The organism is Helicobacter burdigaliensis, assembly GCF_003670295.1.
Lineage (GTDB): Bacteria > Campylobacterota > Campylobacteria > Campylobacterales > Helicobacteraceae > Helicobacter_D > Helicobacter_D burdigaliensis.
Map to the genome: position 1 here is coordinate 57,672 of NZ_QXJG01000003.1, position 49,983 is coordinate 107,654.

50 protein-coding genes (1 of these 50 cut by a window edge) are annotated in these 49,983 nt (G+C 33.3%); 19 read left to right on the plus strand and 31 right to left on the minus strand.

Annotation, left to right across the window (positions count from 1 at the left end; genetic code table 11):
* The 5 genes from flgK to flgE form a co-directional block, all read right to left on the minus strand.
* Nucleotides 1–670, minus strand: the start of a protein-coding gene (gene flgK / locus EBF09_RS02515) for a flagellar hook-associated protein FlgK (RefSeq protein ID WP_121763570.1). 1,148 nt of this gene lie to the left of the window's left edge; only the first 670 of its 1,818 coding nucleotides appear in the window; its start codon is at nucleotides 668–670; the stop codon falls past the left edge of the window.
* Between the two features lie 9 nt (nucleotides 671–679).
* Nucleotides 680–1,135, minus strand: a complete 456-nt coding sequence (locus tag EBF09_RS02520) for a hypothetical protein (protein ID WP_198672514.1) — start codon at nucleotides 1,133–1,135, stop codon at nucleotides 680–682.
* A gap of 26 nt (nucleotides 1,136–1,161) precedes the next feature.
* A complete protein-coding gene (locus EBF09_RS02525; protein WP_121763571.1) occupies nucleotides 1,162–1,392 on the minus strand; it encodes a flagellar biosynthesis anti-sigma factor FlgM in 231 nt (76 codons plus the stop codon).
* Between the two features lie 56 nt (nucleotides 1,393–1,448).
* Nucleotides 1,449–1,646 (minus strand): hypothetical protein, encoded by a 198-nt coding sequence (locus EBF09_RS02530; protein ID WP_121763619.1) that lies wholly within the window; start codon nucleotides 1,644–1,646, stop codon nucleotides 1,449–1,451.
* A gap of 630 nt (nucleotides 1,647–2,276) precedes the next feature.
* Nucleotides 2,277–4,595: a flagellar hook protein FlgE gene (flgE, locus tag EBF09_RS02535; RefSeq protein ID WP_121763572.1), complete on the minus strand. Its 2,319-nt coding sequence runs from the start codon at nucleotides 4,593–4,595 to the stop codon at nucleotides 2,277–2,279.
* 302 nt (nucleotides 4,596–4,897) lie between these two features.
* Here flgE and EBF09_RS02540 point away from each other — a divergent pair, with 302 nt between their 5' ends.
* Nucleotides 4,898–5,782, plus strand: coding sequence for an NAD(P)H-dependent glycerol-3-phosphate dehydrogenase (locus EBF09_RS02540; protein ID WP_121763573.1), 885 nt, complete (start codon nucleotides 4,898–4,900; stop codon nucleotides 5,780–5,782).
* Here EBF09_RS02540 and EBF09_RS02545 read toward each other — a convergent pair.
* The gene (locus EBF09_RS02545) at nucleotides 5,779–6,717 is read right to left on the minus strand and encodes a D-2-hydroxyacid dehydrogenase (protein ID WP_121763574.1); all 939 of its coding nucleotides are present in this window, start codon (nucleotides 6,715–6,717) and stop codon (nucleotides 5,779–5,781) included. The two genes, EBF09_RS02540 and EBF09_RS02545, sit on opposite strands and share 4 nt — an antisense overlap.
* A gap of 57 nt (nucleotides 6,718–6,774) precedes the next feature.
* On the opposite strand from EBF09_RS02545, the gene argB reads away from it, so the two are divergent.
* The 15 genes from argB to EBF09_RS02620 all read left to right on the plus strand — a co-directional run bounded on the left by argB (nucleotide 6,775) and on the right by EBF09_RS02620 (nucleotide 18,266).
* Nucleotides 6,775–7,629: an acetylglutamate kinase gene (gene argB / locus EBF09_RS02550; protein WP_121763575.1), complete on the plus strand. Its 855-nt coding sequence runs from the start codon at nucleotides 6,775–6,777 to the stop codon at nucleotides 7,627–7,629.
* Nucleotides 7,630–7,695: 66 nt separating this feature from the next.
* Complete coding sequence (flgB, locus tag EBF09_RS02555) at nucleotides 7,696–8,127, plus strand: flagellar basal body rod protein FlgB (protein WP_121763576.1); 432 nt, start codon at nucleotides 7,696–7,698, stop codon at nucleotides 8,125–8,127.
* Between the two features lie 11 nt (nucleotides 8,128–8,138).
* Nucleotides 8,139–8,639, plus strand: coding sequence for a flagellar basal body rod protein FlgC (flgC, locus tag EBF09_RS02560; RefSeq protein ID WP_121763577.1), 501 nt, complete (start codon nucleotides 8,139–8,141; stop codon nucleotides 8,637–8,639).
* Nucleotides 8,640–8,649: 10 nt separating this feature from the next.
* Entirely contained in the window at nucleotides 8,650–8,967 is a 318-nt protein-coding gene (fliE, locus tag EBF09_RS02565) for a flagellar hook-basal body complex protein FliE (RefSeq protein ID WP_121763578.1), read from the plus strand.
* A complete protein-coding gene (locus EBF09_RS02570; RefSeq protein WP_121763579.1) occupies nucleotides 8,967–10,733 on the plus strand; it encodes a peptidoglycan D,D-transpeptidase FtsI family protein in 1,767 nt (588 codons plus the stop codon). Before fliE ends, EBF09_RS02570 begins: the two co-directional genes overlap by 1 nt.
* A gap of 211 nt (nucleotides 10,734–10,944) precedes the next feature.
* Nucleotides 10,945–12,342: a cysteine--tRNA ligase gene (gene cysS, locus EBF09_RS02575; protein ID WP_121763620.1), complete on the plus strand. Its 1,398-nt coding sequence runs from the start codon at nucleotides 10,945–10,947 to the stop codon at nucleotides 12,340–12,342.
* Complete coding sequence (locus EBF09_RS02580; RefSeq protein ID WP_232817631.1) at nucleotides 12,327–13,088, plus strand: sulfite exporter TauE/SafE family protein; 762 nt, start codon at nucleotides 12,327–12,329, stop codon at nucleotides 13,086–13,088. The genes cysS and EBF09_RS02580 overlap by 16 nt, the downstream gene beginning before the upstream one ends.
* A 78-nt stretch (nucleotides 13,089–13,166) precedes the next feature.
* Nucleotides 13,167–14,195 carry a hypothetical protein gene (locus tag EBF09_RS02585; RefSeq protein ID WP_121763580.1) on the plus strand — a complete coding sequence of 343 codons (1,029 nt, stop codon included), beginning with the start codon at nucleotides 13,167–13,169 and terminating at the stop codon, nucleotides 14,193–14,195.
* Entirely contained in the window at nucleotides 14,192–14,704 is a 513-nt protein-coding gene (locus EBF09_RS02590; RefSeq protein WP_121763581.1) for a hypothetical protein, read from the plus strand. The genes EBF09_RS02585 and EBF09_RS02590 overlap by 4 nt, the downstream gene beginning before the upstream one ends.
* Nucleotides 14,701–15,222: a hypothetical protein gene (locus EBF09_RS02595; protein WP_121763582.1), complete on the plus strand. Its 522-nt coding sequence runs from the start codon at nucleotides 14,701–14,703 to the stop codon at nucleotides 15,220–15,222. The genes EBF09_RS02590 and EBF09_RS02595 overlap by 4 nt, the downstream gene beginning before the upstream one ends.
* Before the next feature lie 20 nt (nucleotides 15,223–15,242).
* On the plus strand, nucleotides 15,243–15,638 hold the full coding sequence (locus tag EBF09_RS02600; protein WP_121763583.1) for a DUF1090 family protein: 396 nt from the start codon (nucleotides 15,243–15,245) through the stop codon (nucleotides 15,636–15,638).
* Nucleotides 15,635–16,336: a triose-phosphate isomerase gene (locus EBF09_RS02605; RefSeq protein WP_121763584.1), complete on the plus strand. Its 702-nt coding sequence runs from the start codon at nucleotides 15,635–15,637 to the stop codon at nucleotides 16,334–16,336. The genes EBF09_RS02600 and EBF09_RS02605 overlap by 4 nt, the downstream gene beginning before the upstream one ends.
* Nucleotides 16,337–16,346: 10 nt before the next feature.
* Nucleotides 16,347–17,168 (plus strand): enoyl-ACP reductase FabI, encoded by an 822-nt coding sequence (fabI, locus tag EBF09_RS02610; RefSeq protein ID WP_121763585.1) that lies wholly within the window; start codon nucleotides 16,347–16,349, stop codon nucleotides 17,166–17,168.
* Between the two features lie 9 nt (nucleotides 17,169–17,177).
* Nucleotides 17,178–17,444, plus strand: a complete 267-nt coding sequence (fliQ, locus tag EBF09_RS02615) for a flagellar biosynthesis protein FliQ (RefSeq protein WP_121763586.1) — start codon at nucleotides 17,178–17,180, stop codon at nucleotides 17,442–17,444.
* The gene (locus tag EBF09_RS02620) at nucleotides 17,445–18,266 is read left to right on the plus strand and encodes a UDP-N-acetylmuramate dehydrogenase (protein ID WP_121763587.1); all 822 of its coding nucleotides are present in this window, start codon (nucleotides 17,445–17,447) and stop codon (nucleotides 18,264–18,266) included. It begins immediately after the preceding gene.
* Here EBF09_RS02620 and EBF09_RS02625 read toward each other — a convergent pair.
* Both EBF09_RS02625 and EBF09_RS02630 read right to left on the minus strand, forming a co-directional pair.
* Nucleotides 18,263–19,543, minus strand: a complete 1,281-nt coding sequence (locus EBF09_RS02625; protein WP_408609804.1) for an ammonium transporter — start codon at nucleotides 19,541–19,543, stop codon at nucleotides 18,263–18,265. The two genes, EBF09_RS02620 and EBF09_RS02625, sit on opposite strands and share 4 nt — an antisense overlap.
* A 13-nt stretch (nucleotides 19,544–19,556) precedes the next feature.
* Nucleotides 19,557–19,904: a P-II family nitrogen regulator gene (locus tag EBF09_RS02630; protein WP_121763589.1), complete on the minus strand. Its 348-nt coding sequence runs from the start codon at nucleotides 19,902–19,904 to the stop codon at nucleotides 19,557–19,559.
* 142 nt (nucleotides 19,905–20,046) lie between these two features.
* Between EBF09_RS02630 and mnmH the strand changes: the two genes are divergently transcribed.
* Together mnmH and prfB are read left to right on the plus strand one after the other, a co-directional pair.
* Nucleotides 20,047–21,054 (plus strand): tRNA 2-selenouridine(34) synthase MnmH, encoded by a 1,008-nt coding sequence (gene mnmH / locus EBF09_RS02635; protein WP_232817632.1) that lies wholly within the window; start codon nucleotides 20,047–20,049, stop codon nucleotides 21,052–21,054.
* A 10-nt stretch (nucleotides 21,055–21,064) separates the two neighbouring features.
* Nucleotides 21,065–22,159: a peptide chain release factor 2 gene (gene prfB, locus EBF09_RS02640; protein ID WP_121763591.1), complete on the plus strand. Its 1,095-nt coding sequence runs from the start codon at nucleotides 21,065–21,067 to the stop codon at nucleotides 22,157–22,159.
* A 103-nt stretch (nucleotides 22,160–22,262) separates the two neighbouring features.
* On the opposite strand, the gene EBF09_RS02645 is transcribed toward prfB, so the two are convergent.
* The 20 genes from EBF09_RS02645 to EBF09_RS02740 all read right to left on the minus strand — a co-directional run bounded on the left by EBF09_RS02645 (nucleotide 22,263) and on the right by EBF09_RS02740 (nucleotide 44,651).
* Nucleotides 22,263–22,829 carry an anthranilate synthase component II gene (locus tag EBF09_RS02645; RefSeq protein ID WP_121763592.1) on the minus strand — a complete coding sequence of 189 codons (567 nt, stop codon included), beginning with the start codon at nucleotides 22,827–22,829 and terminating at the stop codon, nucleotides 22,263–22,265.
* Nucleotides 22,826–24,616: a bifunctional anthranilate synthase component I family protein/class IV aminotransferase gene (locus EBF09_RS02650; RefSeq protein ID WP_121763593.1), complete on the minus strand. Its 1,791-nt coding sequence runs from the start codon at nucleotides 24,614–24,616 to the stop codon at nucleotides 22,826–22,828. Before EBF09_RS02650 ends, EBF09_RS02645 begins: the two co-directional genes overlap by 4 nt.
* Before the next feature lie 82 nt (nucleotides 24,617–24,698).
* Entirely contained in the window at nucleotides 24,699–25,295 is a 597-nt protein-coding gene (locus EBF09_RS02655) for a peroxiredoxin (protein WP_121763594.1), read from the minus strand.
* Between the two features lie 182 nt (nucleotides 25,296–25,477).
* Nucleotides 25,478–27,061, minus strand: coding sequence for an anaerobic C4-dicarboxylate transporter (locus EBF09_RS02660; RefSeq protein ID WP_121763595.1), 1,584 nt, complete (start codon nucleotides 27,059–27,061; stop codon nucleotides 25,478–25,480).
* Nucleotides 27,062–27,197: 136 nt separating this feature from the next.
* Nucleotides 27,198–28,088: a hypothetical protein gene (locus tag EBF09_RS02665; RefSeq protein WP_121763596.1), complete on the minus strand. Its 891-nt coding sequence runs from the start codon at nucleotides 28,086–28,088 to the stop codon at nucleotides 27,198–27,200.
* Nucleotides 28,089–28,094: 6 nt separating this feature from the next.
* Nucleotides 28,095–28,742 carry a glycerol-3-phosphate 1-O-acyltransferase PlsY gene (gene plsY / locus EBF09_RS02670; protein ID WP_121763597.1) on the minus strand — a complete coding sequence of 216 codons (648 nt, stop codon included), beginning with the start codon at nucleotides 28,740–28,742 and terminating at the stop codon, nucleotides 28,095–28,097.
* 47 nt (nucleotides 28,743–28,789) lie between these two features.
* Entirely contained in the window at nucleotides 28,790–29,632 is an 843-nt protein-coding gene (fliY, locus tag EBF09_RS02675) for a flagellar motor switch protein FliY (protein WP_121763598.1), read from the minus strand.
* Between the two features lie 9 nt (nucleotides 29,633–29,641).
* A complete protein-coding gene (gene fliM, locus EBF09_RS02680; protein WP_121763599.1) occupies nucleotides 29,642–30,700 on the minus strand; it encodes a flagellar motor switch protein FliM in 1,059 nt (352 codons plus the stop codon).
* The gene (locus EBF09_RS02685) at nucleotides 30,693–31,397 is read right to left on the minus strand and encodes an RNA polymerase sigma factor FliA (protein ID WP_198672517.1); all 705 of its coding nucleotides are present in this window, start codon (nucleotides 31,395–31,397) and stop codon (nucleotides 30,693–30,695) included. Before EBF09_RS02685 ends, fliM begins: the two co-directional genes overlap by 8 nt.
* Nucleotides 31,397–31,774, minus strand: coding sequence for a hypothetical protein (locus tag EBF09_RS02690; RefSeq protein WP_121763601.1), 378 nt, complete (start codon nucleotides 31,772–31,774; stop codon nucleotides 31,397–31,399). Before EBF09_RS02690 ends, EBF09_RS02685 begins: the two co-directional genes overlap by 1 nt.
* A 12-nt stretch (nucleotides 31,775–31,786) precedes the next feature.
* Nucleotides 31,787–32,641 (minus strand): MinD/ParA family protein, encoded by an 855-nt coding sequence (locus tag EBF09_RS02695; RefSeq protein ID WP_121763602.1) that lies wholly within the window; start codon nucleotides 32,639–32,641, stop codon nucleotides 31,787–31,789.
* Nucleotides 32,638–34,029, minus strand: coding sequence for a flagellar biosynthesis protein FlhF (flhF, locus tag EBF09_RS02700; protein ID WP_121763603.1), 1,392 nt, complete (start codon nucleotides 34,027–34,029; stop codon nucleotides 32,638–32,640). Before flhF ends, EBF09_RS02695 begins: the two co-directional genes overlap by 4 nt.
* Nucleotide 34,030: 1 nt before the next feature.
* Nucleotides 34,031–34,615: a 2-amino-4-hydroxy-6-hydroxymethyldihydropteridine diphosphokinase gene (gene folK / locus EBF09_RS02705; protein ID WP_232817633.1), complete on the minus strand. Its 585-nt coding sequence runs from the start codon at nucleotides 34,613–34,615 to the stop codon at nucleotides 34,031–34,033.
* 5 nt (nucleotides 34,616–34,620) lie between these two features.
* Nucleotides 34,621–35,664 carry a M24 family metallopeptidase gene (locus EBF09_RS02710; protein ID WP_121763604.1) on the minus strand — a complete coding sequence of 348 codons (1,044 nt, stop codon included), beginning with the start codon at nucleotides 35,662–35,664 and terminating at the stop codon, nucleotides 34,621–34,623.
* A gap of 25 nt (nucleotides 35,665–35,689) precedes the next feature.
* Nucleotides 35,690–36,175, minus strand: a complete 486-nt coding sequence (gene aroQ / locus EBF09_RS02715; protein ID WP_121763605.1) for a type II 3-dehydroquinate dehydratase — start codon at nucleotides 36,173–36,175, stop codon at nucleotides 35,690–35,692.
* A gap of 47 nt (nucleotides 36,176–36,222) precedes the next feature.
* Nucleotides 36,223–37,311, minus strand: a complete 1,089-nt coding sequence (gene ispG, locus EBF09_RS02720) for a flavodoxin-dependent (E)-4-hydroxy-3-methylbut-2-enyl-diphosphate synthase (RefSeq protein ID WP_121763606.1) — start codon at nucleotides 37,309–37,311, stop codon at nucleotides 36,223–36,225.
* Between the two features lie 10 nt (nucleotides 37,312–37,321).
* Nucleotides 37,322–39,499: a WD40 repeat domain-containing protein gene (locus EBF09_RS02725; RefSeq protein ID WP_121763607.1), complete on the minus strand. Its 2,178-nt coding sequence runs from the start codon at nucleotides 39,497–39,499 to the stop codon at nucleotides 37,322–37,324.
* A 96-nt stretch (nucleotides 39,500–39,595) separates the two neighbouring features.
* Complete coding sequence (locus tag EBF09_RS02730; protein ID WP_121763608.1) at nucleotides 39,596–42,664, minus strand: efflux RND transporter permease subunit; 3,069 nt, start codon at nucleotides 42,662–42,664, stop codon at nucleotides 39,596–39,598.
* Nucleotides 42,664–43,401 (minus strand): efflux RND transporter periplasmic adaptor subunit, encoded by a 738-nt coding sequence (locus EBF09_RS02735; protein ID WP_121763609.1) that lies wholly within the window; start codon nucleotides 43,399–43,401, stop codon nucleotides 42,664–42,666. Before EBF09_RS02735 ends, EBF09_RS02730 begins: the two co-directional genes overlap by 1 nt.
* A complete protein-coding gene (locus EBF09_RS02740; protein WP_121763610.1) occupies nucleotides 43,398–44,651 on the minus strand; it encodes a TolC family protein in 1,254 nt (417 codons plus the stop codon). Before EBF09_RS02740 ends, EBF09_RS02735 begins: the two co-directional genes overlap by 4 nt.
* A gap of 56 nt (nucleotides 44,652–44,707) precedes the next feature.
* On the opposite strand from EBF09_RS02740, the gene hemW reads away from it, so the two are divergent.
* Complete coding sequence (gene hemW, locus EBF09_RS02745; RefSeq protein WP_232817634.1) at nucleotides 44,708–45,817, plus strand: radical SAM family heme chaperone HemW; 1,110 nt, start codon at nucleotides 44,708–44,710, stop codon at nucleotides 45,815–45,817.
* Between the two features lie 519 nt (nucleotides 45,818–46,336).
* Here the strand turns inward: hemW and EBF09_RS02750 are convergent.
* The 3 genes from EBF09_RS02750 to EBF09_RS02755 form a co-directional block, all read right to left on the minus strand.
* The gene (locus EBF09_RS02750; protein WP_121763611.1) at nucleotides 46,337–46,639 is read right to left on the minus strand and encodes a hypothetical protein; all 303 of its coding nucleotides are present in this window, start codon (nucleotides 46,637–46,639) and stop codon (nucleotides 46,337–46,339) included.
* Nucleotides 46,640–46,660: 21 nt separating this feature from the next.
* Nucleotides 46,661–46,831 (minus strand): hypothetical protein, encoded by a 171-nt coding sequence (locus EBF09_RS09160; RefSeq protein WP_198672515.1) that lies wholly within the window; start codon nucleotides 46,829–46,831, stop codon nucleotides 46,661–46,663.
* A gap of 455 nt (nucleotides 46,832–47,286) precedes the next feature.
* A partial coding sequence (locus tag EBF09_RS02755; protein WP_157978159.1) for an OmpH family outer membrane protein occupies nucleotides 47,287–49,983 on the minus strand: 2,697 nt, incomplete at its 5' end.

The window sequence follows — 49,983 nt, forward strand, 5'->3', positions numbered from 1 at the left end:
CTTTAAATGTATCACAACCAATGAGATTATTAAGCTCATATTCATACTTGTCTCTTAAATCTCTTAAATCATTTGCTTTTTTATTTAATCCTTGATTTTCATAAAGACTAATTTGCTTGTTTAATTCAGCAATTTGAGAACCTAGCCTATTTACCTCATCTACTGCAACTTTCATCTCATCATTTAAGCGTTGTTGCAACTGAACTAAGCGTTCTCTTGTATCACGAACATTTTGAGAGAGTGTTTGTGCTTGCTCTGCTAGTGAAGTTTTTTGTGCTGGGTCTCCTGCTTTTGTAGATAAATCCTTCCAAGCATTAAAATAATTTTGCAAATCATTAAAAATACCTACTCCATCAATTTCTGGAAAATAAGAAGAAGCTTCTTTAAGCCCTGAAAAACTCGTATCATAGTAGGTTTTCTCCACACTTGCTTTTTTATAACGCGAAAAGGTATATTCATCATGAATCCTCTCCACTGTCATAATATTTAAGCCTTGCCCTAAAGCATAATTTTGCTTCCAAAGTGGTGTTTGAGCCGAACTTCTTACCACCTGCCTAGAATAAAATTCATTATTGGCATTTGCAATATTATTACCTGTTACATCCACCATTACTTGATGGCCACTAAGCCCTGTATAAGGAGTATTTAAAGAAGAAAGTAACCCACCCATAAATCCCCCTTAAGCCTCTGCTTTTAAAAAAGAAGAACCACCAAGAGAGCTTTTTTGATAGCCCCTCTCTTCAAGAGGCACCATCTTTTTAAGCAAGGAATTATAAAGCTCTGAAACCGCCAAAGACATTCTACCAAAGCGATAATTAAGTTGCTTTAGAATTTCTAGTCTATCATGCAATTTTGCTGTAAATTCACTTGCACCCTCGCCTAAAAGTTTCTTTTTATCTTCATAACTTAAATCTGTGATTGTAGCATTAGGATAATCTTTTCTTAGCTTTTCTTCAATACTTTTTGCATAAGCTTCTTTTTTGTGGATAAAAGAGGTAGTAAGCTCCTCTTTTTGGGAGATACGCGCAAAAATCTCTTCGTTTTTAGCTTCTTTAATATCTGCGATATCTTGCTCTGTGATTGCAATAAGAGCATCAATATCTTCTAGTGCATCTTTTAAAAATTGCAAGGACATAAATAACTCCTTATAAATTTAGTTATTTATTCTCCAAGCAAATTTTGTGCCAACTTCTCTGCACTCCCCTTAATATCTATTGTATAGCTTCCTTCTTGAATAGACTTTTTTAAGGCTTCTATCCTTGAATTCCCTGCACTTTGTGCGACATTTTCTTGTTTATTAACATTTTCATTCTTACCATTGATAGAGGAATTTCCTCGACTCTGCGTTATGGTAGAAGAAAAAGTCGGATTGTTTAATAAGTTATTAACCATTCTTTTTCTCCTTTCTTAATCTTTATAAAATCTATATCGGACATTTTTCAAAAAACTTAAAAACTTTCTTTAATACTTTTTGAAATATCTTGCAAAAATTTCTCTGTATCAGTTTTTGGAGCAACTTCTACTTGATTATTGTTGTTGTATAAAGGCACATTTGCTCCACCTATCTTAATTGCATATAAAATTACAAAAAGCATAAAATAAACAAACATAAAAAAGCCAATAGAAGGCACAAACCAATCTTTCATCACTAGTCCTTTATGAAAATATACCATAAAACTTCCTATTTTTTCTTAAATTAAATTATAAAGATTTTACAAAAAGCGATTTTATAAAAATTACTAAAACTTAGAGCAATCTCTAAGTGTCTTTTATAAACCTTTTAGAATTTAATTTTTAGCCCTTAAGAATTAAAAACACTTTTTATGCTATAATCTTTTTAGTCCATTTGGTAAATGGATAAAAAATTGTGGTAACCTATATATGTGTAATTACGCTCAACTCTTTTAAAAAGGGTTGGGCTTTTTTTTTGGTAAATTTTTGGGATAGGGGTGGGAATTACACATATATTAAGGAGTCCATAATGGATTATTTAAATTTTTCCATTGCAGTTATTGCAGTAATCATTACACTTTTTAGAGAAGAGATAAGAGAAGTCTTATTTAAACTTGGAAAGTAAATAACTGCCCCGCAATTTCTACTGCAAGACTTTACCGCCCTTGCAGTAGTTTTTCTTTCTCATTACTTTATTACACCTTAAATGCATTGATTATAAACCATTTAAAACTCTAGCCCTTACAAACCTACCAAAAATATTTTTATAATTGTGTAAAAAGGAGGATAACCCCCCTTTTTTCAAGAAGTAAAATAAGAAGAAATTATTGTTTTAATCCTAAAAGTGTATTTAGAATTTGATCAGAAGTTGTGATAGATTTTGAGCTTGCTTGGAATCCTCTTTGCACGACGATAAGCTGTGTCAAACCTCTACTTAAATCCGCATTACTCATCTCTAGCTTAGAACCCTGCACATTTCCTCTACCTCCGCTTCCAGCAGTTCCAAAGGTAGGATCTCCAGAGTTTGGAGATTCTGCATAGAGATTATTTCCTGCTTCTTGCAAACCTTCATAATTTGGGAAAGTTGCTACGGCTACTTGAGCAAGTGCTAAATTCACACCATTGCTAAAGTTTCCTATCATAGTTCCTGTTGCATCAAAATAAAAATCTCTTAGGCTTCCTGCTGCATATCCATCGCCTGTGATTTTTTCTGCATTGGATTCATTAGCATTACTTGTAAGTCCATCATAGCCCCCTGCTGTTCCAAAGTTTAGATCAATGCTTTGAGGGAATTTTGCACCCGTATTTGGCTTAAACTGAATGGTTGAAGGATTAAATCCTAAAAGTTCCCCTTGTTCTCCAAAGGTTACACTTCCACCCTCTAGGATATTAGGACGCTGCGCTGTTCCACCGATAAGCTCTGCTGGCTCTGGCACGATAAGCCTCCAGCTCCATTGATTTTTAGATTCTTTTTTGAATTCAATTTTCATCTCATGTTTATTGCCTAAGCTATCATAAACTTCTAGTGTTTGAGAGAATGCTGCTTGTCTAATACCTGCTGTTGTCGTTGTGTTGCCACCCTCTACTAGCACACCTGTATTCATTGCTTTCATTTGATTTTTGAAAAGCACATTTGTGGTATTTAAATCATCATTATAAGCAGATACGAAGATATTTAAATTATCATAGGCTGCCTCTGTGCCATTTACTCCACCATTTCCTTGCACTTTTCCATCTTGCTTATTGTTAATCTCAAATTGCCCATTGCTATTTAGCTTCACAGATACACTAAAGTTAGAAGCTTTAAACCAGGCTCTAGCTCCCGTCATAGCTCTAGCTGCTGCTGCACTATCTCCGCCAAATTGCTTTACTTTATTTGCATCATGTTGCATAAGCGCTCTTAAATCTTCAGTAGTTCTAAATCTGCCTGAATTTGAATCTGCATCGGTTTGTGTAGTATAGCGATATTCAAAAGCAGTAGTAACTGTATCGCTTCCACTAAAGGCTACTGCAACACCATTTCCATTTTCTCTAGTAACGAATCCACCGGCAGCTCCTCCACCAGCAGCGGCAGCAAAAATACCATTATCAAACCCACTTGCACGGATATTTTTATTAGATCCATCACCATCAAGTTGGTTTGTATTTTGTAAAATCAATCTTCCATCTTCCACTAAAGCTTCTACACCGGTTTTATCTTTTAGATTATTAATCGCAGTTTGTGCTGCTAAAAGATGTGAGGAGCCAGATACATCTGCATCATTTGTCCAAGTAATTTGCTGACCATTAATCGTAACGGTTGTAGTAATAGGTCCTGCATTTTGTGCTGTTGCTGCACTTCCTAATGCGATTTCTTTAGAAGTAGCAGTTTGGTAGCTTATCCATATTCCTTGCCCTTCTTGAAGATTCATAGCCTCTCCGCCATCGCTAAACATTGTTCCAATATCTTGTTCTACTTCTACTTGTCTATCAGCAGAATCATAAACCCTATCCAAGCCCCCTTGAATATAATTGTTACCCGGTGTGCTATCTAGCGGACTAGGACAAGTAAGATTTGAAGTTTTATTTCCACTTGTTAGATTGATATTCCCAAAAATTTCTGAAGTTGCCTTAGCAGGAATGGATAATCTAGGATCAATCGTAATATTTCCAATAGGTCCTGTGGAATCCACTTTATTAATAGAATCTCCCCCACAATCTGAACCAAGCTTAGAGAGATCTCTCACCCAACCTTGCACAATAAAACCTGAAGTATTCACAAGATTTCCAACCGCATCAAAAGAAAATGCACCATCTCTTGTATATTGTCTTGTAAAACCACCATTATTAGACACAACAAACATACCATTGCCGTCTAAAGCTAAGTCGTTTTTTCTATCTGTATTTTGTAAAGAGCCTTGTGAAAAAACTTTTGTAGTTGTTTGGATACCTGTCCCAAGCCCTACTGAATAATCATTAATACCGCCATATCCTGCATAAGGAATAGTTGCTCCGCGTTTGGTTTGGCTAACCATAGTGGAAAAATCTGCTCTTGAATATTTAAAACCATTTGTATTTACATTAGCAATATTGTTTGATTCCACATCTAATGCAACTTGATGTGCTTGCATACCGCTTACACCAGACCATAAAGACCTTAACATCTTAAATCCTTTGTAGAAATATTTTTGAGAAAATTAAAGCAATTATTGTTCCACTTTTTACAAATTTCAATCCAAAAAAATACAAAATCATTAAATTTTAAAAATTTATTCTTTCTATCATTGCTAAGTCCTCTCTATTATTACAATCAGGTTGCTCTTTAAAGCACCACACAAAACTGCGTTTTGCTCGTGATAGTATTGTGGGTGCATCATTACATAGGAGTATTAGCCACAAAGCAATCTACATTTAATTTATTTTTAGATAGAATACCACGCTAAAAACTCAAAAACAAGAGGATACAATGGCAAAAATAAGTATATTTGGTGGCGGTGCTTGGGGCAGTGCATTGCGTTATGCATTTAGTGAAAAAAATCAAAGTTTTATCATCTCAAGAAAAAATTTAGATTCTCCTTTTCAAATTACAAAAGAAGAAGCGCAAGATAGTGATTATTTTGTAGTTGCCATTAAAACTTCTGCACTCCTCTCTTGGCTTCAAAGTTCCCCACTCCCCAAAAACGCTAAGATATTAGTAGCTTCTAAAGGGATTTCAGAGGGGCTTTTTGTAAGTGATATTTTTACTAGATTTTATCCTTCTGCCAAACTTTGCTATCTAGCAGGCCCTAGCTTTGCTAAAGAGGTTTCACAAAATTTACCTTGTGCGCTTAATATCCATTCTAACAACCTAGAAGACGCTAAAGAGTGGCTTTCTCTTTTTCCTAAATTTATAAAACCCTATGCAAACACCGATGTAATGGGAGGTGAGATAGGAGGGGCTTATAAAAATGTTATTGCCATAGCGAGTGGGATTTGCTTTGGGCTAAAATTAGGCGATAATGCCAAAGCTTCACTGATTGCAAGGGGGCTTGTAGAAATGTGTAGATTTGGACAATTTTTTGGTGCTAAAGAAGAAACATTTTTAGGTTTAAGCGGTGCTGGAGATTTGTTTTTAACAGCAAATTCCACCCTTTCTCGCAATTTTCGTGTAGGCATTGGATTAGCACAAAACAAAAAACTAGAAATTATTTTAAAAGAGCTTGGAGAGGTAGCCGAAGGAGTGCAAACTTCTAAAGAAATCTATGCTCTAGCTAGACAAAATAATATCTACACTCCCATTGCTAAAGAAGTTACCCTCATTTTAGAGGGAAAAGATCCTAAAAGTAGTCTAATGGATTTAATGAAAAATTAACTAAGCTTTAAATATTCCTTGATATTTTTTAGCACTCCATTGATTAGAATTTCTTTAGAATCCTCATATCCCCACGCATTATGTGGGGTAAGTAAGAATTGTTTGGCTAATTTTGGATTTAAAAAGGGGTGATTTATATCCATTGGCTCTTTAGAAAACACATCAAAACCTGCATAAATTTTATGATTTAACATTAAAGTGCTTAAATCCTCTTCATTTACAATTCCACCACGCCCTACATTAATCAAAATTGATCCCTCTTGCATGAAGCATAGATTAGAAGCATTGAGAAGATTTTTTGTTTTTTCATTTAAAGGAGCGTGGATAGAGATAATGGCACTTGTCTTTAAAAGCTCTTCTAAACTTATGCTTTTATAATCTTTATTATCATTTTTACCACTTGTGGAATAATACACAATCTCTGCTCCAAAAGCCCTAGCAAGTCTTGCCACTTCTTTTCCTATGCTCCCTAATCCTATAATCCCCCACCTTTTACCATCAATTAGCCCTAAAGGCTCACTTAAATCCGTAAAAAGCCCACTTTTTGCATAAGCTCCACTTTTGCAAAAATCATCATAATAAAGAGTTTTAGCACTTAAATTCAAAGCCATCATTAAAGTGTGTTGTGCGACGCTTTTTGTAGAATAACCTGCCACATTTTTAACTTCTATATTAAATTCCTTAGCAGATTCTAAATCCACATTATTCATTCCTGTTGCTGTGATACAAATAAGCTTTAAAGTGCCTTGCAATTCTTTTAAAATACTTCTATCTAGCACTACTTTGTTGCTTAAAACTATCTCTACGCCTTTACATCTTTTTAGGGTTTCACTAGGTTTTGTGTTAGGATATTCTTTATAGTCCCCAAAATTACTCAAAACTTCTTTTAAATTATTTTTACCTAAACTTAATCCATCTAAAAAAACAATTTGCATTTATATTCCTTTTAGTTATAATTCCACTATCTATTTTACATCATTAAAGAGGATAAAATGCATAATTCTACAAAAATTGTTTCTATTTTATTAGATTCGCTTCCTTATATTAGATTCTTTCGCGGTTCTAAAATCGTGATTAAATATGGAGGGGCAGCACAGATTAACCCAGAGCTAAAAGAGCAATTTGCTATTGATATTGTTATGCTTTATATGCTTGGGATTAAGCCCATTATCGTGCATGGTGGAGGAAAAAGAATTAATGAATTATTAGATTGTTTAAAAATTCATTCTGAATTTGTGGATGGATTTAGAGTTACTAGCATTGATGCTTTGCGTGTCGTAGAAATGGTGCTTAGCGGGGAAATCAACAAAGAAATTACTTCCTTTTTAAACCATCATGGAGTAAATGCTCTAGGCATTAGTGGCAAAGATGCCTCGCTTTTTAAAGCAGTTCCAAAAGAAAATGGGAAATATGGTTACACTGGAGAAATTATAGAAACAAGGGGAGAAGTGATTGATAATCTTCTTTCTCAAAATCTTATTCCTGTGATTGCACCCATTGCTTGTGGAGATGAGGCAGGACACCCAGGATTTAATATTAATGCAGATAGTGCTGCAAGCGCCATTGCGATTGCCGCTAAGGCTAAAAGAGCAATTTTTCTAACCGATACAAAAGGGGTGCTAGACAATCAAGGGGAGATTTTAGAAAGTTTAAATTTAGAACAAACCCAAACACTCATTCAAAATGGCACTATAAAGGGAGGTATGATACCTAAAGTAGAGGCATGTTTAGAATGTGTGAGCAAGGGAGTAGAAAAAGCACATATTATTGATGGTAGAATCCCACATTCTTTACTTTTGGAGCTTTTTACAAGCAATGGAATAGGCACAGAATTTACACTAGAATAAAATAAAATCAATTTTGGAATGAAAGTTGCTTTAGCTTTAATAACAAATTGCAAATAGGAGTTTTAAATGAGCATATTTAGCTATTCACCCGCACGAGCCTTAGCACAAGAGGCACTGGATCACAGAGCATTACGCCGTGATATGATCGCTAGTAATATTGCAAATATTTCTACTCCTATGTATCGCCCAAAAGATATTAATTTTGAACAAATGATGGCACAAAAAGCAGAGGATATTTTTAACCAAAATAAAGATTTAGAGCTAAAAGTCGCTCTAACCAACAAAAATCATCTTTTACCTCAAAAAGAGCTAGACAATAGACCTACATTTTTCTACCGCGATGGACATCTAGCAAGAAACGATGGAAATAGTGTAGATTTAGATGTAGAAACTAGCGAAATGGCTAAAAATGATACGATGTATCAAGCGCTTGTAGGTGCTTTAAGAAAGCAAGGCGGTATTTATAGCTATGCAATTGAATCTTCTAAGAATATTTAAGGTGGCTTAAAATGTTTTTATCTAGTTTTGATATTAGTGGTTATGGACTTTCAGCCCAAAGACAAAGAATAAATTTAATCTCTTCAAATATTGCAAATGCAAATACCACAAGAACCGATGAGGGCGGACCTTATAGGAGAAGAGAACTCATATTTAAAGCTTTTGATTTTGATAAAGTTTTAAATCAAAAGTATGAAAAAAGCAATAATTTGCTAGAATATGAAGATCCATTAGATGAAATGGATAGTTTTGATGAGCAAAGGAAGCCAAAACCCACTTTAATGAGTGTGTATGTGGATAAGATTGTCCGCGATGATTCGCAACCTAGATTAAAATATGAGCCAAGCCACCCTGATGCAAATTCAGAAGGCTATGTGGCTTATCCTAATATTAATCCCGTTGTGGAAATGGCCGATTTAATAGATGCTACAAAAGCATATCAAGCAAATGTTGCCGTTTTTCAAAGTGCGAAAACTATGGCATCAACTGCTATTTCTATGTTCCAAGCATAAAGGATGATCAATGGAAATCAATAAATATGGTGTAGATTTACAAAAGCTACAAGAAAAGTTACAAGATGTGCCAAACTTATCTCCAAACCATGAGCTAAATCCGCCTGCAAAAACTTTTGGCAGTATGCTAAAAGATGCAGTAGATGAAGTAAATACATACCAAAAAACAACAGAACAAGCTATGGCAGATATGGCAACAGGACAGATTAAAGACTTGCACCAAGCAGCTATTGCAATAGGAAAAGCAGAAAATAGTATGAAACTTATGCTAGAAGTGAGAAATAAGGCAATTAGCGCCTATAAAGAATTGATTAAAACACAAATTTAATGGAGGACGCTGATTTCAAAAAAAGGGGCAAAGTCGCCCTACTCTTTTTTCTTATCGTTTTTGGATTTGCAATTTTTTTAGGCGTTATGCTCTATCATTCCCTAAACAAACAAGAAGATACAAATTTCACTACAAAACGCACACAAAGTGCAATAAGAGGCTCTATTTATAGCAGTGATGGCTTTTTGTTAGCTTCAAGCAAAAAAGTCTATAAAGCCGTAGTGAATACCTACAATATCGATCCAGCAAAAAAAGAACTTTTTATCAATCTTTTCTCCATTTATAGCAAAATACCAAAAGAAACCTTAGCACAAAAATTGCAAGAAAAAGGGAATGTGGTTCTCTCTTATGATATTGATTCAAAAACTGCAAGCTATTTACGTCAGTTAAATATCAAATTAAACCAACTAGATGTATTTATCTCTCATATTGACAAAAAAGGACGCGTATTTAAATACGGGCTATCTGTCGTAGAGAGCGGAGAAAGTAGGGATTATTTATATGGCAATAGTTTAGAACCCATTTTGGGTTATGTTAATAAACAAGATATTGACAATATGACACGCACACTTGGCATTAAAGGGATTGAAAAAAGCTATAATGAAAACTTAAAACCCATAAGCGATTCTTTAATGCTAGGAGAACGCGATATTGCTTTTAATGTGATTTTAAATAAAAAATCCACTTTAAAAGATAGAGTAGATGGCTATAATGCTATCACCACAATTCCTTTAAAATTGCAAAAAAAAATTGAACGCCTTGTAGATGAAAACGCTAAAAATCTTGGTGCTAAAGAAGTAGTAATAGGAATAATGGAAAGTAAAAGCGGAAAAATTCTCTCGCTTGCTACAAGTGCTAGATTTGATCCAAATGCGATTAGCAAAGAAGACTACCCAAAACTTAATGCAAGTGCTATTGAATATTCCTATGAGCCTGGTAGTATCATAAAACCTATTATTTATTCTATTTTGCTTGAAAACAACCTCATAGATCCAAAAGAAATCATAGAGCTTGATAAAGGGCGCTATAAACTGCATAATTTTTATATCACAGATACCCACCGCTTAGAATCTGCAAGCATTGAAGAAATATTGCTTTATTCAAGTAATATCGGTATGGCAAAAATCTCACAACGCCTAAGCCCAAGTGATTATAATCTATTCTTGCAAAATTTTGGCTTTGGAAATCTTAGCAGTATTGATTTGCCTTATGAACGCGTGGGTGTAATTCCTGATATTTCTCGCTTTAGAAGTGAAGTGTATCGTGCAAGCGTGTCTTATGGCTATGGGATTAGAACCACCTTTATCCAAATGCTAAAAGCTTACAACACAATTATAAGTGAGGGACTAGCCTATGAGCCTTATGTAGTAGAATATCTAGAAGATAGCAAAGGCGAACTCTACCGCATAAAGCACAACCCACCCACACAAATCATCTCTAAAAGCACAGCTTCCAAAGTCAAAGAAACTTTGATTAAAGTTGTTACACAAGGAACAGGCAAAAGTGCAAAGGTAGAAGGGCTTACCATAGGAGGAAAGACAGGGACAGCCCACATCGCACAAGGGGGGAAATATATCCGTAAATACAATAGCTCCTTTTTTGGTTTTGTAAGCGATGGAGATAAAGAATACACCATAGGAATTAGCGTCTTTGAACCCAATGAAACCGATGCTTATTTTGCCTCACAAACAGCAGTCCCCCTATTTCGTGGAATTGTAGAATTACTTCTTAAAGAAAATTTTTTAAAACACCCTAAAAACCCTTAAACCCGCTTTGTATTTTTAAAGCTCTAGCCTACTACATTTGCACGTATCACACAAAACTAATCTATAACCCGCCCATACGATAACATAAATTTTAATAACCCGCAAAAATAGTAAGAATACTTTTATGTTACTTAAAAATAATCAATCCTTAAAGCTTTTTTGCTATACTTTTATTTATAAAAAGTTTCTAAAAAGTGGAGCGTTAAAGCTTATGCAAATAAAAATTTATGATAGCATCAAAAAAGAAAAGGTGGAATTTGTCCCTATTGTAGAGGGGGAAGTGAGATTTTATGTATGCGGACCTACCGTATATGATGATTCGCATTTAGGGCATGCACGCAGTGCTATTGTATTTGATTTATGGAGAAGACTTTTAAGAGAAAATGGATACAAAGTTATTTTTGCTAAGAACTTTACCGATATTGATGATAAAATTATCAACAAATCGCTTCAAAGCGGAAAAAGCATTGAAGAAATCACGCAAACCTACACACAAAGATATCTTGATGAAATGCAAGCACTTTTAGTAGAAAGAGCAGATATTGAACCAAAAGCCACACAAAGTTTGGAAGCAATTTTTACACTTATTGATAAACTTTTATCTAAAGGCTATGCTTATAAAACCCAAAATGGAGATATTTATCTTTCAGTGCATAAAGATAAGCTTTATGGAAGCTTAAGCGGAAGAATCGCAGAACTAGAAAACCTTAGCAGAATCCAAAACAATGAACAAAAACAAGACAATAAAGACTTTGCTATCTGGAAAGGCTATAAAGGCGTAGGTGATATTGGTTACGATTCTCCTTTTGGTAAAGGGCGTCCTGGTTGGCATATTGAATGCTCGGCTATGATTGAAAAACATTTAGCCTATAAAGGAGAATATGCAATTGATATTCATGGAGGTGGGGCGGATTTACTCTTCCCTCATCATGAAAATGAAGCTTCACAAACCAGATGTGCCAACAATCAAACTCTAGCAAGATATTGGATTCATAATGGATTTGTTACCATTAATGGAGAAAAAATGGCAAAATCTTTGGGGAATAGCTTTTTTATAAAAGATGCTCTAAAACACTATGATGGGGAGATTTTACGCTTTTATCTTTTAAGCACACATTATAGAGCAGGATTAAATTTTAACGAAGAAGACTTGCTTGCCTGCAAAAAGCGTCTTGATAAAATCTATCGCCTAAAAAAACGCCTAGATTCCACAGAAAATACAGAAATATGCCCTAGCTTTAAAGAATCTTTTTTAGAGGCTTTAAGTGATGATTTAAATATCTCTAAAGCTTTAAGCATAGTAGATGACTTTATCACAAAGGCTAATGAATTTCTTGATACAAAACAAAAAGACAAACTTCCTCTTATTGTAGGCAATTTAATGCTAATACAAAAACTTTTAGGTATTGGTGGTAAAAATGCAGAAACTTATTTTCAATTAGGGGTTAGTGAAGAAGAAAAAGCTCAAATTGAAAGCTTAATCCAACAAAGGCTAGAAGCCAAAAAAGCCAAAGATTATCAAAAAGCAGATGCGATACGGCAAGATTTAGCAAATAGAGGAATCTCTATTATGGATACTCCAAAAGGAAGCGTATGGGAGAAACAATAAATCATCTTAGCCTCATTGCAATTTTTGGTATTGCTTTAATAGGAAGTTTTGGGCATTGCATTGGGATGTGCGGAGGAATTGTTTTGGCATATTGTGCTAAAATGGGAAAATCACAAAAAAGTAAATTAGAACTTGCTTTTTTGCATTTACTCTATAATCTTGGACGCATAAGCACCTATATTTTACTAGGAATCTTGGTGGGATTTTTAGGAAAATTATTTGTATTTAACGCATATTTTAAGGGAATTTTATTTATTTTTGCAGGTGTAATTATGATCTTAGCTGCTCTCTCTCTTTTAGGAAAAATCAAATTTTTAACTCTTATAGAACATTCCTTACAAGAGCAAAAATGGTATCAAAAAAGCTTCAAAAAATTCCTTGCTTTAAATTCCCCTTTAAGCCTTTATTTTTTAGGTTTTTTAAATGGATTATTGCCTTGTGGCTTTGTATATGTTTATCTTGCTTATGCTGCAGCCTCCTCCTCTCCATTTATGGGCGGAATTATTATGGGAGTTTTTGGGCTTGGAACAATTCCTGCTTTATTTATTATGGGATTTTTAGCAAACTCCCTTTTAAATAACGACAAACTAAGAAAAGTTGCACTCAGGCTCTCTGCACTTGCTATTATTGTGTTTGCTGGTTTTATGTTGCAAAAAGGATATATGTTTCTAACAAATCCAAATATCACCCATAAAATGCACAATATGGAACACACCCCTAAGGATACCCATGGCAAACTCTCTTAAAAATTTTCTTAATCCATTTGCTTTATTCTTAAGGCTTTTTAAATTAACATTATCTAAAGATTTTTGTTTGGAGTGTTTATGAAATTAATTCAGCTTATTCGTCCTTTTTTCTCTTCTGTAATTGTAGGAGTAGAGATTGATAGTAGGCAGTGCAATCTTACGTTAAGATTCTACAAAAAGGGAAAAATCACAAATACAATCCAAAAATCTTATAAAACACTTCCTGGGCAATTTCCCATTCAAGCTGTGAAATTTATCAATAAAACCAAAATAAAACACCCTTTTACCTATATTGCCACTCTTCCTAGTTCTATTGTGCAAGGAACAATCTACAAAGACGATGAAGAGGGCTTCCATCAATACGGAATCCGCAAGCAAGATATTTATTATGTCAAAAACTACCATTGGTATGCCTATGTAGGCAAAGATGGTGTTAGCGAAACAAAAAATCGCTTTTTAAAAACAGGGGTAGATTTTATCATTTCTCCTTTTATGGTGCTCTACTCCCTTAGCAAAGAACTTTTTCAAGAAGGTTGCAAACTCTATGTATTGTTTCAAAAAGCACATATTACTATGATTGTTACCAAACTTGGCAAAGGTGTTCTTTTTGGTGCTTATTATGTGCTTGAAAGTGAAATTGATAGCCAAATCAACCTTACAAGCAATCCCTTAAAAGTCGGTTTTGATGAACTAGAAAAGATAGATGTTACGCAAAATTTGCAAGATGAGCTAAATAGTATTGATCCAGTTGATGAGCTAGAAAATTTAGAAGATGATAATCTCATAAAAGAATTAAAAGGAGAAAGTAAAGAAGAAGAGGGAGAGGGAGAACAAGAAGGAAATTTTGATGATTTCTCCCGCGTAAGTAGTGCTGCAAAATTTATCCAACTTGCATTAAATGAGTTTTACACGAATGAAATTTATGAGAGTGAGTTTGTAGATGAAATTGTGATTTTTAACCCTCACAATATCAATGCAGATACACTAAAATATATACAAAATGCAACTATGCTAAATATCAATATTCAAACTTGTGATATTTCAGAAGTCTTAGCGCATTTAGGTTATGAATCTTTTAAACATTTTCAAGCAAAAGGGTTAGCATGAATTATAGCTTTACACAGCCAAACGCTAAAACACTCTTTAAAAAAGTAACAAAAATTTGGTGGGGTTATATTTTTTTAACTCTTTTTATTGTAGTGGGTTTTGTAGCCACCCTAAAAGTGCAAGAATATTTAATGTATTCTAAATTGCAAACTATCTTACAAGAACAAAAAGATGCTATTGCCACAATCAAAAACTACCAAAATACACTAGAAATAGAACAAAAAAAAGTGGATTTCTCTTCCTATCTTGCTAAACACAATACACTTTTAGAAGAAAGCGTACAAAATCTCTTTTCTATGATTCCAGAACAAATCACTTTAAGAAAAGTGCAAATGAATAAAGAAGAACTTATCCTCTATGGCACAACACCTTCTAAACAAATCTACACTTTCTTATTGGAAGTGCCACTAAGATCAGTTTTTCATCAAAGTAAAGCAGACTTTTATAGATTACCTAATGGTTGGTATAATTTTGTATCTATAAGCAAACTAAATAGGGAGCAACAATGAAAGCATTTTTTGCACAAATTGATTGGATAAGAAATACTTTCTTTTTTATTTTTTATTTCTTTTTAATTGCAGGGCTTTTTATAGGAGTTGTGAAGCCCTCTTTAGAAGATTTTCAAAAAAATAATGCAGATTATAGACGCGAAATTTATGTCTTAAAACAAATCAATTCCCAAAAAGAGAACGCACACAAAACACTTCTAGCTTTTCAAGAAACCCATAAAAATGTCTTAAGCACTTTTAAAAACAAGCCTACAAAAGAGTATATAAAGCAACAACTTTCTTCTATCTTCACTCAAGTAGATGTGGTAGAAGATGGAAAACCTACTTTAGAAAACTCCTATAAAATGCAAAAATTTATCGTTAGCGGAAGATTAAAAGATATTAACACACTCTATGCGTCTTTAAAACAAGTCTCACAAATTCAAGGTATGCTACGCTTTTCTTTTCCCATTCACATTGAAGAAGACAATGGAGTTTTAATACTTTCTTATAGAATAAATGCATACTATCAAGAATAATTTATCAACAAGGAAAAATAATGAAAACTAATCTTAAATACTTGCTACTCTCTTTAGCTTATATCCCATTTTTACTCAATGCTGGAGAGCTATGCGATCAAAAAACCAAAATTATTCAAGAAAAAATCAAGCTTTTAGAATCCTATCCAAACACACAAAATAAAATTGAAGGCTTAAAAATCGCATTACAAAAGCACAAAAGATTCTGCACAGATGAAAAAATCATCTATGAAGCAAAATCAAAAGTTGCAAAGCTAGATCAAAAAATCAAAGAAAAAGAAGAAGATAAAAAAGAGGCAGAATTTAAAGGCAAAAGTAGCAAAGTTGCAAAATTAGAGCAAAAAATCAAAGAGTTAGAAGAAGAAAGAGAAATTGAAATTTTATTTTTAAATAGTTTAGAAAAAGGAAAAAAATGAAAATCATCGCGAGTAATTTTAAAACAAACCATACAAGATCTAGCACTAAAGAATATTGCATCCATTTAGAAGAATTTTTAAATCATTTTAAAACACCCCATAAAATCACACTCTTTCCACCCTCTAGTGCTTTTTTAGAAAATAATTTTAAGCATTTTAAAATCGGTGCACAAAATGCCTATTTCACAAAAAATGGTTCTTTTAGCGGAGAAATAGGACAAGAACAGCTTGATGAATTCAAAATACAAACACTCCTCATAGGACATAGCGAAAGACGCGAGATTTTAAAAGAAGATCAAGCAATGTGTGCTAAAAAGTTTGCTTATTTTAGCGCATTAGATTATGAAATTTTTTACTGCATTGGAGAACCTTTAAATATCAAAGAAAAGGGCAAAGAAGCAATTTTAGACTATCTTTTAACACAGCTTAATGGGATAAATTTGGATTATTCTAAACTCATTATTGCTTATGAACCCATTTGGGCTATTGGCACAGGAATTAGTGCCACTTTAGAAGAAATTGAGCTTATCCATACAAATCTAAAGCAAAAATTAGGTAAAATCCCACTTCTTTATGGCGGAAGTGTCAATGCAAACAATATCCATGATATTATCTATCTAAACAATGTAGATGGCGCACTTATTGGAAGTGCAAGTTGGCAGGTTGAAAACTTTTGTCAAATTTTAAAAAATAGCTAAAGGAGATAAAATGATAATGCAAGGCAAAAAAGGCTTAATCGTAGGAGTAGCAAACAATAAATCCATTGCTTATGGAATCGCAAAATCATGCAAAGAGCAAGGGGCGACAATAGGACTAACCTATATGAACGAACAAATAGAAAAAAGGGTGCGTCCTATCGCAGAAGAGTTTGGCACTACACAATATGTATATGAGCTAGATGTAAGTAAAAAGGAGCATTTTAGTGCATTAAAAGAGCAAATTAAAAAAGATTTCGGAAAGCTTGATTTTTTAGTGCATAGTGTTGCTTTTGCACCCAAAGATGCACTAGATGGCAGCTTTTTAAACACTACAAAAGAAGCCTTTAATATTGCTATGGAAATTTCTGTTTATTCTTTTATTGAGCTATGTAGAGAACTAGAAGAAGTCTTAGCACCTAATGCTTCTATTTTAACTTTAAGCTATCTAGGGAGCGTAAAGCATGTAGCTCATTATAATGTTATGGGTGTGGCTAAGGCTGCTTTAGAATCAAGCGTAAGATATTTAGCACACGATCTTGGCGTAAAAGGCATTAGAGTAAATGCAATTTCAGCAGGTCCTATTAGAACTCTTGCTGCAAGTGGTATTGGGGATTTTAGATTTATTTTAAAATGGAATGAAGCCAACTCTCCATTGCGTAAAAATGTAAGTATTGAAGAAGTAGGAAACTCTGCTATGTATCTGCTCTCCCCTCTTTCTAGTGGCGTAAGTGGCGAGATTCATTATGTAGATTGTGGATACAATATCATGGGAATGTGTGCTGTGGAAGAAAAAGATGGCAAAGCCACAATGGTATGGGATAATATGCAATAAGGATAGATTTTGGAAGCACAACTTATGAATCTAGCGATTGAAACTTATAAAATCACGCTTATTTTGTCGCTTCCTATGCTTCTTGTTGGTTTGGTGGTGGGTTTGCTTATTAGTATTTTTCAAGCCACCACACAAATTAATGAAATGACATTAACTTTCGTGCCTAAAATCCTAGCAGTAATTGTTGTGATTATTTTTACAATGCCTTGGATGCTTAATATGCTTATGGATTTTACTATACGCATTTTTGATATGATGCCTACCTTTATTTTTTAAATGCAAAAAAAGCTTATTAATTTTAAAACCTACTCTAGCATAAAAGTAGGCGGTATCTGTGAAGTTTGCGAGATTTCTAGCCCACAAGATTATTACAATCTTTTACAAAATGGCACTCCTTTAAATATCATTGGCAAAGCAAACAACCTCCTTGTTGCACCTAATGCTAAGAATCTTATTGTTTTAAGCAAGGATTTTGATTATATTAAAGATTGTGGTGCATTTTTAGAAGTGGGTGCATTAACCCCTAGTGGCAAGCTTTTTTCTTATGCCAAAAAGCATAATTTAGCTGGTTTTGAGTTCTTGCGCGGGCTTCCAGGGTGCATAGGAGGCATTATCAAAATGAATGCGGGTTTAAAAAAATACGAGATTAAATCTAGTTTGCTTGGTATTTTATGCTTAAAAAATAGCTCTGAGCTAGAATTTATAAAGAGTGAGGAGCTAACTTTGGGCTATCGCACAAGCAACATCAACACACTCATTTTTGCAGGTATCTTCAAAAAAGATAAAGGTTTTAATGATAGCCTACCTCCCCTTTTTACCTCTATGCGTGAAAATCAACCTAGTGAGCCTAGTTTTGGAAGTTGTTTTAAGAATCCAAAAAATAATTATGCGGGTTTTTTGATTGAAAGCGTGGGGCTAAAAGGACAAAGATTTGGCAAAAACAAATCTTTAATGTTTAGCCAAAAGCACGCAAATTTTTTAGTAAATCTTGGAGATTCTGAGTTTTTTGAAGTTTTAGAACTTATAGAACTTGCAAAAAAACGCGTCTTTGAAAGACACAATCTTCTCTTAGAAGAAGAAGTGCAAATCTTTACCTAACGATAAGCTTTCTCTCCATGAAGTGCTTGATCTAGCCCATTTTCTTCCTCGCTATCTTCTACCCTTAATGTCGTATAAAAACTTATTATTTTTAAAATCACAAAACTTGCACACAAAGAGAGTGAAAAACAAGCTACAACTGCTATAATTTGTGCCCCCAAAAGACTAAAATCTCCACTATAAAAAAGCCCATCTTTTAAGCCTTCTTGTGCGATGATTCCATTTACTTCACTTGTAGCAAACAATCCAGTCGCAATTCCTCCCCAAATACCTCCAACCCCATGCAAACCAAAAGCATCTAGCGTATCATCATAGCCCATTTTTGCCTTTAATGTGCTAATTGCAAAAAAGCAAATCGGAGAAGCCAAAAAACCTATTAAAAGTGCGCTAATAGCACTCACATACCCACAAGCAGGAGTGATAGCTACAAGCCCTGCAATAATCCCTGTAAGACTACCTAAAAGTGTTGGTTTTCCAAACTTTACCCATTCTATCATAACCCATGATAACACCGCCCCAACGACAGCTAGATTGCTATTAATAAAAGCATTTACTGCTACCATATTGACACTTAAAGCACTTCCTGTGTTAAATCCAAGCCAGCCAAGCCACAAAAATACAGCCCCTATAAAAGATAAAGGAAGACTATGAGGCAAAATACCTCTTGCGCTCTTTCTTTTGCCCACCATAACAGCCCCTACAAGCCCAGCAACACCTGCTGCAATATGCACAACACCTCCACCTGCAAAATCAAGTGAGCCTATTTTCATAAGCCAACCACTCCCCCAAACCCAATGCGCTAACACATCATAAACAAAAATACTCCAAAATAAAACAAAAATCAAAAGAACCCCAAAACGCATTCTCTCTACAAACGCACCTGTAATAATTGCTGAACCAATAATTGCAAAAAGCATTTGAAAAAACATAAAAAGCTTCTGTGGCACACCTCCTACAAAGCCCCCATCAACCCCTAATGCAAAAATATATTCTAACCCTCCAATCAATCCATAATTATCCTCACCAAAAGCTAGAGTGTAGCCAAGCACAATCCACTGCAAAGCAACTAAAGAAAAAACAACAATACATACAATTAATGTATTTAACACATTGATTTTTCTAACCATACCTCCATAAAATAGCCCCAAAGCAGGAGTCATCAAAATAACTAACAAAGAAGAAAAAATCAAAAATACCGTATCACTACTAGAAAACTCTCCACCACTAGCAAATACAACATTACACAAGCACAAAAAAATAAATAAAAATTTCATTATTTTCCCTTAAAAACTAAATTGCATCTTCCCCTTCTTCACCAGTGCGAATGCGTATCACATTTAAAACAGGAAGCACTATAATTTTCCCATCACCCATTTTTCCGGTGTTAAGACATTTTTTGGCAATTTCAATCACAAGCTCTAACATACTCTCTTTAGTAAGTATTTCTACCTTAACTTTAGGGATTAAATCAATCGTAGTTTCACTCCCACGATAAATTTCCACCTTACCCTTTTGATTACCCGCACCCATTACATTACTCACACTCATTCCTTTAATCCCTCTTGCATAAAGGGATTCCTTTAAAAGATTTAATTTTTCAGAACGCGTGATAATTTCAACTTTATAGATATTTTCCATAGCTCTCCTTTATGAAATTTTAGATACAATGCTTTATTTTTAAAATTATACAAAATAAAACTTAAATTATAAAATTAATTTAAAATTTTAAGAATAATTTTATTAAAAAATTTTGCTAAAATAATAGCCTTTAAAAAAGCTTTTGGAGAATCTTTTGGTAAAAGTGGCAAATATCACTGAATTTCTTTCTTTAGAACCTTCTTTTATAATAGATGTAAGATCTCCTAGAGAGTTTGCTTATTCTCATATTCCAAACGCCCTAAATTACCCTGTTTTAAAAGATAGCGAGTATGAGAAAATCGGCACAATTTATAAGCAAAACTCCTTTAATGCAAAAGCTATGGGAGCAAGTTTTGTGTGTCAAAATATCGCGAACCATCTTCTAGAGCTAAAAGACATCTTAAGCCCTGCTAAGCCTTTTGGCATATATTGTGCTAGAGGGGGTATGCGAAGTCATTCATTTTATGAAGTGTTAAAAAAAATAGGTTATCAAGTCATCTTACTAGAGGGGGGCTATAAGGCTTATCGCACTGAGGTTTTAAAATATCTTAACACCCCTTTAAAACATCGCTTCATCACACTCATAGGACAAACTGGCTGTGGAAAAAGCGAGATTATTCATTCTTTTGCTAATTCTCTTGATATTGAGAGCTTAGCAAGGCATTTTGGTTCTAGTTTTGGTGGAGTTTTAGGAGCACAACCTAGTATGAAATACTTCTATGATTTACTTTTTATGCACTTAAGAAAACTAGAAAATGCACCCTTTGTGCTAGTTGAGGGTGAGAGTAAAAAGCTAGGAAGTTTGATTTTGCCCTCTTTGCTTTATGAAACCTACCATAAAGCAGAAAAGATTCTCATCCTCTCTCCATTAGAAGATAGGATAAAGCGTATCATCGCACAATATGGTAAAATTAGCAAAGAGTTTTTTGAAACTTCTATGCAAAAAATAGCACCTTTTATGAAAAAAAATTTTTGGGAAGAAGCAAAAAGTGCATTTTATGCTAAAAATCTAGAAAAAGTTGCAGAAATTTTACTTTTAGAATACTATGATAAGGTTTATAAAAAAGATAGTTTTTCACACAGCATTATGCACACAAACATACAAAATACACTGCAAGAAATACAAGATTTTGCAAATACTTTAAAATAAAGGAATACTTTTGGATAATTATGAATATAGCAAACTTTTAAAAGAACTTGAAATTAAAATTGATAATATTACAAAAATTATGCAACCTAGCAAACTACAAGCTAGATTTGAAGAAATAGAAAAAAAGGAGCAAGAAAAAGAATTCTGGGAAGATGCTAAAAAAGCAGCCGAACTGCAAAAAGAAAAAAAACGCATTGAAAGGCAGCTTAGCAAATACAATTCCGCTAAAAATGCACTAGAAGATGCTAAAGAGCTTTTTGAAATCTCTCAAGATGATGAAGAAACCCTTACTTTATTATTTGAAGAAGCGGGGGTTTTAGAACATGAGATTAGAAGCGCAGAAATTGAAGTTATGCTAAAGGGTGAGCTTGATTCAAATAATGCGATTTTTACTATAACGCCCGGTGCGGGTGGGACAGAATCGCAAGATTGGGCTAGCATACTTTATCGTATGTATTTGCGTTGGGCTGAGCGTAGAGGGTTTAAAGTAGAGCTTTTAGATTATCAAGAGGGCGATGAAGCAGGAATTAAAGATGCAAGCTTTATCATCAAAGGCGAAAATGCCTATGGATATGCTAAGGTGGAAAATGGGATTCACCGCCTTGTTAGAATCTCGCCTTTTGATTCAAATGCTAACCGCCACACAAGCTTTGCTTCTGTAATGGTAACTCCTGAAGTGGATGATAATATTGATATAGAAATAGAAGAAAAAGATTTGCGTATTGATACTTATAGAGCTTCAGGAGCAGGAGGACAACATGTCAATAAAACAGAATCTGCTATTCGTATCACTCACGCTCCAACAGGAATTGTCGTGCAATGCCAAAATGATAGAAGCCAACACAAAAACAAAGCCACCGCCTTAAAAATGCTAAAATCAAAGCTCTATGAGCTAGAACGACAAAAAAGAGATGAGCAAAATTCCGTCCAAGAAAAAAGCGAGATTGGCTGGGGACATCAGATTAGAAGCTATGTGCTAACCCCCTACCAACAAGTTAAAGATTTACGCTCTAACCTAGCTTATACAAATGTAAATGATATTTTAGATGGCGATATTGATGCGATTTTAGAGGGAGTTTTAATCCATATAAATTCTGCCACATAACCCCCCTCTCCTCCCCTAAAAACAACATTTTAATAATCCTTAACAAAGCAATAAAATTTACGCCACCCCCCATAAAAGCAATTTTAAATCTTTTACATAAATCCTAAAGCTTCATAAAATTTTTTAATATCTTCTTTCCATTTTGGCTAAGGATGGCTTCAGGATGAAATTGTAATCCATAAATATCGTATTTTTTATGTTTAATTGCCATAATAATACCTTTTTCATTCTGTGCTAAAACCTTACAACTTTTAGGCATTTTACTAATGTGTAAAGAATGGTATTGACAAATTTTAGGCTTTCTTTTAAGGTTTTTAAAGATTCTATCCTCTTTAAATTTTAAAAAGGAAACCTTGCCATGGATTGGATTTTCTAATCTAGTTACCTCTCCTAAAAATGCTTCTGCAATACACTGATGTCCTAGACAAATCCCTAAAATCTTCTTCTTTTTTCTAAAATGCAAAATCGCTTCTTGTGAATTTTTGGCCTCTTTTGGAGAGTTTGGGCCTGGAGAGATAATCAGATGACTAAATTTAATTTTTTCTAACTCCTTTGGACTTTCAAATGAATCATTTTTAATTACCTTGCACTTAAAACCTAATTCTTTTAAATAAAATACTATCGTATAAGTAAAAGAGTCATAATTATCAATCATCAAAACACGCTTCAAAGCCTAACCTCTCTTAATCCTCGCACAGAGTTGAATGCATAGATTTTACTTGCTTCTTGCAAATCTTTTTTAGATATTTTTGCTTCTTTAATAAGTCCCAAATTTAGCAAAAATTCTCTATAAATCCCATTTAGCAATCCACATTCTAAACTAGGCGTATAAAATTCCCCTTGTTTTTGGATAAGAATATTTGTCCGCGTCCCCTCACACAACTCACCTAGCTCATTAAAAAACACCACATCATAGCACAAATCTTCTCTCCATTTATGACTTTGTGCCTCATAAAGCCCTCTAAAAGAGCTTTTAAAATATAAAGAATCGCTCTTTGAATTTAAGGTAATATCACTTAAAAGCAATTTATCGTTCAAACTATGTTTTATAGGAAAACTCTGCAAATCATATGCACCATTTTTATATAAAACAAGCCTTAAAATACAATCTTTTTGTGGGGCTTCTTGCAATCTATAAGGATACAAAAGGCAATGTTCTTCTTGAAATAACTTTTGATTTAGCATAAAAATATCTAATGTTTTAAATGCATCTAAATTAATTTTTTCTTCTAAAACTTCCCAAAAATCTTTTGTGATTTTGCCTGTGTTGAAATTCAACTTCAATGCACTTTCCAAAAGTCTTTGCAAATGTTGCTTTAAAAATAAGATTTTATTATTTTTATAAAGCATTGTTTCAAAAAGATAAAAATCCTCATTTTTTAAAAACTTAGTTTTTAAATGCAGCTCGCAAAACTCTTCATTTTCTTTAGAATCCCACACCAAACCACTTCCCACACCATAATGATAAATATTATCCTTTTGTTCTAGCGTTCTTATTGCTACGCTAAATTTACTTTTATTTTTAGAAATTAGCCCTATACTCCCACAATAAATCCCCCTTTCTCTAGCCTCTAAGCTAGAAATTAGTCGCATAGTTTCTAGCTTTGGAGCACCCGTAATAGAACCGCAAGGAAAAAGCGCTTTAAAAATATCATAAAAGCCTATGCCCTTTTTAAGCCTCCCTTTAATCTTAGAAGTCATTTGATGCAAAGTAGGCAATGTCTGCACTCTAAAAAGCTTTTCTTTTAGACTATGTTTTTGGATAATCTTAGATAAATCATTCCTTAATAAATCCACTATCATCACATTTTCACTTAAATTTTTAACATCTTTTTGTAAAAATTTCTTATTTTTTCTATCTTGTTTTTTATTATGCGCGCGTTTGCTTGTGCCTTTCATAGGCTCTGTGAGGATATTTCTGCCTTTAGTTTTAAAGAATAATTCTGGAGAAAAAGATAGAATATAACCCTCTTGCATAGGTAAAAACGCCTTAAAAGAAGTATTTTGCCTTTGCAATAAAAGATTAAATAACCTAAAAGGTTCTATTTTACTTGAAAATTTTATTTCTTGTGTGAGATTGACTTGATAGCTCTGCCCTTTTGCAATGGCATTTTTTACTTTTTTAAAGTTATTTGCATACTCTTTTTTGTCTAAAGTTTGCAAAAATGTAGGCATAAACTCTTTTTTACAAACTTTTTTGGGCTTAAATTTTTTTCTTTTTTTAAAGGCAAAAAAGCCTAAATACGCCTTGTTGCTTTTATAACTCTCATCTTCTAAATAGCGATAAAATTCATAATCTATACAGCCTATAAAAAAGAATTTATGCTTATTTTTTTCTATAAATTTAAAGCATTGCTTACTTTCTTTTTGGTTATAAGCTTTTAAAATATGTTTTAGTTCATAATACAAATAATCATCAAAAATAGCGAAATTTTCTTTAGGACTTGTGTTTTTCATAAAACGGATAATACTTTAAAAGTATTTTAGAGGAGCTTAAAAAAAGAATTAGGGCTTTACAAAGCCAAAAAGCTTTGTAAAATTATAGTTTGTCTGCGTTTTCTGCTAGGTATTCTGCTACACCTTTAGCATCCGCTTTCATACCTTTATCACCTTTGTTCCAACCTGCTGGACAAACTTCACCATGTGCTTCAAAGAATGTTAGTGCATCGCACATTCTTAACATTTCGTCCATATTTCTACCAAGTGGAAGATCGTTAATCACTGCATGTCTTACAACTTGATTTTTATCAATTAAAAATGATCCTCTTAGTGCAACAGCCTCATCAATTAAAACTTCATAATCTCTTGAAATTTGTTTTGTAATATCTGATACCATTGGGAATTGAACTTGACCAATACCACCTTCTTTTACAGGAGTATTTTTCCATGCAAAGTGCACTACATCTGAGTCAATAGATACACCAATTACATTAAAACCTTTTTCTGCAAAATCTTTTACTCTATGATCCATAGCAATAATCTCTGATGGACAAACAAATGTAAAGTCTTTTGGCCAAAAGAATACAACTGCACCATTTTTACCAAGATTTTTTGACAATTCAAAATTATCAACGATTTGGTTATCTGCTAAAACTGCTGGTGCTTTAAAATCTGGAGCTTTTTTTGTTACTAACATATCTAATCCTTTATAAAAATAATTTGTTGATAAAAAATATCAATAAAGTAATTGTAGCGGATTATAAATAAATTTAATATTAAGAGCTTTATATTTTTGAAGGCTTTGGTTAGTTTTTAGATTTTATAAGATTTAATGTATCAAATCGCCACATTATAAGCAAGAAGATTCTTGCTTATAAATTATAGATACCCTGCTACCAAAGCTAGGAAATATCCAGCAATACAAGAAGTGATTACCCCAATAAGTCCAGGTAAAATAAAGCTATGGTTGATTACAAATCTACCAATATGCGTTGTGCCTGAACGGTCAAATTGAATGGTTGCTAAATCGCTTGGGTAAGTAGGTAAGATATAATATCCATAGCAAGCTGCTGCAAAAGCTACAATAATACCTGGTTCTACTCCAATCCCTAAAGCCAAAGGCACAAATGCTGCAATAGCCGCTGCTTGAGAATTTACAAATTTTGAAATAAGCAAAAGCATAATTGCATAAGTCCAAGGCTTGTCTGTTACTATATCTCCAAGCGCTTCCTTCATCATAGGAGTATGCACCGCAAACATAGTATCTGCCATCCATGAAATTCCAAACACAGCAACAAGTGCTATCATACCAGATTTAAAGATCTCATTAGAGCCAATTTTCTTCGCATCGGTTTTTGTAAAGATGATAATCAAAGCTCCAGCAAGTAACATAAACATCTGAATCACATTGACCATAGAAATATAATCATAACTAGGATTGCCTAGCTTGTCTTTTAGAGGAATTGCTGTGATTTTTTGCTCTTTTAGCGCTTCTTTAAATTCACTTGTATTCTCACCTGCTTCATTTAAAGTATTACTTTGATCAAAACCAAGTGCTTCAAGATCCACAATTCCCTTGTTTGTGCCATTTGGTGTCCATTGCACCATTGCATTAATTTCTGCCTTATAAGCCATCTTTTGTCCCCAGTTTGGCTTTAAGCTATCAAAAGCACCGATGAGTGCTACAAGTGCAATCGCTCCTAAGAAAATCCACATAGCTACCCAATTACTTGTAGGAAGCTTCACACCAAGCAGAGTTTTGGCATCTCCATACACATATTTTTTAAATTCAGGATCTTTAAGTCTCTCTTGAAACTCTTCATCTTTATCTAAATCTTTCCCTCTAAACCATGAGAAAATCCCCACACATAAAACACCAAAAAGAGTGCTAGGAATGGTAATTTGCAAAAGATTAATATAACCATCAAAACCCGCCAACTTATGATTAGCAGTTAAAAGTAAAGCTGTTAGAGAAACTACCGCAACCGATACAGGAGAAGCGATAATCCCCATTTGCGAAGAGATAGAAGCCGCAGCCATAGGGCGTTCTGGACGGATTCCGTTTTTAATAGCAATATCATAAATAATTGGCATAATTGTATAAACCACATGTCCAGTTCCACAAAGTATAGTTAAAAAGCAAGTTACAAAAGGTGCTAAAATGGTTAAAAACTTTGGATTGCGTCTTAAGATTCGTTCAGCAATTTGCAGCATAACATCTAAACCACCACTCGCTTGAAGCGTAGCACTTGCAACAACAACTGCTAAAATTGTTAGCATTACATCAATAGCAGGTTTTCCTGGTTTAATGTGAAATGCAAAAACAAGCATTAAAATACCAATTCCGCCTAGCAAACCTAAGGCGATTCCACCCTTTTTTGCTCCATAGAATAAACAAGCAAGCACGACAATTAGCTGAATGGCAAATTGTGTGCCTTCATTTAGGTTAGTTAAAAATTCCATAACCCCTTACTCCTTTCTAAAAAAATGCACATAATTTTAGCACATTTTTTAAAAATAAGATAAAAATTTTAAAATATTTAAAATAAATTATTATTGTTTAAGTTTAATAAATAAAATATCTTTCTTGCAATTTGTCTTAAAACAAATAAAGCACTAAGATTTCATTTTCTCCTAAAGGTTGGGTTTGGATAGAAAATAGCATTGGATATTCATAGAGCATTTTTTCATAATCTTTGTTAATCTTACAATAAACAGATGGAGTATCCACAAAATTATCCATTAGGCTATCTGGATGAATATAATTAGGATTGTGAAATTCAAAATGTATTTTTATGCTTTTAGCATTTTTTAATTCTAAAAGATTTTCAGTATTCGCTTCAAACAATATTTCAAACTCCCTTTCTCTAAATGAGCTTTTCCCTTTTGGCTTTAATCTCACTTGTATCATTTTCTTAATGGGGTTATTTGTTGTGTAGGTTGCTTGGCTTTTTCTAGCTTCTTCTAAATTTTTAGAATTTAGTGCTAGATTATCTAAAAAATACCCTTTTTGCCTTAAAATCTCTTCTTCTTTTTTAGAAATCGCTCCTTCTTTTGCTATGATTTTTGCCTCACTCTCTTCTAAGAAATAATTTTCTTGCAAAATCTTGTGTAAAAGCTCTGGCTCTTTTTGGTAATTTTCTAATAAATAAGCTAGATTATATTTAAGCCTAAAATAGCTTAGAGTGCCTTTGTGATAGGTTTGATACTTAGCGTTTGCCTTTTTTAAAATCCCTATTAATTCCTCTTTAGTATAGCCCATAATTTTAGAAGCCTTTAGCAAGGCTTCCTCGTTTTTGTCTTTTTGCAAAAGTGTATCTATCCCATCACATACGCTCTTCGCTCCTTTAGCGTTTAAATAGTTTGCCATCAAACCTGGAGCATCTGGTATATACAAAATAGGCTCTAACAATCTAACACAAGCACTAAAAGAGATTCCTAAAATACATAAAATAAAAGCTCCAAAAAGCTTTACAATTAACTCCTTCATCTATTTTTAAAGAATCTTACCCTCTTGCCTTTGGATAAGTCGCACGATGTTTGGAATATGCTTATAAAATACGATAAAAGCTGCAATTACAAGCGGTGTATGTGTGTGAATATGTGGAATATCTGGATGGATAAAAAAGCTCAAAACCACTCCAAATAAAACCCCTATCAAAGAAGCCAAAGAAGAAATTTTTAAAAACTTCCCAACTAAAAACCAAACCACAAGCCCACTTATAGCCTCAATAGGTAGAAATACTGCGATAACTCCTACGATTGTAGCTACCCCCTTACCCCCTTCAAAACCTAAAAATGGAGAAAAACAATGCCCAATCACCGCTAAGAGTGCCAACATCCATTGTGCCTCATAGCTTAAACCGAACATTTTAGCGACAAAAATTACAACCACTCCCTTTAGCGCATCGCTTAGCATTGTTAAAATCGCTACTTTTTTAGCTAGTTTTGGATCTTTTTCTTTAAGCGCCCTTAGCACATTTGTAGCACCTATACTTCCACTTCCTACCTTTCTTATATCCACACCACCTGCTAATTTTGCATACAAAAGCCCAAAAGGAATCCCTCCCACCAGATAAGCAATCGTATAAAAAATCCCATTCAAACTTGTAAAAAAATCTATAATCATTGTTAAAAAATACATTCATTTTCCTATCAATAAAATTCTTGCAAATTATAGCCTATTTTGCGCTACATTAATTGTTCTATTCTATCCTTTTTGGGTGCTATTTCTGTGATTTGAATCCCAAAGTTACCATCTACAATCACAACTTCTCCTTTTGCAATCACTTTATCATCTACTAAAACTTCTAGCGGATCATTTGCAAGTTGATTAAGCTCCACAACGCTCCCTATATCCATAGCAATTACATCTTTAAGAAGCATTTTCTTTTGCCCTATTCTAACCTTGACTTGCAATCTTACATCCAGTAACATTGCCATATTTTTCATTTCTCCACCACTTAGTTCTATTTTAGATTCTCCTCCATGATGGTGTGGGGTAGGTGCTTCTTCAATAGGAGCTGTTGTATTAGGATTTAAAGTATCAATAAATTCGCGTGAAAGTGCCAAAAAGATTTGTTGCTGCAAGCTCCCTAAACTAAATCCAAAAGTATAAAAATGTGCAAAAGAACTAACTCCCAAATCCCCACTTGCTAAAAAATCAATATGTGTAAGAGTAAAACTTAGCTTAGGTAACTCTTTTTGCGCTCCCAAAGAAGTAGAAATCGCCCCAAAGATATTAGAGATAATTTCTTTTGTGGCATCTAAATCATCTCCATCTAAGACTTCTTTTTGTTCTCCCTCGCCTCCTAACATCATATCCGCTAATGCACTTGCAATTTGCGGAGGAATAAAAAATGCTAACTTTGCTCCATTATCTGCTTGTATATCCACTCTTGCCATAGGAGCCTTAATGCCCTCGCTTCTATCATCTTCATTAGATAAATGTGAAACTTCAGGAGCTTGCCCTAAAAGCCCTTCTATGGTAGCAATACTCTCTTGCACAACAAGTTTTAAAAAATCGCTTAACATCTTTCACTCCTATTCATCTTCAATTTCACTTGCTCTACTCTTGCGTTGAGTTTCTAGCATTTCTAAAATCTCTTTTACTTGATCTTTTTCAGTTTTTATCATTTCTTTAACTTCAATCGTTTTTCTATATCTATGAAGCCCAATGCTAGCTAAAAACTTCTCTCTACCATCGACATTGATGATTACCGTATCATCTGCGGGTCTATCAAGCCTTACAATATCACCCACTTCTAAATCCAAAATCTCTTTTACAGCAAGCTTTGTTTCTCCAAGCATTGCAGCAACATTCACTTTAGCACCTCCAAGGAGTGCTTGAAGTTCTTTATTGCGAGATTTTTTGGAATTTGTTTCACTTAGCATAATATCCCTACTTGCAAGGCGTGAAAGAACCGATTCTAAAGAAATTACAGGATAACAAAGATTCATCATTCCACTACTATGTCCTATGATAATCTCCATAACCACCATAATAACAATCTCATTTTGTGCAACAATTTGCACAACATTAGGGCTAGATTCTTTAACATCCACGGTTGGAAAAATCTCTGTGATAGGCGCCCATGCTTCTTTTAGATTTTGCATCATTTGACGCAAAATTGTATCTAATAAATTTAGTTCAATATCGCTAAATTCCCGCGTAGATTCATAGGGATCACCCTTGCCTCCTAAAAGCCTATCTATCATAGGAAAAGCAATGCTTGGATTTATCTCTAAAACTCCCGTTCCATCAAGAGGTTTCATAGAAAAAACATTAAAGCTTGTCGGGCTTGGCAAACTCATCAAAAATTCCCCATAAGTCATTTGATCCACGCTATGAAGCTGAATCTCTACAATAGAACGCATAATTGCAGAAATTTGGCTTGAAAGACTTCTTGCCATTTTATCATGGATTCCTCTAAAGGCACGCAATTGCTCTTTACTCACACGATTGGGGCGTTTAAAATCATAAAGAGTGATTTGCCTTTGTTGCAATACTTGCGGTTTTTCTAAAACTTCAGTATCACTCCCCTCATCATCAACCACTTCTAAAAGTGCATCAATTTCTTCTTGACTTAAAATATCAGCCATCATATCCCCTTTGCACAAGATATTCTCTTACTTTTTTAATCATTGCTTTATGAATTTGACAAACTCTAGATTCACTCACTTCTAAAACTTCTGCAATCTCTTTAAAACTAAGCTCTTCATAATAATAAAGCTGTATAACAAGTTGTTCATTTTTATTAGAAACGCTTAAAACCTGCTCTATTATTTTTATCAATTCTTCTTTTTCTATTTTATCGTAAATTTTTTCTTCTTCATAAAAATTTAATTGCTCTTCAAGTGGTAAATTTACGCGTATCTCACTTGCATTTCTTGCATCTTTTATTTTATCAATCTCTACTTCTAAAACTTCACTTAAATACTCATTGCTTGGCTCTTCTTGGTGCTCGTTGTAGTATTTTAAAATCTCATAATCAATCTTTTTTACTAAAGTTCTTGTATAGCGTGAAAGGCAATCTAAACTCCTTAAATAATCCAGCATAGCCCCATAAACTCGCGATTTTGCATAGCCCCAAAAGGAATCGTTTAAATTTTCATCGTATCTTCTTGCTATTTTAATAAGCTCTTCTGTGCCAATAGAAATCAAATCTGCCACCTCTATAAAAGAAGGCAAACGCTCTTTTAGCCGATACGCCAAAGCTCTAAGCGCTGGAAGATAGGCTACCACTAAGTCATCTCTTTGATTTTTGATTGCTTGTGTGTAGGGATTTTCTTTATTAATCATAATAATTGCCTAGAATTATTCTTAGAGAGTTCATGTGCCTCATCATCTTCCTCTTCTTTAGCACTTTTCTCCATAGTTCTTAGGAAATTTCTAATTTTATTGGTTGTACGTTCTCTTTTATCAAATTCCTCTATATAGTCTTCTAAGATTCTATTATAAGAAGACTTATTGACATTTGCCTTATTTTTATCATCAAAGAAATGCATAAAAAAGGACACGCTAACAAGGGTTATCAAGTAAAAACCAATCGTGGCAATTAGCGTCCAAGCTACAATCATTTCAGGTTCATCAAACTTCAAAAAAGAAAGCAAAAGCCCTATAAAAAACCCATTTACAATTGCAAAGCTTAAAAAATTATCCATTTTTAGCGTCATTTACATTCCTTGTTAAAAATGCCCCAAAATCCTTTTGAGGAATTTACCAAATCTTTTATCTTCTTCTACTAGCACATTCCGTTCCATCTTTTGTGCTAATTTCCTTGCAATCTCTTCAATCTCCATAGAAAGCGAACAATTTGGCTCCTCTCTCACAAAGATAGAACGATTTTTTGTATAACGATTAATCAAAGGATCTTTTGAAAGTTTGCCTAGATATTCTAGGGAAATATTTTTAATATTATTGCTTGCGATTTTATTGATTTTTTCAAAAATCATCAAGGCTTCTTTATCATTTTTAGCCATATTTATCATCATAAAAGCACGCTTTTTATAATGTGAAGCAAGCTTGATTGTAGCATAAGCATCAGTAATTGCAGCTGGATCTGGCACAGTTAGCACGACAATATCATCACTATTCTTTAAAAAGGTTTGCGTATATTCGCCAATACCCGCTCCTGTATCAATAAGCACAAAATCAAATCCATCTAAAATCTTAGAATCTTCAATCAAAACTTCAAACATAAATTCACTTTTAAAGCGAAAAATATCACTCCCTGAATCTCCGGGTATTAAATAAAAATTATGCTCTATGGGGATTAAAATATCTTTTAATCTTGCTTGATTTTTAAGCACATGCAAAAGATTCTTCTCCACTCTAACGCCAAACATTACATCTAAATTTGCAAGTCCAATATCTGCATCCAAAATAGCAATTTTAAAACCAAGTTGCCAAAGTTTATAACCTAAATTTGCGCTAAAGGTGGATTTACCCACACCCCCTTTACCGCTTGTAATCGCTATAAACTTTGTATCTACCCTTTTTTCTTTTATAAGGCTATCAAGTGCTGCGGCTTGATTTTTCATTTTATCAGCCCGTCTAAAAGACAATCAATTAAAAAATCGCTACTTGCTACTTTTAAATCATTTGGAACTTCTTGCCCGATAGAAAAATAACTTGTAGGCTTTTTAGTATCATAGATTAAAGAAAATACATTCCCATAAGCACGCGTTTCATCAAGCTTGGTAAAAATTAGCGTATCAATCCCCAAAGTAGAAAAAGTATGGTAAATATCCTTTAAATCCTCATATTTTGTCGTGGCACTCATCACCAAACTCACATCAATTTTCACATTTGGATCGGCATTTACAAAGCTTTTTAAAGATTCTAGCTTTGCTCTATCATGTTGAGAACTTCCAATAGTATCAATCAAAATATAATCACAATATTTTAAAGAATCTAGCGCACTTACAAACTCTTCTGTATCCACTGCTGTTTCAATACTTAATTTCATTTTCTTAGCATAGAACATAAGCTGATCTACTGCACCAATTCTATAAGTATCCAGTGTAATCACGCCCACTTTGTAATTTTTATTAAGCATTTTAGAATATCTTGCGGCAAGCTTTGCTAAAGTCGTAGTTTTCCCCACTCCCGTAGGTCCTACTAGCATCATAATACTTTTTGCATTAGAACTTAGATTTTCTTGCCTTGCATAAACCATTTTTCTCAAAACTTCTCTAAAATAGCGTTTAATCAATACAGAATTTTCACGCATTTTAATAGGCATAAGTTCTAAGGTTAATTGCATAATCTTTTCTAAATGCTCTTTTGCCATTCCACTTGCTTTTGTGATTCTATAAATCTCTGCGAACTCATGCGGGATAATAAGCCCTTCACTCTTTGGCCCTCTCTCTTCCCAAAACATATTTTGAATTAGCTTTAATTTATCATTTAACCTATCAATCTCACCCTTTAAGACACGAAAATCCCCACTATCTTTTTCTTTTTTAATCGTTTTTTTATTCTCTTCTTGCTTTTCTTCTTTTTTGGGGGCTAAAGTTTGCTTATCTTGATAGGGAGATTTTGGGGGAATCTTACTCTCTACCCCTGCAATTTGCGAGATTTGACGCACTGCATCTGAAAGCTGCAAAGAAACATCTTCTGGTAATTTTGCATGTAAATTTTGCACATTTGCCATCGCTCTTTTTTTCTCTAGCTCTTTTGCAGCAATAATCTCTAAGCGTTCTGCAATACTATTATTTTTAGCTACAAAAGAATCAGCTTTTGCCTCTTCATTTTGGCGTTTCTCTTTGACTTTTTTGAGTTCTGCTTCATCAATAGCGACGGATATTTCATAATTTCCATCTGGCAATTTCTTTTGAGAAATGAGTGAAAACTCATCTCCTAATTCTTTCTTGGCTTCTGTTATTGCAAGTGATGAAGTTTGTGCTTGATAAGTAAATAATTTCATTTTAACCCTTTAGTGGCAATATTATACTTTCTCTTTTTATCCACTCCCTATGTGGAATACACATATGTGCTAAATTAATCCTCTTTCCTTTAAAACTTAAAATATCAATATCTAAAGTCCTTGGAGCATTTTTAAACTCTCGCTTTCTTTTACGCCCAAAAACTCTTTCTAAATAAGACATATAAGCAAAAAAATCCACATAACCCTTTTGCATCTTTAGCCATACTAGTGCATTATAAAAATCCTCTTGTTCTGTATAGCCAAAAGCAGGATTCTTTAAAAAAGGCGATATTTGCATTATATCAAAATTAACTTTTAACCTCTTAAAAAGTTTCCAAAAAGTTACTAAAACATCGCCCACATTGCCTCCAACTCCCAAAAGAACTGCACCTTTAAAAACACTAGGTTTTTTATAAAACATAAAAGGATCTGGATTTCTTAAAAGTTCAACTCTTTTAAGCTTTGCGGATATTTTTTGGGTTTTATTAAAAGGTTTTTGAATCTTTTTAGGTTTATATTCTATAAACCTTTCTTTAATTTGCTTTTTTTGATAGGTTTTTAATGCATAAAAACTCTTACTTTTCAAATTATCTATTCTCCTAAGATTTTAGCTCCATTTGCTGTTACAACAACTAAATCTTCAATCCTTACACCAAATTCTTTAGGTAAATAAATCCCAGGCTCAACAGAAAACACCATTCCTTCTTCTAAAACAACTTTAGATTTTGGAGAAATAAAGGGAAGCTCGTGAATATCAAGCCCTATCCCATGCCCTGTGCTATGGACGAAAAATTTACCAAAACCTGCTTTTTCTATCACTTCTCTTGCAAGTGCATCTACTTCACAAGCAAGCATTCCAGGCTTTACTCCCTTTATCGCACTCTCTTGTGCTTTTAGGACAATATCATAAATTTGTTGCATTTTAGAATCGCTAAATTTTTGCTCTTTTTTAAAAGAAAGTCCATTTTTACCTAAATAGCCTGTTCTTGTTTTATCCGAGCAATATCTTTGATATTTCATTCCTGCATCAAAAAGCAATAAATCTCCCTTTTTTAGCTTATCATTTGAAGGAAGTGCATGGGGTTTTGCCGCATTTGCATTAATGCCCACTATGGGGTTAAAGCTAAGATCATATTTGCCCTTATGGGTCAAAAAACTTTGTGATTTAAAATGCAAAAAAGATTCTAAAGCATTTTCTCCCTTTTTGCTAATATATTTTGCAAACTTTTTAAAAGCTTCATTATTTAAAGTCTGGCTTTTATGGAGCAAATCTATTTCCTCTTTTGTTTTTATCATACGCTTTTCTTGATGAAAATTAGGCTTTGCTAAAAAATTAATCTTTAAATCTGCTTTTAACTTTTCAAAATCATAAACACTAAAATCTTGAGGATTATAAATCACATTTAACTTATGGTATTTTTTTAGAACATTTCTTGCACTTCTAATCAAGTCTTTACTAATTTGCACTTCTATTTCATACTTGTTGCTTTTTATATTTTCTTTGGCTTCCACTTCATAACGCCCATCAGTAAAAAAATATCCCTTATCCCCAAGGGCTAAAAATAGCCCATGATCGCAACTATAATTTATCTCATAATAAAGTGCATTTTCATTTTGAATAATAAAATTTTCCATCCCACCCCCCTTATATTCCTTGCATTTATTCTTGGTTTTGATTAGCTTGTGCTTGTTGTGCTTCTCTGATTGCCTTAATTTCATTTAAAATTTGTGAAATTCCTTGCAAAGCTAAATGATAGCCAAATGGTCCAAAACCTACGATACTTCCCGAACAAACTGGTGCTGTAATACTCTTTTGTCTAAACTCTTCTCTAGCATGGATATTGCTAATATGCACTTCAATTGTAGGCAAACCAACCGCACTAATTGCATCTCTAATCGCAATAGAAGTGTGCGAATATGCAGCAGGATTTATGATAATCCCATCATATTGCCCAAGGCATTCTTGAATCTTATCTACAATCTCCCCTTCATAATTACTCTGATAAAAATCCACTTCTAAAGCTAGTTGCTCTGCATGTGCTTTGATATTTTGATGGATATTCTCTAATTTATAATTTCCATACATTCTAGGATCTCTAATGCCTAACATATTGAGATTGGGTCCTTGAATAACTAAAACTTTCATTTTTACTCCTAATTTTAAAACTTTAAACAATTATAAAAAAAACTTGCTTAAGAGTTAATTTCTTCTTTCTCCATTTCCTTTTGTGTTTTTAAAACCTCATCAATAAAAACTTCTATTAAATCTTCCTGCTTGTATTTGCCAATAATCTCGCCCTTTTTGATAATCAAACCATCACCACTCCCAAAGGCAATGGCAACATCTGCATGTTTTGCCTCTCCTAGCGCATTCACCGCACACCCCATGATTGAAAGTTGCATGGGAGTTTTAATAGGAGGCATTTTAGCTTTAATCTCTTTTAAAAGCGGAACCAAATCTGCTTGTAATCTCCCACAAGTGGGGCAAGAGATATAAGTAATTCCCTCTTTTTGTCGCCCACTATAACGCAAAATAGAGCGTGCTACCTCTATCTCTTTTTCTAGCTCTCCTGTGATAGACACACGCATAGTATCGCCTATCCCCTCCATTAAAAGCCCACCAAGCGCCATAGAGCTTTTAATCATAGAAGATTCTAAATCTCCTGCTTCTGTAACGCCTAAATGAAAAGGATATCTTACAAGCTCTCTTAAGCCTCTATAAGCACTCATGGTGCGTTCTACATCACTAGCTTTTAGGGAAACTTTTATCTCACTAAATCCAAAATCTTCTAAAAGCTTGATATTATAGAGTGCTGATTCTATCATTCCCTTAGGAGTTGCACCATATTTATTTTCAAATTGTTTTTCTAGGCTTCCTGCATTTACTCCTATGCGTATAGGAATCTTTCTCTCTTTACACGCTTCCACTACGGCTTTTATTTTTTCTTTAGAACCTATATTGCCTGGATTTATCCTAATGCAATCCACACTTTGTGTAGCAATGAGCGCAAGTTTATAGCGAAAGTGAATATCAGCCACTAATGGCAAAGAAATCTGCTTTTTTAACTCTTTTAATGCATAAGCATCTTCTTCATCACTCACCGCCACACGCACAATATCACAACCTGCAAGTTGCAATTTATCAATTTGTTCTTTTGTAGCCTTAATATCTGCAGTTTTAGAAAAAGTCATACTTTGCACAGAAATAGGTGCATCTCCACCTACTGCCACATTACCTACATATATTTGCTTAGTTGGAAAACGCTTCTTTAGTGTTTCCATAGTTTCACCTTTATTCTTGTTTATGTTCTTGTAAGGGTTGATTATCTATTGAAATCAATGAATCTGCAATTATAGCAGTTAAATAGCCTTTTGTGTTCCCATCAAGTGGAATTTTTTCAATAACTTCTTCTAATTCCATTTCTTGTGCGACTTTTTTTAGTTCTTCATCTTTGCCATAGCGTTCTATATAATAGCCAAAAGTTTCTTCCCATGAGATATTTTCTTTCTCTTCTTCTTTTGTTTCTTTTTTAGGAGAATGTGCTAAAAATTCATTTAAATAAGCTATCTTTAAAATAGAAGCAATTTTATCTTTCCACAAATCAATATATAAATATTCTTTTAAACAATCCAAAACACCCTTACCATCGCCTGCATTCGCATAACTTAGTGCAGCTTTTGTTTTATTTTTAAAATTCTCATAGAGTGCTTTACCCTCTTTTAACCCTTTAAGTTCTGGATATTCTTCTGTGAAAGCAAATGCTTGAGCTAATTTATGCTCTTTTGTTGCATTTAAAAACTCTTGCTTAATCTTAATGCGTTCTGTCTTATCGTTTGCAATTTGCTTAAAAGGAGGCATAGAAGAGAGAAACTTACACACCTCAAGCGCTTTTGCATAATCCCCACTATCTTCTAAAATTGCAACTTTTTGCATAATCTGCTCGCCTATAAAAAGCGCACTTTTAAAAAGTGTAGTTTCTTTTAAAAATGAGAATCTTTCACATAATTTAAAATATTCTACAAAGTTTTTTGCCTTATATTCTTTATCTGCTTGAAGATATTTATCAACATTACGCAAAAGCATCATTATAGTTTCTTTTTTACCTTTAACCTGCATAAAAGGACGTAAAAGCTCTTGTGCTTTGTGAGTATTAAGCTCTGCATTTTGTGCTAAAAGTCGCTTAGAAACTTCAAAAGACTTCTCCCAAAGCTCTTCTATATTTGCATAAGCCAAGCTTTCTTTTAAATAAGGATGTAACTCTGCAAGCTTATAAGCCTCTTGGTAATTTTTTTCCAAAATTGCATCGTTAAATTTTGCTACATTCTCCTTTTGTTGCCAATAATAATCAAATTCCTCTTTTTTATATCTATCTAGCATAAAAGGTGCAACAAGATTAGAGGCTTCTTCCATTTTATCTTTTGAAAGTAGCTCAATTGCTTCTTTTAGAGTATCTTTCCATAAAGTTTCTACCTTATGAATATAATCTTTGCTAATTTTTAAAAAAATATTTTCTTTTAAAATCAAATCCATAGCCGTCTTTAAATCATTTTTTTCTAAAGTTTCTAGCATAGCTTCTTTAGACTTATTTAAATCCGCTATTTGCAAACTACCATCGCTCCCACCCACATAGAGCAAATCCCCTTCTTGATACATAGAACTCACTCCAGGATTATCTAATAAAATCGTATCTATTAAAGCTCCATCGCTTAATCTAATGATTCTTAAAAGCGTATCTTTTGCACCTACAATTGCATAATCCTCATTTATTTTTTGTGTAGTAGTTAGCCAAACTTTAGAAATTTGGTTTTGTAAAAGTAGCTTCTTTTCTACAATATCATAAACAAAAACGCTTCCATCTTTACACACGCCAAAAAGCTTTTTATTATCCTCATAAAAAAACGCATCTTCAATAATAGAATCTAGTTCAAAATTACACACTAGAATATTTTTTTCTACATCAAAAATCATAGCACTCTTATGAAAGCATGAAGCAAAAACTAAACTTTCATCTTCACTAAAGCAAATTGTAGAAATATAATCTGGAAAAGGAGGAAGACTTAAAAGAAGCTGAAAGCTATCCCCCTCATAAATAAGAACCCTCCCATCTTCCCCACCTGTTGCCAAATAACTATCATTTTTAGAAAAAACAAGAGTAGAAATCTCTAATTTTTGCCAAGTTAATGTAGCAATAGGAGCGATTGTTTTTTGTGCATTTAGCACAATGGCCTTAGGACTTTTAGCAATCCCCACAGCAACTTTAGAATTATAATTTGATATTGCAACACATTTGCTAAAATAGTGCATAGGTTCTGCATTTTTAGAAAGCTTTAAATTTTCTTCTAAAGTCATATTTGTTTTATTAAAAACACAAACATTATAAAGATTATCCATACATAAAATAGATTCTTTATTACTAGAAATTGCTAAAACACTGCCTATTAAGTGCAGTTTATTTTTAATGGGGAACATAAAATATCCTTAAGTATTCTTAATCTTGATTATACACTTTTAGCCTAAAAGGTAGCTTGTAATTTAAGACTAATATTTTTTGTAAAGCTTTAAAAATTAACGATAATATTTTTTCAAAAAATCATCTATGGGTGCTAAAATTCTATAAAAAATAGGCACAAACACAAGACTTAAAAACATAGAAAAAAGCAATCCCCCTATCATAGCAATCCCCATAGGAGATTTTATCGCACTCCCTTCTCCTTGTGCTAAAGCTAAAGGAAGCATTCCAAAAACCATGGCGATTGTTGTCATTAAAATCGGTCTTAAGCGTAATCTTCCAGCTTTGATTAGTGCTTCTTGTGTATTTTGCCCTTCTTCTCTTTTTAAATTTGCCACATCAAGGAGCAAAGTAGCATTTTTACCCACTAATCCCATAAGTAGCATTAATCCCATAATACTAAAAAGGCTCAGTGCATTTCCGCTCACAAAAAGCGCTAAAAACGCTCCCACAAAACTAAGTGGCAAAGTAATCATAATCACTAAAGGTTGCAAAAGAGATTCATATAAAGTTGCTAAAATAAAATAAATAAGCACAAAAGCACTCACCATAGCCACAATAAAAGCAGCATTTGTTTCTTGCATATATTTTGCATAACCTTCTATTTTGTAATTCACTCTTGGTACTAGCCATGCATTTTTGTTCTCTTCTAAAAGACTAGTTGCCTCCCCTAAGCTCACTCCATCACTTAAATTTGCATAGATATTTACACTCCTTTGCCTATCATAGCGTTTTATAGAACCGATAGCTCCCTCTTCTTCAAAGCTAACAAGCCCTTCTAAAAACACCACCTCCCCTAAAGAATTTTTTAAAGTAAGATATTTTAAATCCTCTTTAGCATCTTTTTTGGAACTTAAAAGAATAATATTATATTCCCTCCCCCTCTCTCTATAATAAGAAATCTCCCTAGCTCCACTAAAAGCGTTACTAATTGCGAGTGCAATTTGGGTTGCACTTAGATGATATTTACTTGCTAATGCCCTATCAATTTTTAAAGTAATTTGGGGGGTTTTGGGTTTAATATCTGTATGAATATCTCTATATTTGCCACTTTTTTGCATAAAGTTTTGAATCTTTTCCACACTTTGTGCTAATGCGCTATCTTCCAAAGAATAAAGACTAAGTTGTAAAGGACTATCATCTTCGCCTAGACTAATTTGAGGAATCTCAATGAGTGTAATTTCTAAATTTAAATCTTTTGCATATTGTTTATAAGTTTCTCTTAAATCCTCCATAATTTCTTTTTGGGTTCTTTCTCTTTTGTTATAAGGGGACAAACGCACATAAATTTTTCCCTCATATACTTTTTGTTCGCTTGTAAAGCCGATATTTAAAAGGCTGTATTCCACTTCTTTAGTATTGTTTAGCTCTTCTTGCACTTTTAGTGTGATTTTACGCATTTGCTCTAGTGAGATTCCTGGTTTTGCTGTTAGCTTAATATCAAATTCTGCCTTATCTTCAGAGGGTAGAAATTCTACTCCTAACCTTGTAATCAAAAACACAGAGGCTACAAAAAGCAAAAATACTCCCACAAGCAAAGCTTTAGAATACTGAAAAGAAAAATGTAAAACCTTTATATAAAACTCTTCTAGCTTTAAAAAATATTTTTCACTTTTTAGATAAAAAGCACTCTTTGTAGGATTAATCACCCTAGCACTAAGGCTTGGGATAAAGCTAATCACTACAAAATAAGAAACAACAATCGCCAAAGTAAGGCTTATCCCAAAAGAAACAAAAAATCTCCCTGTAATCCCACTCATATTTGCAATAGGCACAAACACAGATAAAAGCATACAAGAAATAGCAATGAGCGCAAAAGAAATTTCCTTTATCCCAAGAAATGCCGCTTCTTTTCTTGCCTTCCCCTCTTCTATTTTTTTATAAATATTTTCAATCACCACAATCGCATCATCAATAATAATACCTATGGCTAAAGTTAGGGCGATCATAGTTACAAGATTTAAGCTCATATTAAAAACTTCCATTAAAGCAAAAGTGCCTAAAATGGATGAGGGGATACTTAATGCTGCAATAAGCGTAATTCTAAAATCTCTTAAAAAAATAAAAACCACCAAAACCGCTAAAATCGCTCCTAAAATTAAATCAAATTGCACTGCTTTTAGGCTGTCTTTTATATAAGTTGTTGTGTCTCTTATTAAAGTGAGCTTATAATCCTCACTCATCGCCTCTAAGCTTGGCATAAGCTCTTTTATAGCTTTAGTAATCTCTATTTCATTTGCACCTGTGATTTTTTCAATCTCCAAAAGCACTCCAAGAGAGTTTTCTTCTCCTTTAGAATCTTTTATTTTTAAACTTGAAAAACTTCTTGGCTCTTTAAAAGTTTCTTTTATTAGAGCAATATCTCCTAATCTTATGCGATCTCCTACTAAAATTTCCTCTAACTCCTTAATAGAATTTGCATCTGCTTTGGTTAAAATCTTCCATTCTTTAGCACTAGAAATAATCTTACCCCCATCTATTTCTACATTTTGAGAATTAATCGCATTAGCTACATCACTAAAGGTAAGATTGTATTTGTTTAAAGAGCTAGGAGAGGGCTTTATATGAATCTCACGCTCCAAAAACCCTACGAGATTCACCCTACCAACCCCTTTAATTCTCTGCAAAAGTGGCTTAATGTTTAAATCTGTATGTGTATGCAAAGCTAAAAGCTCTGCATTATTTTTAGGAAGCTTTTTAGGGCTTATAAAAAGTGAAATAACAGGCGTAGTTCCGCCTATATTTAGCTTTTCTACAATGGGGGATTTTACCTCACTCCCAAAACTCACACTTGATACTTTATCCCTTACATCATTTGCCGCTACTTCAATAGGTTTTTCTAGCTCAAATTCAGCCACCACAACACTTACATTATCTGCACTAATAGAAGTGATTTTTTTAAGTGCGTCAATCCCACTCACAGCCTCTTCAATCTTATCTGTTACTTTTCCTTCAACAATTTGCGCATTAGCCCCAGGATATGCTGTAGTGATGGTTACCATAGGCACATCAATATTTGGATAAAGCTCTACACTTAAGCGATTTAGCGCACCCACACCAAAAAAGCAAAGTGCTAAAACAAACATCAAAACACCAATAGGACGCTCTAAAATAAGCTTAAACATCACTTTTCCCTAATAAATCCATCGCCAAAAATCCCACTAGGTATCGAATCTAAAAATCTAGCTTCCACAATAGCCTTTTTACCGATAATCGCTGGATAAATCTTATTAATTACAAGAGGTTTTGCCCCCTCTTGTCCTTCAAATTTATAATAAAATTTATCTCCCTTTTTTACTTGTGTAAAATATTTAGAATCAAATTCAATCATAGCCTTTTTTTCTAAACTTTCATAGCTAAAAAGTTTCGTGCTAATCGCACCCACACCCTCGCCTATTTCTATGTATTTATAAGTAATTCTTCCTGCATAAGGCGCATAAAGAAAGGTTTTATCATAAAGCTCTTTTTGAAGCTTATAATTAGCCTCTGCCCTTTTTAACTCATAAAATAAGCTTTCATGCTCTGCTTTTATCCTCTCATAAGTGTTTAAATCAATCGCTTCTTTAGACTTCTCATAACGCAAAAATTGCCTTTTACTAAATTCATATTTTTTACTAAGCGAATCCATAGCAGCTTTAGCACTTTTTAGATTCTGCAATAAATCGCCATTTTTTAAATTTAAAAGCTTATCGCCTTTTTTATGCATCTCCCCAACATCGCTAAAAATATTTTCCACCACTCCACTACTTGATAGGCTTAAAACCGAGCTTTTAACCGCAACCACACTAAAAGTTGCATAAATTTCTTTATTTTCTCCTGCAAATAAAGGTAAAAAGACTAAAATCAATAAAACTATCCTCATTGTGCTCCCCCTACAAAGCTTTCTAAATTTCCTCCACTATAATAGACAAATTCCGCCTTTTTAATCTCATAAGCAAAGCGTGCCTCATCATAAAAACCCTTTGCACTAAAATAAGTGCTAAGTGCGTTTAAATACTGCGTATAATCTATTAGCTGTGCTTCAAATTTATCCTTTGCATAAAAATAAGCAATTTTTGCAGATTCTAAAGATTGCTTAGCCCAACTAATCCTTTCTTTTGCACTCTTTAGTGCATATTCTGCTATTAATCTTTCTCTTTTTTGGCTATCTTTTTGGTAGCTATATTCTGAATTTGCCGCTAAATGCTCTATTCTTTTGGCTTCTTTTTGCAAATGCGTACTAAAGCTATCAAAAACCACTAAAGAAATATGAATCCCAAATATATTTTGGTATTCTGGATCTTCTATCTTAAAGCTAAAAGGGAGCGTTGGGATTTCCCTTGTGCCATAATGATAATCTGTATAGCGGTTATTTAAGACAATAGTTGGCAAATAATTATATTGCGAACTTTCTTCTTTTTTAATCTTTACTTTTTGCAAATTTGCTTGTAAATCTAGCCTATCTTTAGGCTCTAATGCATAAATTTCTTTTAGACTCTCTTCTTTTAAAGTTGTGATTGCAACACCGCTTAAAAGACTTAAATTTTCCCTAGCTTTTTTTAAAACCACCCCTAACTCTTCTATTTCATAGGAGCTTTTAAAAAGCTCTGCCTTAATCGCTTCTAGCGTATCTTTAGGTGCTAAACCTGCTAAGTGCAAAGTGCTAAATTTTTGGCTATTTTCTAAAAGCTCCTTTTCTTTGACTTTTAGGGCATTTAAGCGCCCCTCTAAAGTAAGCACCCCATAAAACCCCCTAATAATCTCTAAATAAATTTGTTCTTGTGTGCTTAGGGCTTCTAAATTACTCATCTTTTCTTTTAATTCCCCCATTTTGAGTTTTCCCTCACGCTTTAAACCATCAAACAAAAGCCAATTTGCCTCTATGTAAGCACCTTCTATGCTTTTTGGATAAAAAATATCAGGATTTTGCAATTTTTGTGCATTATAACCCACCTCTATTCTAGGAAGATACAAAGAATAAAGTGCTTGTTTTTCTTTCTTTGCTGCTTCGCTTTGCAAATTTTTAGCATGTAGCAGTGGATTATCTTTAGAAGCTTTTAAAAGATAATCTAGAGTTTGATTTTCCCCAAATAAACACAGACTAAAAGCCAAAAATACAAAAAATCCTTTCATAATTCTCCTACTTTTCTTTAAATTCTCTCTTAAAAGTGCTTAAAAAACAAATATTTTTGATAAAATCCCATTTATTTTTGGAGTTTTTTGTTTTGCGTCTTTCACTTTATCTACACATCCCATTTTGTGATAGCAAATGTGGCTATTGTGCTTTTAATTCTCTTGTAAATAAAAATCATCTAAAACCCCTCTATATGAAAGCTTTATATACTCATTTGCTTTCTAAAATCCAAAGTTTTAGCAATCTTAGAATCACTTCTTTATATATAGGGGGTGGCACTCCTAGTGTAGTCCCTTATAAACTTTATGAGCCTATTTTTAAGCTAATTTCGCCCTTTTTAGAAGCCAATGCTGAAGTGAGTATTGAGGCTAATCCTAATTCTTTAAGCTATGAGTGGATTTGTGCTTTAAGAGATTTTGGGGTAAATAGAGTAAGTCTTGGGGTGCAAAGTTTCTCTTTAGAAAAACTAGAATTTTTAGAAAGAAACCATCAAAATTCCTCCACTTTTAATGCCATAAATACTCTAAATAAGGCTAATATCCAAAACTTAAGTATGGATTTAATCTATGGCACTCCTTTATGCAATGAATCTCTTTTGCAAAATGAGATAAAACAAGCCCTAAGTTTAGGGACTTCTCACATTTCTGCTTATCATCTTAGTATTGATGAGGGGAGTGCGTTTTTTAAAAAAAAGAAAAAAGAATTAAGCGGAGAATTTGCAGGATTTGCTAGTATGGGGCATTTTGTAAAGGCTCTTTTGGAAGATAAAGGATTTTTGCAATATGAAGTGAGTAATTACACAAAAGATTCTAAATTTTCTTTGCATAATCTAAGCTACTGGGAGCAAAAGCCCTACATAGGCGTAGGTGCAGGAGCTGTGGGCTGTATCCATAACAAAAGACTCTATCCCCAAAAAATTTTAGAAAAATACATACAAAACCCACTCTTAGAAGAAATTGAAAATTTAAGCAAAGAAGATTTAGAACTAGAAGGCTTATTTCTTGGCTTAAGAACCTCTTTTGGTGTCCCACTAAACAAAGTCAAAAACACAAAGAAACTAAAAATTTTACTAGAAGAAGAAAAGGTAACAAAGAAAGGAGATAGGATAGTAGCAAATGATTTATTTTTAGGCGATGAAATCGCACTTTTTTTAAGTGAAAAATAACTTTATTTTATAAAATAACCTAAGAAATGCTTAAAATTGCGAGATCTTTAACTCGTTGTAGTTCAAAAAAACCTATAATACACAGCCTTTCATTACAAATTTTACACCAACAAATCACAGCCTACAAACAAAGCATTATCCACAAGCAAAGCAAAGTGCAAATTTAAAATCTTACAAAAGAATTTTGATTTTTATTTAATTATCCTTAAAAGGTAAAAAGGAAAGATCCTAACCTGCTTTGCCTTTTAAAGATAAATTTTTATGCATTCTTAATAGAATACTGCTTTAAGTCTAAGTTAAGCAGGGTTTAACTAGAATCCTATCGTTTTTCTATATGTGTTTGTTTTAGTTTCTCTTTGAAACTAAAACAAGAACTATTAGTGAAATTACAAATATAATTATTAATTCCATATTAGCTCCTTTTTCATCTTCAAAAGATAATAAAAACAAGCTTAAAGCGATGAAAGTATAGCAACTGCTTAATAAAACAAAGTTTAAAATATTAATTATGATTTATTTTTAAAAAGTGAGATACTTACTTTTTATTGCAAGCAAAACGCAATGCAAATCCAAAAGATTTAAATCATTTCTTTTTAATTTCCCTATCCTCCTAAACTCTTTATTTAAAAGTAATTCTCTTAGGCGAGAAGTGGGAACACTGAATTTACAAGTAAATTCTTCCCAATCGCCACGAGAATTCTTTTGCAATAAAGAGTTTCTATCTCTGTCACTACGAGCAGTAGAACGACAAAGCAGTCTAAAAAGGAACTTTCTTTCCTTTTTCGCAAAAACGCCTCTCCCCCTCCTCACTCCCCCAAGCACAAAAAGCTCCCTTTTTGACTATCAGGGGAGGGCCTTGCCTTTTCTGCTTCTAGCTTCCATGCAAGCGTTGCACTCCTGCAACTCTTTTTCTACACTAGAGCACCACGAAGCAGGGCGAGAGAGTGTTTGCAAAAGTCCTTTAGATTTGCATTTTGCGATTCTGTCACTGCGAGAGCTGAAAGCTCGTGGCAATCCATGGGTTTGCAATGTGTGATTTATTTTTTATGGAAGGTTTTAAAAGCTTTTTTAAAAGCTAAAATTACATTTATTTTTGGATTCTAACAAGTGGATTTGCACTTCGCTTTGCTCGTGGATAACGCTTCACTTGTATACCACGATTTGCTTTTGCAAATCTTGTAATGACAATATAGATAGTTTAGGATTATTTGCAATAGTAAAAAATAGTAAAATAATTCTAGTAGTTATTGCATAGAATAAAAGTTTTAAAGGATTTTTAAAAGGGTTAATGTTTTTAAAGATTAGTAAGTTTCAAAAAGATAAAAAGCTAAAATAATAAATTATAGTAGTGGCCGTAAGGCTTTAGGAGTTTTTTAAAAATTTTTAGGGTGAGGCTAGATAAAAAATCTGCGAACCCTATAAAATTTTTAAAATCTATTAAATGCTTACTCCAATGCGAATTTCTCTTTTTAAATCCTCTCAGCCATACAAGGATTATTCGTCTTAAAATTCTCACTCACTACACAAGTTCTACTATTGAGTGTTCCTTTCTCTTCATCAAGTGCTTCTTTTTCTTCTTCTGCTGGTTTTACTAAGACTATCTTTTCTTTGTTTATCATAGAAGAGTTAATGTCTTTTAAAGGAGTGGTTATGGTTTGATCACTATCTCCTCCTCCATTATTTCCTCCTATTCCTCCTTTATTAAGAGGAGTAAGATTTAAAGTAAAGATTAAAGGATTATTATTAAACATAGGAGTTCCTTTGTTTAATTCAAAGTTAGTATAAAGTTTCTCTTGCATAGATTTGTTAAAAGAATCTATAAGAGCATTTATTTCTTTTTCTCTTTTTAATAGAGCTTCTTGTCTTTGTTTTAATTCTTTTTCTAGTCCTGCTAAGGCTTCCTCTGTCATATCCCCTTTAGTATCTAAATAAAGTTCATAATCTTTATTAAACTTTTCTACATCTTTTTGATAAGCTTCTAGGATTTTTTTATCTTCTTTGATTTTTTCTACAATCTTATCAAAGTTATTAAAAAGATTATCACTTTGATTGTTATTTGCTAAAGTATAATCCTCACTAAAGAGAGATTGTATTCCTATATCTTCTTTGTTAAAATACCTTAAGAAATCTAGTGTTTGAATAATAGAATCTATATCATCGTTTAAGAGATCAAAGTCTAAATCAGCTAGGATTTGATCTAGGATTTCTTTGCTAAAGTCTTCAGGTTTTAGGGTTACGCTTCCTAATTTGCTATTAGAATTATCGGTTGGCTTTGTTGGAGCTATAGTTTCTTTATCGGGATTATTAAAGGTATACCCCCCTTCACCATCCCCATAAACTGGTATATTTTTTTCTACCCATTGTCCGCTTTCTTGATCCCATACCTCCTCTTTAAAAGCTCCGTCTTGTTGAATAGCAGTGAAAAATTCTTGTTTGCTTTTTCCTGCTTGTGTGATTTTTTCTTCCAAACTCCATTCATCTTCAATTTTCATGACTTCTGCTATATCCTCATTTGGAAGATTATTGGTATCAGAATAATAAAGGTTGATATTAGATATATTATGTTTGTCTGGGGATTCATAATCTCTCTTTTTTCCAAGGCTTCCTATAAACTTAGCTGCTTTACCTTCTTTTCCATTTTCTTGCTTAGCTGTAATTGTGGCTCCATCTTTAAGATAGATATAAACATCATTAATATTTCCTATTGAACTACCACCAAAACCACCACCAAAACCACCACCAGAAATACCTAAAAATCCTCCTGCATACGCTCCAACTTTTCCACTCCAATTACCACCAGCACTACTACTTATAGCAGTGATATTTCCCACTCCTTCTAAGATAATCTCTGATATTCCTCCACCACTTCCAGCAAATCCGCCTGCATATAATGCTCCATCACTTTCAGAGCTTTCTACTATTTCTCCATAAATATCCCCTATATCTCTTACAGAAATCTTAAAAACTCCCTCTGCTTCACCAGCAAAACCTCCTATAAAAACATCAGTTATCACACTCAAACCATCGGGGCTTGGGATTGTTTCTTTAGCTTTTACATAAATATTTCCAACACCCTTTAAATAAATATTGCTAGAATCGCTGACACTCCCTGCAAAACCACCTACGGAGACACCACCCATCCCTTCTGCCTTAATATTTCCAATATCACTTACATTGATATTGCTAGCACCATTAATACTCCCTGCAAAACCACCAATGCTTAAGTCAGTATTACTTATTAATCCTGTTCCTTCATGGTATCCTCCAGAAAAATACTTAACATCAATTTCTTTGATTCCTTTAAAATTAATATTTTCAAATCTGGCATAACCTCTTCCAACAAATCCACCCACACTATACAACCAAGGAGCATCCTCAGCATCAATTATTATGCTACCTTTTTTATAATCCACATTAACATTTTTAATCTTTCCATTTTTAATACTTCCAAATATCCCTACATCACTGGGTTTATAATTCCCTGTAGACTCTTTGCTAATTTTAATATTAATATTGCTTAGCGTATAGCCTTGTCCATCAAAGTTAGCTATAAAGGTATTATCTTCATTTTTACTAAAATAACCATTATCATCCCCTACAATCATACTCGTGCAACCAAGTCCAGTAATACAATAATTTGCATAGTTTTTCCCTTTATCTCCTCCAAAGTCTATATTATTTGTAAGTTTATATTCTTTGGCAGTTTCTCTAAAAGCCTTGCTTGTATTGGTTCCTTTAGCAAAATGCCACCAATCTCTATCGCTTCCTATGGCTACATATTTATGTTTAGTAAGGTTATTTCCACTAGCTTTATCAAATACATTCCAAGAGCCTGTATTATAATAATATCCACTAGCATCTAAATAAACTTCTGCTTTACCGGTAGTTTGTAAGCTTTGTAATTTATCTCCATTGATACTTGCTACATCTATACTAATAGTATTTCCACTTAGATTAATATTGTTTGCATTAATCTTATTAAAGTTGCCTTTATCATTAAATGCTTTTTGTAAGATTACTCTATTTCCTACCATTACTACTTCATTTGCATTAATGTTTCCTTTGTTTATTATATCTCCTTGTTTATTAGGTTTAAAGACAGGAGAGAAAGAAGCTAATTTACCTTGTTGATTTGCATTTTTAAAATTATTAAGAGTTGTTTCATC

Coding starts and splice junctions, on each gene's coding strand:
- EBF09_RS02540 (WP_121763573.1), top strand. CDS start 4,898: ATGGCAAAAATAAGTATATTTGGTGGCGGTGCTTGGGGCAGTGCATTG.
- fliE (WP_121763578.1), top strand. CDS start 8,650: ATGGAAATCAATAAATATGGTGTAGATTTACAAAAGCTACAAGAAAAG.
- EBF09_RS02690 (WP_121763601.1), bottom strand. CDS start 31,774: ATGACGCTAAAAATGGATAATTTTTTAAGCTTTGCAATTGTAAATGGG.
- EBF09_RS02600 (WP_121763583.1), top strand. CDS start 15,243: ATGAAAACTAATCTTAAATACTTGCTACTCTCTTTAGCTTATATCCCA.
- plsY (WP_121763597.1), bottom strand. CDS start 28,742: ATGTATTTTTTAACAATGATTATAGATTTTTTTACAAGTTTGAATGGG.
- flgB (WP_121763576.1), top strand. CDS start 7,696: ATGAGCATATTTAGCTATTCACCCGCACGAGCCTTAGCACAAGAGGCA.
- EBF09_RS02655 (WP_121763594.1), bottom strand. CDS start 25,295: ATGTTAGTAACAAAAAAAGCTCCAGATTTTAAAGCACCAGCAGTTTTA.
- EBF09_RS02570 (WP_121763579.1), top strand. CDS start 8,967: ATGGAGGACGCTGATTTCAAAAAAAGGGGCAAAGTCGCCCTACTCTTT.
- EBF09_RS02580 (WP_232817631.1), top strand. CDS start 12,327: ATGGGAGAAACAATAAATCATCTTAGCCTCATTGCAATTTTTGGTATT.
- ispG (WP_121763606.1), bottom strand. CDS start 37,311: ATGGAAACACTAAAGAAGCGTTTTCCAACTAAGCAAATATATGTAGGT.
- EBF09_RS02735 (WP_121763609.1), bottom strand. CDS start 43,401: ATGAGGATAGTTTTATTGATTTTAGTCTTTTTACCTTTATTTGCAGGA.
- flgC (WP_121763577.1), top strand. CDS start 8,139: ATGTTTTTATCTAGTTTTGATATTAGTGGTTATGGACTTTCAGCCCAA.
- EBF09_RS02525 (WP_121763571.1), bottom strand. CDS start 1,392: ATGGTTAATAACTTATTAAACAATCCGACTTTTTCTTCTACCATAACG.
- fliM (WP_121763599.1), bottom strand. CDS start 30,700: ATGGCTGATATTTTAAGTCAAGAAGAAATTGATGCACTTTTAGAAGTG.
- EBF09_RS02520 (WP_198672514.1), bottom strand. CDS start 1,135: ATGTCCTTGCAATTTTTAAAAGATGCACTAGAAGATATTGATGCTCTT.
- EBF09_RS02630 (WP_121763589.1), bottom strand. CDS start 19,904: ATGGAAAATATCTATAAAGTTGAAATTATCACGCGTTCTGAAAAATTA.
- EBF09_RS02650 (WP_121763593.1), bottom strand. CDS start 24,616: ATGAAAAACACAAGTCCTAAAGAAAATTTCGCTATTTTTGATGATTAT.
- EBF09_RS02665 (WP_121763596.1), bottom strand. CDS start 28,088: ATGAAGGAGTTAATTGTAAAGCTTTTTGGAGCTTTTATTTTATGTATT.
- aroQ (WP_121763605.1), bottom strand. CDS start 36,175: ATGAAAGTTTTAGTTATTCAAGGACCCAATCTCAATATGTTAGGCATT.
- EBF09_RS02710 (WP_121763604.1), bottom strand. CDS start 35,664: ATGGAAAATTTTATTATTCAAAATGAAAATGCACTTTATTATGAGATA.
- EBF09_RS02605 (WP_121763584.1), top strand. CDS start 15,635: ATGAAAATCATCGCGAGTAATTTTAAAACAAACCATACAAGATCTAGC.
- EBF09_RS02585 (WP_121763580.1), top strand. CDS start 13,167: ATGAAATTAATTCAGCTTATTCGTCCTTTTTTCTCTTCTGTAATTGTA.
- EBF09_RS02695 (WP_121763602.1), bottom strand. CDS start 32,641: ATGAAAAATCAAGCCGCAGCACTTGATAGCCTTATAAAAGAAAAAAGG.
- flgE (WP_121763572.1), bottom strand. CDS start 4,595: ATGTTAAGGTCTTTATGGTCTGGTGTAAGCGGTATGCAAGCACATCAA.
- EBF09_RS02530 (WP_121763619.1), bottom strand. CDS start 1,646: ATGAAAGATTGGTTTGTGCCTTCTATTGGCTTTTTTATGTTTGTTTAT.
- flhF (WP_121763603.1), bottom strand. CDS start 34,029: ATGAAATTATTTACTTATCAAGCACAAACTTCATCACTTGCAATAACA.
- fliY (WP_121763598.1), bottom strand. CDS start 29,632: ATGTTAAGCGATTTTTTAAAACTTGTTGTGCAAGAGAGTATTGCTACC.
- EBF09_RS02740 (WP_121763610.1), bottom strand. CDS start 44,651: ATGAAAGGATTTTTTGTATTTTTGGCTTTTAGTCTGTGTTTATTTGGG.
- EBF09_RS02660 (WP_121763595.1), bottom strand. CDS start 27,061: ATGGAATTTTTAACTAACCTAAATGAAGGCACACAATTTGCCATTCAG.
- EBF09_RS02620 (WP_121763587.1), top strand. CDS start 17,445: ATGCAAAAAAAGCTTATTAATTTTAAAACCTACTCTAGCATAAAAGTA.
- argB (WP_121763575.1), top strand. CDS start 6,775: ATGCATAATTCTACAAAAATTGTTTCTATTTTATTAGATTCGCTTCCT.
- EBF09_RS02730 (WP_121763608.1), bottom strand. CDS start 42,664: ATGTTTAAGCTTATTTTAGAGCGTCCTATTGGTGTTTTGATGTTTGTT.
- fabI (WP_121763585.1), top strand. CDS start 16,347: ATGATAATGCAAGGCAAAAAAGGCTTAATCGTAGGAGTAGCAAACAAT.
- EBF09_RS02725 (WP_121763607.1), bottom strand. CDS start 39,499: ATGTTCCCCATTAAAAATAAACTGCACTTAATAGGCAGTGTTTTAGCA.
- EBF09_RS02595 (WP_121763582.1), top strand. CDS start 14,701: ATGAAAGCATTTTTTGCACAAATTGATTGGATAAGAAATACTTTCTTT.
- EBF09_RS02545 (WP_121763574.1), bottom strand. CDS start 6,717: ATGCAAATTGTTTTTTTAGATGGATTAAGTTTAGGTAAAAATAATTTA.
- EBF09_RS02590 (WP_121763581.1), top strand. CDS start 14,192: ATGAATTATAGCTTTACACAGCCAAACGCTAAAACACTCTTTAAAAAA.
- cysS (WP_121763620.1), top strand. CDS start 10,945: ATGCAAATAAAAATTTATGATAGCATCAAAAAAGAAAAGGTGGAATTT.